This is a genomic window from Pelotomaculum sp. FP, from assembly GCF_004369245.1.
Lineage (GTDB): Bacteria > Bacillota > Desulfotomaculia > Desulfotomaculales > Pelotomaculaceae > Pelotomaculum_C > Pelotomaculum_C schinkii.
Genome location: NZ_QFGB01000025.1, coordinates 1 through 56,582 on the forward strand (window position 1 = coordinate 1; position 56,582 = coordinate 56,582).

General features: G+C 46.9%; 54 protein-coding genes and 1 riboswitch. Of the genes, 28 read left to right on the plus strand and 26 right to left on the minus strand.

What is annotated here, in order from left to right:
• The first annotated feature begins 539 nt into the window (after positions 1-539).
• The 4 genes from Psfp_RS11160 to Psfp_RS11175 all read left to right on the plus strand — a co-directional run bounded on the left by Psfp_RS11160 (position 540) and on the right by Psfp_RS11175 (position 3,552).
• On the plus strand, positions 540-2,261 hold the full coding sequence (locus Psfp_RS11160) for a hypothetical protein (RefSeq protein WP_243120594.1): 1,722 nt from the start codon (positions 540-542) through the stop codon (positions 2,259-2,261).
• Positions 2,262-2,450: 189 nt separating this feature from the next.
• Positions 2,451-2,732 (plus strand): calcium-binding protein, encoded by a 282-nt coding sequence (locus tag Psfp_RS11165; protein ID WP_134218621.1) that lies wholly within the window; start codon positions 2,451-2,453, stop codon positions 2,730-2,732.
• 125 nt (positions 2,733-2,857) lie between these two features.
• Complete coding sequence (locus Psfp_RS11170; RefSeq protein WP_134218622.1) at positions 2,858-3,247, plus strand: HEPN domain-containing protein; 390 nt, start codon at positions 2,858-2,860, stop codon at positions 3,245-3,247.
• Positions 3,223-3,552: a nucleotidyltransferase domain-containing protein gene (locus Psfp_RS11175; RefSeq protein WP_134218623.1), complete on the plus strand. Its 330-nt coding sequence runs from the start codon at positions 3,223-3,225 to the stop codon at positions 3,550-3,552. The genes Psfp_RS11170 and Psfp_RS11175 overlap by 25 nt, the downstream gene beginning before the upstream one ends.
• 59 nt (positions 3,553-3,611) lie before the next feature.
• Here Psfp_RS11175 and Psfp_RS11180 read toward each other — a convergent pair whose 3' ends face one another.
• Together Psfp_RS11180 and Psfp_RS11185 are read right to left on the minus strand one after the other, a co-directional pair.
• Positions 3,612-4,058, minus strand: a complete 447-nt coding sequence (locus Psfp_RS11180) for a nitroreductase family protein (protein WP_134218624.1) — start codon at positions 4,056-4,058, stop codon at positions 3,612-3,614.
• 51 nt (positions 4,059-4,109) lie between these two features.
• Positions 4,110-5,150, minus strand: coding sequence for an MBL fold metallo-hydrolase (locus Psfp_RS11185; protein WP_134218625.1), 1,041 nt, complete (start codon positions 5,148-5,150; stop codon positions 4,110-4,112).
• Positions 5,151-5,453: 303 nt separating this feature from the next.
• Here Psfp_RS11185 and Psfp_RS11190 point away from each other — a divergent pair, with 303 nt between their 5' ends.
• Positions 5,454-6,053 carry a lactate utilization protein gene (locus Psfp_RS11190; RefSeq protein WP_134218626.1) on the plus strand — a complete coding sequence of 200 codons (600 nt, stop codon included), beginning with the start codon at positions 5,454-5,456 and terminating at the stop codon, positions 6,051-6,053.
• Between the two features lie 456 nt (positions 6,054-6,509).
• On the opposite strand, the gene Psfp_RS11195 is transcribed toward Psfp_RS11190, so the two are convergent.
• On the minus strand, positions 6,510-7,346 hold the full coding sequence (locus tag Psfp_RS11195; protein ID WP_134218627.1) for a class I SAM-dependent methyltransferase: 837 nt from the start codon (positions 7,344-7,346) through the stop codon (positions 6,510-6,512).
• Positions 7,347-8,097: 751 nt separating this feature from the next.
• Here Psfp_RS11195 and Psfp_RS11200 point away from each other — a divergent pair.
• The 11 genes from Psfp_RS11200 to Psfp_RS11245 all read left to right on the plus strand — a co-directional run bounded on the left by Psfp_RS11200 (position 8,098) and on the right by Psfp_RS11245 (position 24,421).
• Positions 8,098-8,661, plus strand: coding sequence for a sigma-70 family RNA polymerase sigma factor (locus Psfp_RS11200; RefSeq protein ID WP_134218628.1), 564 nt, complete (start codon positions 8,098-8,100; stop codon positions 8,659-8,661).
• Positions 8,662-8,664: 3 nt separating this feature from the next.
• Positions 8,665-9,582 (plus strand): DUF4367 domain-containing protein, encoded by a 918-nt coding sequence (locus Psfp_RS11205; RefSeq protein ID WP_134218629.1) that lies wholly within the window; start codon positions 8,665-8,667, stop codon positions 9,580-9,582.
• 483 nt (positions 9,583-10,065) lie between these two features.
• The gene (locus Psfp_RS11210) at positions 10,066-10,731 is read left to right on the plus strand and encodes a GPP34 family phosphoprotein (protein WP_134218630.1); all 666 of its coding nucleotides are present in this window, start codon (positions 10,066-10,068) and stop codon (positions 10,729-10,731) included.
• A 14-nt stretch (positions 10,732-10,745) separates the two neighbouring features.
• Positions 10,746-11,000 carry a helix-turn-helix domain-containing protein gene (locus Psfp_RS11215; protein WP_192895379.1) on the plus strand — a complete coding sequence of 85 codons (255 nt, stop codon included), beginning with the start codon at positions 10,746-10,748 and terminating at the stop codon, positions 10,998-11,000.
• A 176-nt stretch (positions 11,001-11,176) separates the two neighbouring features.
• Positions 11,177-12,499, plus strand: a complete 1,323-nt coding sequence (locus tag Psfp_RS11220; protein ID WP_134218631.1) for a putative DNA modification/repair radical SAM protein — start codon at positions 11,177-11,179, stop codon at positions 12,497-12,499.
• Entirely contained in the window at positions 12,478-13,209 is a 732-nt protein-coding gene (locus Psfp_RS11225; RefSeq protein ID WP_243120595.1) for a TIGR03915 family putative DNA repair protein, read from the plus strand. The genes Psfp_RS11220 and Psfp_RS11225 overlap by 22 nt, the downstream gene beginning before the upstream one ends.
• 155 nt (positions 13,210-13,364) lie before the next feature.
• Complete coding sequence (locus Psfp_RS11230; RefSeq protein WP_134218632.1) at positions 13,365-13,562, plus strand: hypothetical protein; 198 nt, start codon at positions 13,365-13,367, stop codon at positions 13,560-13,562.
• 244 nt (positions 13,563-13,806) lie between these two features.
• Complete coding sequence (locus Psfp_RS21655; protein ID WP_192895387.1) at positions 13,807-13,980, plus strand: hypothetical protein; 174 nt, start codon at positions 13,807-13,809, stop codon at positions 13,978-13,980.
• A 693-nt stretch (positions 13,981-14,673) separates the two neighbouring features.
• Positions 14,674-21,201 (plus strand): S-layer homology domain-containing protein, encoded by a 6,528-nt coding sequence (locus tag Psfp_RS11235; protein WP_192895380.1) that lies wholly within the window; start codon positions 14,674-14,676, stop codon positions 21,199-21,201.
• A gap of 907 nt (positions 21,202-22,108) precedes the next feature.
• Complete coding sequence (locus tag Psfp_RS11240; protein WP_134218634.1) at positions 22,109-22,831, plus strand: ABC transporter ATP-binding protein; 723 nt, start codon at positions 22,109-22,111, stop codon at positions 22,829-22,831.
• Between the two features lie 12 nt (positions 22,832-22,843).
• Entirely contained in the window at positions 22,844-24,421 is a 1,578-nt protein-coding gene (locus tag Psfp_RS11245) for an ABC transporter (RefSeq protein ID WP_134218635.1), read from the plus strand.
• 47 nt (positions 24,422-24,468) lie between these two features.
• Here Psfp_RS11245 and Psfp_RS11250 read toward each other — a convergent pair whose 3' ends face one another.
• The 5 genes from Psfp_RS11250 to Psfp_RS11270 form a co-directional block, all read right to left on the minus strand.
• The gene (locus Psfp_RS11250; protein WP_192895381.1) at positions 24,469-27,159 is read right to left on the minus strand and encodes an MSEP-CTERM sorting domain-containing protein; all 2,691 of its coding nucleotides are present in this window, start codon (positions 27,157-27,159) and stop codon (positions 24,469-24,471) included.
• The gene (gene xrtK, locus Psfp_RS11255) at positions 27,143-27,664 is read right to left on the minus strand and encodes an exosortase K (RefSeq protein WP_134218637.1); all 522 of its coding nucleotides are present in this window, start codon (positions 27,662-27,664) and stop codon (positions 27,143-27,145) included. Before xrtK ends, Psfp_RS11250 begins: the two co-directional genes overlap by 17 nt.
• The gene (locus tag Psfp_RS11260) at positions 27,645-27,872 is read right to left on the minus strand and encodes a helix-turn-helix transcriptional regulator (RefSeq protein WP_134218638.1); all 228 of its coding nucleotides are present in this window, start codon (positions 27,870-27,872) and stop codon (positions 27,645-27,647) included. The genes xrtK and Psfp_RS11260 overlap by 20 nt, the downstream gene beginning before the upstream one ends.
• A 13-nt stretch (positions 27,873-27,885) precedes the next feature.
• On the minus strand, positions 27,886-28,338 hold the full coding sequence (locus tag Psfp_RS11265) for a DUF2975 domain-containing protein (RefSeq protein WP_134218639.1): 453 nt from the start codon (positions 28,336-28,338) through the stop codon (positions 27,886-27,888).
• A 288-nt stretch (positions 28,339-28,626) separates the two neighbouring features.
• Entirely contained in the window at positions 28,627-28,947 is a 321-nt protein-coding gene (locus Psfp_RS11270; RefSeq protein WP_243120596.1) for a DUF5316 domain-containing protein, read from the minus strand.
• A gap of 313 nt (positions 28,948-29,260) precedes the next feature.
• Between Psfp_RS11270 and Psfp_RS11275 the strand changes: the two genes are divergently transcribed.
• Complete coding sequence (locus Psfp_RS11275; RefSeq protein WP_134218641.1) at positions 29,261-29,611, plus strand: hypothetical protein; 351 nt, start codon at positions 29,261-29,263, stop codon at positions 29,609-29,611.
• A gap of 264 nt (positions 29,612-29,875) precedes the next feature.
• Here Psfp_RS11275 and Psfp_RS11280 read toward each other — a convergent pair whose 3' ends face one another.
• From Psfp_RS11280 to Psfp_RS11300, 5 genes are read right to left on the minus strand one after another with little or no spacing between them, the layout of a single operon-like run.
• Positions 29,876-31,489: a glycosyltransferase family 39 protein gene (locus Psfp_RS11280; RefSeq protein ID WP_134218642.1), complete on the minus strand. Its 1,614-nt coding sequence runs from the start codon at positions 31,487-31,489 to the stop codon at positions 29,876-29,878.
• Complete coding sequence (locus tag Psfp_RS11285; RefSeq protein ID WP_192895382.1) at positions 31,486-32,178, minus strand: class I SAM-dependent methyltransferase; 693 nt, start codon at positions 32,176-32,178, stop codon at positions 31,486-31,488. The genes Psfp_RS11280 and Psfp_RS11285 overlap by 4 nt, the downstream gene beginning before the upstream one ends.
• Complete coding sequence (locus Psfp_RS11290; protein ID WP_190259530.1) at positions 32,159-33,076, minus strand: glycosyltransferase family 2 protein; 918 nt, start codon at positions 33,074-33,076, stop codon at positions 32,159-32,161. Before Psfp_RS11290 ends, Psfp_RS11285 begins: the two co-directional genes overlap by 20 nt.
• A gap of 1 nt (position 33,077) precedes the next feature.
• Positions 33,078-34,115 (minus strand): NAD-dependent epimerase/dehydratase family protein, encoded by a 1,038-nt coding sequence (locus tag Psfp_RS11295; protein ID WP_134218645.1) that lies wholly within the window; start codon positions 34,113-34,115, stop codon positions 33,078-33,080.
• The gene (locus Psfp_RS11300; RefSeq protein WP_134218646.1) at positions 34,108-34,938 is read right to left on the minus strand and encodes an aldolase/citrate lyase family protein; all 831 of its coding nucleotides are present in this window, start codon (positions 34,936-34,938) and stop codon (positions 34,108-34,110) included. Before Psfp_RS11300 ends, Psfp_RS11295 begins: the two co-directional genes overlap by 8 nt.
• Positions 34,939-35,257: 319 nt before the next feature.
• A riboswitch (cyclic di-AMP (ydaO/yuaA leader) is annotated at positions 35,258-35,417 on the plus strand.
• A 149-nt stretch (positions 35,418-35,566) separates the two neighbouring features.
• On the opposite strand from Psfp_RS11300, the gene Psfp_RS11305 reads away from it, so the two are divergent.
• Both Psfp_RS11305 and Psfp_RS11310 read left to right on the plus strand, forming a co-directional pair.
• Positions 35,567-36,346, plus strand: a complete 780-nt coding sequence (locus Psfp_RS11305) for a dihydrodipicolinate reductase C-terminal domain-containing protein (protein ID WP_205079559.1) — start codon at positions 35,567-35,569, stop codon at positions 36,344-36,346.
• A 185-nt stretch (positions 36,347-36,531) separates the two neighbouring features.
• The gene (locus Psfp_RS11310; RefSeq protein ID WP_134218647.1) at positions 36,532-36,969 is read left to right on the plus strand and encodes a universal stress protein; all 438 of its coding nucleotides are present in this window, start codon (positions 36,532-36,534) and stop codon (positions 36,967-36,969) included.
• Between the two features lie 249 nt (positions 36,970-37,218).
• Here the strand turns inward: Psfp_RS11310 and Psfp_RS22645 are convergent, their stop codons facing one another.
• From Psfp_RS22645 to Psfp_RS11325, 4 genes are all read right to left on the minus strand, one after another.
• The gene (locus Psfp_RS22645) at positions 37,219-37,515 is read right to left on the minus strand and encodes a DUF2680 domain-containing protein (RefSeq protein ID WP_348981137.1); all 297 of its coding nucleotides are present in this window, start codon (positions 37,513-37,515) and stop codon (positions 37,219-37,221) included.
• Entirely contained in the window at positions 37,476-37,730 is a 255-nt protein-coding gene (locus tag Psfp_RS22650; RefSeq protein WP_348981138.1) for a hypothetical protein, read from the minus strand. Before Psfp_RS22650 ends, Psfp_RS22645 begins: the two co-directional genes overlap by 40 nt.
• 112 nt (positions 37,731-37,842) lie before the next feature.
• Positions 37,843-39,234 (minus strand): ATP-binding protein, encoded by a 1,392-nt coding sequence (locus Psfp_RS11320; RefSeq protein WP_134218648.1) that lies wholly within the window; start codon positions 39,232-39,234, stop codon positions 37,843-37,845.
• Positions 39,231-39,965: a response regulator transcription factor gene (locus Psfp_RS11325; RefSeq protein ID WP_134218649.1), complete on the minus strand. Its 735-nt coding sequence runs from the start codon at positions 39,963-39,965 to the stop codon at positions 39,231-39,233. Before Psfp_RS11325 ends, Psfp_RS11320 begins: the two co-directional genes overlap by 4 nt.
• 162 nt (positions 39,966-40,127) lie before the next feature.
• Between Psfp_RS11325 and Psfp_RS11330 the strand changes: the two genes are divergently transcribed.
• Positions 40,128-41,258: a glycosyltransferase gene (locus Psfp_RS11330; protein ID WP_134218650.1), complete on the plus strand. Its 1,131-nt coding sequence runs from the start codon at positions 40,128-40,130 to the stop codon at positions 41,256-41,258.
• A 26-nt stretch (positions 41,259-41,284) separates the two neighbouring features.
• Here the strand turns inward: Psfp_RS11330 and Psfp_RS11335 are convergent, their stop codons facing one another.
• Positions 41,285-43,483 (minus strand): adenosylcobalamin-dependent ribonucleoside-diphosphate reductase, encoded by a 2,199-nt coding sequence (locus Psfp_RS11335; protein WP_134218651.1) that lies wholly within the window; start codon positions 43,481-43,483, stop codon positions 41,285-41,287.
• 205 nt (positions 43,484-43,688) lie between these two features.
• Between Psfp_RS11335 and Psfp_RS11340 the strand changes: the two genes are divergently transcribed.
• Positions 43,689-44,504: a Dam family site-specific DNA-(adenine-N6)-methyltransferase gene (locus Psfp_RS11340; protein WP_134218652.1), complete on the plus strand. Its 816-nt coding sequence runs from the start codon at positions 43,689-43,691 to the stop codon at positions 44,502-44,504.
• A 152-nt stretch (positions 44,505-44,656) separates the two neighbouring features.
• On the opposite strand, the gene Psfp_RS11345 is transcribed toward Psfp_RS11340, so the two are convergent.
• The 3 genes from Psfp_RS11345 to Psfp_RS11355 form a co-directional block, all read right to left on the minus strand.
• Positions 44,657-45,664 (minus strand): electron transfer flavoprotein subunit alpha/FixB family protein, encoded by a 1,008-nt coding sequence (locus Psfp_RS11345; RefSeq protein WP_134218653.1) that lies wholly within the window; start codon positions 45,662-45,664, stop codon positions 44,657-44,659.
• A 229-nt stretch (positions 45,665-45,893) separates the two neighbouring features.
• Positions 45,894-46,688: an electron transfer flavoprotein subunit beta/FixA family protein gene (locus Psfp_RS11350; protein ID WP_134218654.1), complete on the minus strand. Its 795-nt coding sequence runs from the start codon at positions 46,686-46,688 to the stop codon at positions 45,894-45,896.
• Positions 46,689-46,697: 9 nt separating this feature from the next.
• Complete coding sequence (locus Psfp_RS11355; RefSeq protein ID WP_192895383.1) at positions 46,698-47,837, minus strand: acyl-CoA dehydrogenase family protein; 1,140 nt, start codon at positions 47,835-47,837, stop codon at positions 46,698-46,700.
• Between the two features lie 265 nt (positions 47,838-48,102).
• On the opposite strand from Psfp_RS11355, the gene Psfp_RS11360 reads away from it, so the two are divergent.
• The 3 genes from Psfp_RS11360 (at position 48,103) to Psfp_RS11370 (ending at position 50,346) form a co-directional block, all read left to right on the plus strand.
• Entirely contained in the window at positions 48,103-49,095 is a 993-nt protein-coding gene (locus Psfp_RS11360) for a CoA-transferase (RefSeq protein ID WP_134218656.1), read from the plus strand.
• Complete coding sequence (locus Psfp_RS11365; RefSeq protein WP_134218657.1) at positions 49,092-49,877, plus strand: CoA-transferase; 786 nt, start codon at positions 49,092-49,094, stop codon at positions 49,875-49,877. Before Psfp_RS11360 ends, Psfp_RS11365 begins: the two co-directional genes overlap by 4 nt.
• A 118-nt stretch (positions 49,878-49,995) precedes the next feature.
• Complete coding sequence (locus tag Psfp_RS11370) at positions 49,996-50,346, plus strand: hypothetical protein (RefSeq protein WP_134218658.1); 351 nt, start codon at positions 49,996-49,998, stop codon at positions 50,344-50,346.
• 141 nt (positions 50,347-50,487) lie between these two features.
• Here Psfp_RS11370 and Psfp_RS11375 read toward each other — a convergent pair whose 3' ends face one another.
• Positions 50,488-51,687 carry a VWA domain-containing protein gene (locus tag Psfp_RS11375; RefSeq protein ID WP_134218659.1) on the minus strand — a complete coding sequence of 400 codons (1,200 nt, stop codon included), beginning with the start codon at positions 51,685-51,687 and terminating at the stop codon, positions 50,488-50,490.
• A 23-nt stretch (positions 51,688-51,710) separates the two neighbouring features.
• Entirely contained in the window at positions 51,711-52,577 is an 867-nt protein-coding gene (locus Psfp_RS11380; protein WP_134218660.1) for a MoxR family ATPase, read from the minus strand.
• A gap of 232 nt (positions 52,578-52,809) precedes the next feature.
• Between Psfp_RS11380 and Psfp_RS11385 the strand changes: the two genes are divergently transcribed.
• Both Psfp_RS11385 and Psfp_RS11390 read left to right on the plus strand, forming a co-directional pair.
• Positions 52,810-53,571, plus strand: coding sequence for a MerR family transcriptional regulator (locus Psfp_RS11385; RefSeq protein ID WP_282434339.1), 762 nt, complete (start codon positions 52,810-52,812; stop codon positions 53,569-53,571).
• 36 nt (positions 53,572-53,607) lie between these two features.
• Positions 53,608-53,871: a hypothetical protein gene (locus Psfp_RS11390; RefSeq protein WP_134218662.1), complete on the plus strand. Its 264-nt coding sequence runs from the start codon at positions 53,608-53,610 to the stop codon at positions 53,869-53,871.
• Between the two features lie 10 nt (positions 53,872-53,881).
• Here Psfp_RS11390 and Psfp_RS11395 read toward each other — a convergent pair whose 3' ends face one another.
• Both Psfp_RS11395 and Psfp_RS21660 read right to left on the minus strand, forming a co-directional pair.
• Positions 53,882-54,604: a lipase family protein gene (locus Psfp_RS11395; protein ID WP_192895385.1), complete on the minus strand. Its 723-nt coding sequence runs from the start codon at positions 54,602-54,604 to the stop codon at positions 53,882-53,884.
• Between the two features lie 59 nt (positions 54,605-54,663).
• Positions 54,664-54,840, minus strand: coding sequence for a hypothetical protein (locus Psfp_RS21660; RefSeq protein WP_192895386.1), 177 nt, complete (start codon positions 54,838-54,840; stop codon positions 54,664-54,666).
• 29 nt (positions 54,841-54,869) lie between these two features.
• Between Psfp_RS21660 and Psfp_RS11400 the strand changes: the two genes are divergently transcribed.
• Complete coding sequence (locus Psfp_RS11400; RefSeq protein ID WP_134218664.1) at positions 54,870-55,451, plus strand: hypothetical protein; 582 nt, start codon at positions 54,870-54,872, stop codon at positions 55,449-55,451.
• 156 nt (positions 55,452-55,607) lie between these two features.
• Positions 55,608-56,024 (plus strand): hypothetical protein, encoded by a 417-nt coding sequence (locus Psfp_RS11405; protein ID WP_134218665.1) that lies wholly within the window; start codon positions 55,608-55,610, stop codon positions 56,022-56,024.
• Between the two features lie 82 nt (positions 56,025-56,106).
• On the opposite strand, the gene Psfp_RS11410 is transcribed toward Psfp_RS11405, so the two are convergent.
• The gene (locus tag Psfp_RS11410) at positions 56,107-56,421 is read right to left on the minus strand and encodes a demethoxyubiquinone hydroxylase family protein (protein ID WP_134218666.1); all 315 of its coding nucleotides are present in this window, start codon (positions 56,419-56,421) and stop codon (positions 56,107-56,109) included.
• Positions 56,422-56,582 lie beyond the last annotated feature (161 nt).

The window sequence follows — 56,582 nt, forward strand, 5'->3', positions numbered from 1 at the left end:
GGCTTCTTTAACAAGCTGCTCTTTGAAATCCTGAGGATATCTTTTACGTTTCATCCATACCCCTCCGTTAATATTAGTTTATATTAATAAGGGGGTATGGCTCAAACTCAATTAAGGGGCTTAATAGGTGTGATATGGCATCTTTTATTACCTAACTTCTCATTCATTAAATATTTGGTAAAATATTTTTTCGGGGTTATTGGATAGATACTAAAAAAAGGAAATCCTTTTTGCTTGCTTTTTTTATTCATTTGGTTGTGAAAAACTGTACGGTAGGTATACTGATTTGCCACCAGAAATGATTGTTCCATATGCATTAGCAAAAGGGTTACTATCTTTTGATGCTATACTTGATGAAATTTCTGATGACATGAAATCAAAGCTGAGCCCGTCTAAATAATACATTAAGATTTGGATCTGCTTTAAGTATTCTTTGACAAAAACGGATGAGGATAGAGGCTTTTTGCTGGTACAACTGGGCAGATATACTGGCAAAACTTAATGGAGGGTATGTGGGGATTGATTTCAAAATGAATATTATGGATTTTGAAAAATATATAGACGGTAAGATACTTGCTCGCGGCAGTGAATATTACCTGGGTGGTTGTGTAAATTCCGTTGATAAGAAGGATAAAAATAATTACATAGCGGTTGTGGCCGGAACTTATGACTACAAGGTCACTATCGCGTTTAGCGAAGAGGGAGATGTTTTGTTTTCGGACTGTGACTGCCCATATGACATGGGCCCACACTGCAAGCACGAGATCGCCGTGCTTTACACTCTTAGAGAAATGTTCAAGGATGATCATGCCGCTTTAACAGTTGACTCGCCAGGTAAAACCACAGGCCTTACCGGTATAATGACGAAACAGTTTTCGCCGGCTAAAGAATCTCCCGCCGACCGGCTCGCAAGAATTCTATCCGCCCAGTCCGGGGACAAGCTTGTAAAATTTCTGATTTCGCTGGCGCTTGAATACGATGAAATAGGTCGCAGGGAGGAATTGGAATTCGGCGCGGGTGATTTGGAAGAGGAACTCCGGCAATGCAAAGGACTGATTAGGAGTTATATCAGGCAACACTCCGACCGGCACGGTTTCGTTTCATACAACAAAGCCCCCGATGCCGTCCAAGGCGGTTGGATGGTGCTGGAAAGAGCGGAGCAGGCTGCAACCGAAGGTGATTATAAAAGAGCACTGGAACTTTACCTGTGTGTTCTTCACGAAATGCTCCCCCTGCTGGAGTCTGCCGATGATTCCGGCGGAGATGTGGGCAGCGTTATTAATCACTCACTCACGGCCTTAGCGGAAATGGCGGACAGCGGCCTACCGGCGGCAGCATCTGCATATTGTTTTAAAAAGCTCCTCAATGAAGCCGCGAATAAAATCTACGACGGATGGTCCGATTGGCGGTTGAGCCTGCTGGAAACCTGTGCTAACCTTGTTAATGACGGTCGTCAAAGGAAAATATTTGAAAGACAATTAAACTCGACCGTTGAAGAATTGAATGATTCATGGAGTTCACGGTACCTGGCAGAAAGAATCGCCGCGATCCTCCACCGGTTGATTCTCAAGTTTGAAGGAGAGGTTCACGCGGCGGATTTCCTGGAGCAAAACATCAATTTCCCACTCTTCAGAGAAAAGGCCATTGAAGCTGCAATGGCTAACAAGGATTACGATCGTGTTGAAAGGTTGGCCCTGGAAGGCGAACAGCTTGACCGGGGCATGCATGGTCTCATCAACCAGTGGAAAAAAGCCAGATATGAAGCGTACAGGCTGTCCGGACAGCTGGATAAACGGCGCAATCTTGCCGTGGAGTTCATCCTCGACGGCAGCTTTGATTACTATAAGGAATTAAAGGAGTCATATCCGGACAAGGAATGGGCCTCGGTATACCCCGGCTTAATCAAAGCCCTTGAAGAACAAAAGGGCTATCACGATAATTATCCTTCCATCTTGATTGAGGAAGGGGAACAAAAGAAGCTTCTCGAATATGTCAAGGCCAGACCAGCCTATATCACCAGATACTATCAGCACCTGCTTCCCGTTTTCCGCAACGAGGTTGATTATCTTTTTATACAGCATATCCTCGATGAAGCGCAAAGGGCGGGAAACCGTAAAGCGTACCGGGAGATTTGCTCCCTCATCAGGCAATTTTTAAAGATAGGTTCTTCAGAGAAGGCCCGGCAGGTCGTCTCGCAGCTTCTGGCAATATATCCGAGGAAGCCTGCTTTTAAGGAAGAACTCCTTAAAGTAAAATTTTAGAATTAATAATTTGGAAAACCTGGCGTAGAAAAGACGCTTTTATATCAGTGAAAATCAGAGATTCCGAAGAAGATGAATTATATGTTCTTCAATTGATAGTCGAGAATTGTCTAGGGAATTGGCTAGGTATAGCAGGTATACGGATAGATTAGAATATTTGCAAACATTGATAAGGATGATATAGAGGTTATGTTAGATGCGTTTAAGAAATATTTGGAGATGACTTGTGTGTTCCCTTTAGATGCTCAAATATCAGAATATCAGGAAAATGGCCCACTTAATGAAGGGGATAAAATCAGTGTAAAAGGTATATCCGGAGTAGATGACTTATTTGGGTTAATTGTTGAAATAAGACATGGCTGCAAAAAATATCACTTTCCACTTTTGGATATAGAGGTAATTGATAAAGGTTCGGTAAACTATCAGCCTGTTGAAAACTATAAAGTGTGGTTTGCTAATAACTATTTATAATTTATTTTTATTTTTTTGAAGTCTATCCGAAATTTTTTAGTGTATGCATTTTGAGTTGCAATTGGCTGTATTTGTCTAGACAGTAAATAGTGTAGAATGTTAAAAGCTGGAAAGGTGGTGGGGCTTTGAAGCCGAAAACTCAAAACTGGATTGACCTTGCCCAGGAAGACCTTGAAGTAGCCGGTCACCTCTTTGATAAAAAGAAGTACCTGCATTGCCTTTTCTTCTGCCAGCAATCCATTGAAAAAATTATCAAGGCCGTATATTATGAGAAATACAAAAAAACACCGCCCAGGAAGCATGATTTGGAAGCCCTGGCCGATGCGGCGGGTATTTTAGCTCAATTAAATGATGGTCAGGCAAGCCTTTTAGACACCCTTTCTCTTTATTACATAGAATCAAGATATGCCGAGGATAGAGAGAGCTTGGCCAACAATTGTACCCAGGCAGTAACAAAGAGTATACTTGATCAAACAGAGGAGATTTTCGAATGGCTAAAAAAAACTATGAAATAAGCATAAGGAAATATTTGGAAAAGCTGAAGTCAAAAAATATCCGAGTTAAGAAAGCTATTCTTTTTGGGTCACTGGTGATTGGCAACTACAACGAAGACAGCGATATCGACCTAGCCATCGTTTCTCCAGACCTCGGGCGGGACAGGTTTAAAGAATCCCTGCTGCTGAAAAAAATTACCCGGGGGATTGATCTGGATATATCTCCGCGTCCGTACTCGGTCGAGCAGTACCAAAAAGCCACGCAGGGAGACTTTTTGTTTGATGAAATAATTCAAAAGGGTAAAACAGTTTATAGCGAAGACTAAATATATAAATAAACTTCATTATTGCTGGTTCTCAGACCTAAATGTTGGATATATATTAGTTATGAATCATAGGAGGTACATTTCGGCTCTGAGTTAATTCGGGTAAATGCAACTTTTAGCTTATATTTTTCAGCCACATGAATATGTAGCATGGCAATACCGCAGTCCAGGCGTTTAGATATGTTATAGGTGTCCCTGCCGTCCACAAAAACAGTTATGGCCCCCGGTTCAACCTTAAAACGGCAGGGCTGGCGATTGACCGCCGAAGGTGACAGTCTGGCGGCTTCAAGGGATTCGGTAACCCAACCCGGCCATGATTCTTTTGAATCCCCCAAGACCAGTTCACCCAACGGTTTACGCTTATGATTACGGCCAAAGCCGGCCATCATTTTTTCTTCAAAGGATAGTTCCTTGACGGGATAGCCGATAGGAGTTATGGCTATCACTTTTTCACCCGCTTTTAAATCCACAAGTGACCCGGCCACATTCTCATCAACACCTGCCACCCAGCAAGCTTAAAAGTGAAAAGTATAAGTCAATAGCAGTTGTTTTTTCAGTTACTTTTTGTGTTTGAATTCTTTTCTCCATGCGCTTATCAGTTCACGCTCGATAGGAACGCCATCTTCCAGCTCAAAATAATTTACTCCGTCATTCCTGAATTTGCGGCGTACCTTGCCTATTTGCCACAAATAAAGCAAATGCGCCTGAGCTTCACCAGTTGCAAACCATTTCTGGGAAGGCGGAAATGCGTGCCAGTCTTTTGCCTGGATATCCCATGTCATTTTTATAGCAGCCTCCCAAGCATCGAGTGGTCCCGATTCCAGAACCATCAGCGCTTCCTGGCAACGCGCGGCATGATGTTCCTTGAGTTCCCTGATTCTACCGTAAACATCCTTGAGCATGCTCCGGTGTCCGACAAATATATGTTTGATATCGAGCTTCTCTACTTTATCCAGACTCTCCAGATAGTCTGTCAGAGGATATTCAAGATAAAGTTCTATACAGAGGTTTGGTGTGATATCACCGAGGATCATGTCTCCCGCAAACAATATTTTTTCATTTTCTTCATATAGGCACATATGGCCGGGCGAGTGACCGGGTGTATAAACGCACGTGAAAGTATACCGACCGACCATGATCTTATCGCCGTCTTCGACATAGGTAAAATCTACATTATTATTTGGCCTGTATAGCCAGCCGGGATGAGTCTCCACTGCGAGTTCCGGTGACATCCTGAGTCCGGTTTTTACAAATTCATCTACGAGATAATCCCAATATGCAGGATCTGCCAAGCGGTTTATTATAGCTGCGTCTAACTTATGACAATACGCGGTATTGTTCTCAGTTTTGATTTTGAAGAGGAGGCCGCTGTGATCAGCATGCAAATGAGTGATAAAAATGTCTGTTTTATTAAAGTCCACTCCCAGCGAAGCCAGCTCCGACATGAGTGCTTCCTCACATTCTGAACGGTTGAATCCGGTATCGATCAGCAGATTACGTTCTTTGCCCTTTATCAAGTATGCGTTCAATAATTTCAGCGGATTTTTCGGGAGAGGGACTTCAAGCCTGTAAATATCTTTCATCAATTCTGTTGCCATTATGTTACCTCCTTGTGGCCATTACTGTAGCACCGTCCATTCAGCCGCCAAGATGTTCTTCAGCTTCTGGTGCCATAATTATTTTATCGGAGAGCATATGATTGCTGATAAATTTTGACTGTTAGAATTCTACCACAATATTATAATATAGTTAATAGTAAGTTGATGTATAGTATCATCATTAGCTGTGGTGCTGGCTAATCGAAACGTGAGTTATTCTTTTAAACATACATGAAACCCGCAATTTATGTATTCAATGATATTATAAGTGGGATAAAATAATAAAACGGAGGAAGTTAAATAATGATAAATATTGAAAAAACCATGAAAAACCTGAATAGCCGGGGCTTTGATGCCAGTCAATTTACCACAGGGAAGGAAGCAGTTGACTACGTTGCGTCACAACTCAAGGGCGAGACCATTGGCTTTGGAGGCAGCAAGACCGTCGAGACTCTGGGACTGTTCGAACGTCTTGGTGAAAACAATAGTGTTTATTGGCACTGGAAGCAGGAGATGGATGAAGCACGTAAAAACTCCGCGGCCGCAGAAGTTTATATAACAAGTGCAAATGCAATTGCAGAAACCGGAGAAATAATCAACATCGACGGTATGGGCAACAGAGTCGCCAATACGCTGTATGGCAAGAAAAAAGTTTACATTCTTATTGGCACTAATAAGCTCTCGGAGGACTTTGACAGGGCGCTATGGCGTGCAAGGAACGTCGCTGCGCCGCTAAACGCTAGACGTTTTAAGAAGAACACGCCCTGTTCCAAAGGAGAACTGAAGTGCTATGACTGCAAAAGCCCTGACCGTATCTGCAGAGGTCTGGTTGTCCTTTGGAACAAGATGCTTGGCATGGAAAAGGTCGAGGTTGTTATCATAGATGAGGAACTGGGGTTTTGATCAGTTTTGAGCTTTATATATCTGTCAACAGGACTTAAATTCCTCTGGGAATATTGTGAATGAAGGCATAAACTTGCCGCGGTTCGCGCTGGTATCGGCTGGCAAGGTGAAAATTCTCTACTAATTACAAAAGATTACTTTGGCCGGCACAAACTATTGAATATAATACTTACTATAGCCATTGTATCATTACCAGCAGATCCTTGCGATACCGATGAAAAGGCCCGTAAGAAATCGCAACTTGGGCAGTAATATCTCTGAATGACACTGTTTTCTACTGGACGGCGGATATAAGGCTGGAGTATGGTCCTGCAATAAGCCAGGGCCATTTCGCACTCATATGTCGACCGCTTCGGCTTTAAAGAGATTGCATTCCAGCCGCCCGGGCAGCAAAGGAATATTTAGCGAACCAGGGCAGTCAGGAGGCTGCCCTGGCATGCTAAACAAGCCAATCCCTTAAGCTTTTCTACAAATAACACCTATCTCTAGTGAAGCCGCACTGTATTTTTCACCGTATAGATTGGCTAAAACCGCTTCTACCCGAAAACCATTTTCTTCGAGTTCCAAACTTATGGACTCCGGCGAATAGAAAGACTGATAGATATGATATGCCTTTACACCGGAATCGAATACAACTACAAAGTCGCATATTGTGGGAATATCCGGGTAAATAATTGTTTTTTCCAGAATAAAGTGTTTATGCGGTCTCCAGAATCCTGAAGCGGACGCATACCATTTTGAAATAGGATTATTTATCCTATTCTGAAAAGCAGCCATACTGGAAACATCAAAAGCAAAATAGCCACCCGGCTTAAGCGCATTGCGGATGTTGCCAAGTAATTTTTTTCTGTTTTCCGGGCTAAGAACGCCGTAGTCCTGTGAAATCATCAAAGCTGCAGCAAATTGGTTGGCCCCAAACGGATTCAGGTAACTTGCAAGAATATAATTTACAAGTTTGTTGTGATTATGATTTCTGGCATAACAGATTGAGTTTTCCGACCTATCTATTCCAGTCAGGTGAAAGCCCTTTTGAACAAGCTGCGAACAGTAAAGCCCAGGGCCGCAGCCAAGGTCTACAAGCGAGTCTCCGTTTTTAAGACCCATTGTCCGAGCTAAATATTCACAGATTGCTTGAATTTTTTCCGGCTTATAGCTTGCGGCATCGGTATCTGGTGAAAGGTGTGCCTCAAGCATCATTTTGGAAATATGCGGATCATTCCAAAGCTCTGCACCTGGCTCATACGGGGCCGGGCACCGGTCGGCGTTTATTAAATCATCTAAAGTAAGCATCATATTTTCCTTTCCCTATATTTATTTGATAGCAGACTGAAAAAGGGAATACCGCTTTATAACGGTATCCCCCGAAACCCAAAAGGGATACCAATCGAAAGATGAACAGACACAGCAAAAAACACCCTAGAAAAAGGCATTTTAAGTCTGTATCTGTTCAATCTCTCTTTTCCGGTTGGCGCAGATTGCTGCCCCGACCGGACGGTATCCCTCCAATAATCAAATTCAGTCTGCTACCCCTTGGATCATAGCTTGCAAAGCTTTTAATGTCAATAACTAAGAGGATTTTTAGCGCTTACTCATCGCGGAAGATTACCTACCGTCGACATCAATAAATCATAAACATTAATAGAGCCATCCACTGTTATGCTGGTATCTTCCCGTTCTGAGTAAAAGGCATTATCGAAATTTAATAATTCTTTTAACGTAAGATTCTTATCTCTTAGAGTTCGCATCTATTAAGCCCCTTAGCGGGATACTGCCGAGGCATCTTACCGCTTGCAGCTACTGCATTAAAGTGTCCCGATCAAACACTGCAGTTGTCTCATATTTTTCCAAGTGAAGTTTTTCCCATTTGTACGAACGGAAAAATCTCTCTATTCGCTGGTTATCCATGGTCTTCCTTTTCCGTCCATAGATATCGTGAAATGTTACTAAATTAAAATAACTTAAAAAGATTGTAATGGAATCGGCTTTTTCCCGTATTTACATATGAAGAATAAAACATTGCGCAATGTTACGAAAGGAGGAAGCCATGGAGTCTGCCATTTTGGTTGCAAAAAATGCAACTAAAGAACAGCAAAGCAGAATTAATATTGATGCCAGTGTATTCAAAGAAATATATGAAACGTATTATCAACGTGTGTATAACTACATCAGCTATAGAATAAATAACCATCACGATACGGGGGATCTTGTAAGTCAGGTTTTTGAGCGGGTTATCCAAAAGTATAACACCTATGACCCTAAGAGGTCGGTATTTGAAGCTTGGCTTATTGGAATCGCCCGTAACGCCGTAAATGATTATTTACGTACGAAAAAAAATTTCAATATATCGCTAGACTATGTTATTGGTTTAATTTCAGGGAGCAATCAGCCGGAAGAAGTCATAGTAATCAATGAAAACAATGCATCCCTAGTAAAAGCATTGGCAAAACTCAGCGAAAAGGAGAGGCATGTAATAGCTTTGAAGTTTGCTGCTGAGTTGAAAAATACAGATATTGCGGAAGTCATGGGTATATCTGATTCCAATGTAGGCGTAATTCTTTTTAGAAGCTTGAAGAAACTACGCAAGGAATTAGAAAAGGAGGCACAGTAAGCAATGGGTGAAACAAGCAATGACAGGCAGGTAGAAGAATTATTAAAAACAGATTTTAGTTCAGAAAGCAGTGCTAAAGAAAGAATACTAAACAAATTACTATTAACGATTGAGAATCAAAAATATATTGATAAACAGGAGAATTATGCCATGAAAAAATCATTTATAAAACCGGTTTTTATAGCTGCAGTAACTGTTTTCGTTATGGGTTTTGCAATGACTTCTTACGGACAAGGATACTATAGGGTCATTAAAGAAGTTTTTGTTGGAAAACATGCTAAATATATTATAACAGAGCGAACAAGTGCGCCGGATTTAACAATACCTGATGAACTTAAAGGTAAATTATATGACCAGGACGGGAATGTAATTCAACAATTACCTGAAAATGGAGATATTTATAATCAAAACGGCGAGTTATTGATGCTCTCTGTTTTGACTTCTAAAGATGCAAACGGGGGTCTTATCACAAAATTTGAAGCACTAAGCAAGGAAGAATATAACAAGCGGGAAAGCAGTAAAATGACCACAATGACCAGCCTAGATGAAGCAAAGCACTACCTAACATTTGACTTTTCATTGCCCAGCTATATGCCGGAGGGCTATAAATTTGATAGAATACAACTGTTCAATGATGAAAACGGAAAGCCTGTTGAAGATTGCGAATATGTTTCTGTTTATTTTAGCAACGGTGACCACGCCAAGGATATCTATTTGCAGCTAAGATTGATGAACGAAGAAACTGCCTATGAAGCAGGTATCGGTAATATTGAAAAAATTGAGATTAATGGTAATCAAGGAGTTATCGGTGAGGGCAATATCGATATAGAAATTGATGGCGTTATGTACATGCTTAGGGCCGTTGCTTCTGGAATTGATAATGAACAATTGATTAAAATGGCAGAGTCTATTCATAGATAGTGATAAACTGCTAAAAAGAAATTTTAATTACTCGAGGACATAGTGTTGTCTTCGAGTTTTTTTATGGAGGTGTTTTTAAATGGTTGAAAAACTTGAATTTAATTCCGGAAATTGGTTTGAGAAAGCTCAAAAGGAAAAGATTATCGAAAAGATTGCAACTGAAGTTCCCGCGAACACCCGGAGTTGTTTGGGGAGGATCGCAATATCAACTCACGTCGCTCGGAGATACTCCTGTGGTCGGTCCTTCGGACGGTGGGTTCGATTCCCCCCGCCTCCACCAAAAGAGTTTTATCGAAAGAAGTCGATTGCGATTTGGGCAGTTGGCTTCTTTGTAGTTTCTGATAGATATCATCATTTATCATATGCTCTATATCATCTTTAAAAGTTTTTAAATACATCTATTGACAACTTGATTTTTTAGGCTATAGTTAAATCATAAGTAGTAAGTGATAAGTAATAACTAATCTATAAGGAGATAATACCATGAAAGATCTGTCAATTTCTCAGGAATATGTATTATGTTCTCTAAACAAAAAAGGGAAATTCCCTGCACTTAGTACAGAAATTCCCGTTTGTGTTTTGGCAGGCGGGTTAACCAAACTGCTAGCAAGCAATTGTATTCAAATAGACGAAAAGAATAAGGTTTGCGTGATAGGCAATTTAAGCGAGAAACAATTCCATTTGAAATCTCTTTTTGACTGGCTCAATACATCCAAACCAATGAAAATCGAAAAAATTACTCAGGAATATAGCCTGACCTTTACCGATAAGAGACTGAATGCATTGGTAACGGATATTGGAAATTCTTTGGCTGACAGAGGTTGTGTGACCTCTCGAAAAGGCGGCATCTTCGGCAATAAATTTTATTTTATCCCCAATCCGGACGAAGTTGATAAAGTGATACAAAAGATAAGAGCGGAGTTGCTTGAAAACGGAACCATATCCGATGAAACAGTGGCACTGGTTAGTCTGCTGGAAAAAAGCCATCAGATAAAAAAATATTTTTCTAAATATGAATCTGAACAATTAAAGGCCCGTTTACAAGAAATCAAAGAAGCTCCTTCCAATCAGTTGGTAAAGCAAATGGTGGATTATGTTGATATGATTATCGCTGTTACTGCCGTTGCCGCAATATCGACAGCGCATTGAGGGAGTTTTGTATCGTGTCAAGGCAGAGAAGCATAGAAGTGATAGAGAACTCACCATACGTTACGATTGGAGAACTGGTAAGATTAACAGGCGTGAGATACAGCACGCTCAAATTTTATACCGAAGAAGGCATGTTGGTTTTTGAACAAGCGGAAGAAAATTTAACGAGAAGATATAAACGTGTCGATACGATCCAGCGTATTTCCTACATTAAAAGTTTGAGAGCGGAAGGCAAAACCATTCCGCAAATTAAAGATATTCTCAACTAAACAAAATAAAGTATAATACGTCAAAACAGGTCTACGGGCTTTTTGAAAGCAATTTCAGAAAGCCCGTTTTCCATAGATGCATCTAAATCGGAGTTCTTATAAAGTTCAGGATGTAACAAATTTCTTTACAGAACATATGTTCTGTAATATGATAAAGACTGTAAGGAGTTGAGGGGTTGGATGTTTTTCATAAGCTGAAAATATTGACCGGTGCGGCAAAATATGATGTGGCCTGTACTTCCAGCGGAGTGGATAGAAAGGCGGCTGCCGGGGGTATTGGCAGCGCAGTGGCCTGCGGCGTATGTCACAGCTTTGCGGCGGATGGACGATGTGTTTCGCTGTTAAAGGTGCTGATGACCAATGTTTGCGTCTATGATTGCCAATACTGCGTCAACCGCCGTTCTAACGATCCGCCGCGGACAACCTTTACACCTCGTGAGTTGGCGGAACTGACCTTCAATTTTTACCGCCGCAATTACATTGAAGGTCTTTTTCTGAGTTCAGGTGTGCTTAAGAATCCCGACTATACCTGTGAGCAAATGCTGGAGGCTCTGCGCATACTGCGGGAGGAGTACCGTTTTGCCGGGTATATTCACGCCAAAATTATTCCGGGTGCCGACAGCCGACTGATTGACCGAATCGGCGCGCTGGCGGATCGGATAAGCGTGAATATTGAGCTTCCCTCTCAAAACGGTTTGCGGCTGCTGGCCCCGGACAAATCAAAGCACGCTATTTTGGGGCCGATGGGATACATTCATAACCACATAAAAGAGAGTTCCTCAGACAGGAAAAGATATCGGCACGGACCAAAGTTCGCCCCTGCTGGCCAGAGCACCCAGATGATTATAGGAGCCACGCCGGACACGGATTTTCAGATTTTAAATTTAACCGAAAGCCTATATGAAACATACAAGCTAAACCGGGTTTTCTTTTCTGCTTATATGCCGGTAGCTGAAAACGCCATTTTACCGGCCATAGGCACAAAACCGCAGCTTCTGCGGGAGCACCGCCTTTACCAGGCGGACTGGCTCCTGCGGTTTTACGGTTTTACCGCCCGGGAACTTTTGGACGAGCGGCACCAAAGCTTTAATCCCTATTTGGATCCCAAATGCAACTGGGCCCTTAACCATATGGAGTTTTTTCCAATGGACGTAAACCGTGCGTCCTATAACGACCTGCTGCGGGTGCCGGGCATCGGCGTAACAAGTGTTAAGCGGATTATAACTGCCCGCCGCACCGCTGCTCTCAATTTCGACGCGCTCAGAAAGCTGGGGGTCGTACTTAAACGCGCCCAGTATTTCATCACCTGCGGCGGTAAAATCGCGGACGGCCTGAAAATCACTTGGGATGCGGTGCTGAGGGCTTTGATGTCTGAAAAAGCCTGGGGCATGTATAACGAGAATTCCCCCCCGCATCCGGCAGCGGAGCAGCTTTCTCTTTTTGATGAGTCGTTATCCTGTCAGGAGGATGTTCAGAAATGCTTGACCGGTCAAATATGATTTATCTTTACGACGGCAGCTTCAATGGGTTGCTGTGCTGTGTCTTTGAGAGTTATGACAAGAGAGAAATGCCGGCGGAGATTTTAACACCGGACATACCGCAAGCCATACTCTTTCCGGTTAAAGAAATTATGACCGATCCGCAGAAAGCAAACCGGGTGCTGGCCTCTATTCCGAAAAAAATGGGGCATGCGGCCCTGGATTTCCTGCGGCATGCCTTTTTAACCTGTCTTCCTCAAAAGGAACTGCATATCCTGCGGTTTATGCGCATGGGCTACTGTCACGGCCCCTCCGTGATGGCTATGCTGGCCAATGACGCAATGCATATACTCTTTAAAGCCGTAAAGCATTTGAAAAACGAAAGCCACCTGCTGAAAGGGTTCCTGCGCTTTTCTGTTTTTCACAACGTCCTCGTAGGCGAAATAGAGCCTAAAAACTATGTACTTCCTTTGCTGAGGCAGCATTTCTGCCAACGCTATCCGGAGGAACGCTTTTTTATTTTTGACAAAACCCATGGTATGGCGCTGGCGTACCACCCTTACCAGTCCGCAATCATTGCTGTTGAAGATCTGGTACTGCCCGAACCTGATAAAAAGGAACAATCTTTCCGCGAGCTGTGGCGGCTCTTCTACGAGACCATTGAGGTGAAGGGGCGGCATAACCCCCAGTGCGAGTCATATGCCAAAGCGCTACTGGAAATACATAACTGAGTTTAACCGCCCGCAGGAACCCCTGCCGGTGTCAGCATATCCCGGCGGTAAAAAACTTCTTGACGGCGGCTCCGACTCTATTAAAATGCACCCCCCACTATATTGACATTTAAGCTCCAGGTATAGCATCAAAAGATAGTAACCCTTTTGCTAAGGTGCTGGAAAGAGCGGAGCAGACTGCAACCGAAGGTGATTATAAAAGATCGCTGGAACTTTACCTGTGTATTCTTCACGAAATGCTCGCCCTGCTGGAGTCCGCCGATGATTCCGATGGAGATATCGGGGGAGTTATTGAAAGCTCCTCAATAAAGCTGCAAGCAAAATCTACGACGGATGGTCCGATTGGCGGTTGAGCCTGCTGGAAACCTGTGCTAACCTTGTTATTGACGGTCATTTTTGTAGAATGCAAAAATACTTCGCGAGCAAAAAATTTTCTTGATCCATAATAAGCCGTAATCGCCTAATATAATTATGGTATTGCCAAGTTAAGCTAAACCAAAACACTTTCTAATTAAACTTTATGCTAGACATTATACCAGAGATTTTTCAATCAATTTATATCAGCAGCCAAACCGCCATTTTGCTGGTGGTTTTTTTATGTTCCAAAGTAAAATCGAAAGGATGAACCTTATGGCAGGAAAAGCCGAGAGCTCAATAGCACCACAGGATGATGTCCGCATCCAGGAATTTCTCGACATGATCGCGCCATCCGTCATCAAATTCAACACCACTTCATCTGCGGCAATACCTATCGTTGCGTTTGGGCATTGAGGGAGTAGCACACAGCCACCGATGAACAGGCCATCTGTGCTGCTTTATAGAAGTTTAAACTATAGTTTAGATTTATGTTGTATAAAATTTTAGCAAGAGAAATGAACTTCGTTCTACTACTTACGGCCAATATAAGTTTCTAATACTAAAGAAATCCCATTGTTACAGGATTTCTTCGGTAGAAACTTATGGTCAATATAAGCTTCAAAGTACTGTTTAAAGAATGAGTAAAAAATCAATGAACGAAAATGTTTTTAAACAAAGAAAAGGAATTTTATTGAAATTAGTCGAATTAAACATAAGAGATTTTTATTAATAATTATCCTTAACTCAGCAAAAGTAACTGTTGATGTACTTAGGCAACACGTTAAATAAGAACGGTAGGCATCACTTGAAATTCTGGAACCAGAATCAATAAAGGGGTGATGCCAGAAAATACAAGGGAAGGAAGACTTAATGGTGCTAAACAAAAAGAGGATTTTAGGTTTTATCTTGTCTCTGTGTTGTTTTTTAATTTTTTTGTTTGTCAATCAGAATATAAAGGCTGAAGCCGCGCCTGCGGGGAGCGGGACTAGTACGGACCCGTACATAATCGATGATTCTTCGGATTTGGTGTGGCTGTCGAGTAACATTTCCACTACACAAGGTAGCTATTGTAAACAGACCGCCGATATAGACATGTCGGGAGTCAGCATGGATCCAATAGGCACCGAGACCACCAACTTTATAGGAACCTATGATGGATGTGGAAGGAAGATATCAAACATTACAATAAGCACCAGCACCTCTGCTCAAAGAACAACCGGCCTTTTTGGAAGTGTCGGAAACGGAGGAGTTATAAAAAATATTGACTTAGTAGATGCTTCGATTACTTGTAACAGTTCGACTACAAACTCTGTGGGCGGCATTGTCGGGTGGCTCAGCGGTACGGTACAAGGCTGCAGTGTGACCGGGACCACCAGCGTAACAAACAGTTATTATGGTGGTGTGGGAGGTATTGTCGGCGACAGTTCTGGTACGGTGCAAAACTGTTATAGCACAGGGAACGTTATCGGTAATAATTCTAACGCGACGGCTGGCGGTATTGCCGGATATACTTCTGGAGGTACGATAAGTAAATGCTATTTCGCCGGATCGCTTAGCGGTACAGCGACGATGAAAGGCGGAATCGTAGCAAATAAATGGTCGGGAACCGTGAATAATAATTTCTTTCTGAGTACTTCAGCAGCTTATGGCCTTGCGTCAGTAGCAGGTTCCAGCGGTTCGAATGAGGGAGCTGCCCCGACCACAGACGCAAACCTCAAACTACAGTCAACTTTTAAGGAGCCAGCTTCTGAGGAGTGGGATTTCACTTCGGCATGGTATATCAATGAAGGCAATGCTTATCCGGTTCTGCGGGCTCCGGCACCGTATGCCAGTGATATTACAATAAACTCCACCACTTCGGTAACGGCAACTTCACTGGTAGAAGGAGATAACGTTTATGTTTATGACGCTTCATCAGGGGGAACTTTGCTTGGTTCTGCTACGGTAACAAGTGGAAATACTTCAGCCGCCATAACCATTCCCGAGTTGACCGCATCCAGCGGCAGCCTGTACGTATCGATTAAATCGGCTTTTAGACCTGAGGGAGACAGGGCAACAAAAAACTATGCTACACCGGGAACACCAACGAATGTAACGGCATCCCCGGATAATGGACAGGTAACATTGAATTGGACCGGTGATGATATTGCCACCGGATATAAAATATTCGTAGGAACGGCATCCGGGTCATATTCCTCAACCCCTGATGCCACCGTGGCTGCGGTTACGAGTACAACCATAACCGGGCTAACCAATGGAACTACCTACTATTTTGTGGTGAGAGCTTTCAGCAGTGTTGGCGAAAGCAGTAATTCGACTGAAATATCCGCAATTCCGCGCTACCAGATTACCGACCTGGCTGCAACTGCAGGCAATGCGCAGGTGGATTTAACCTGGACGGCGGTGACCGGAGCTGCCAGCGTAGTTTTGTATCAATCGACAGATGGGGTAAACTTCACTGCTACCCCGGTTTCATTAACGAGTGCCTCAACCAGCGCTACTGTAACCGGGCTAACCAATTTGCAAAAATATTACTTCAAGTTAGTTGCCATAGTGGGCGGGACAGAGGCGGACTGCAATGAAGTGAACGCAACTCCATATGATCCTGCTACGGTTGCCAGCTACACGGCTACCAAGTGCGCGGATAGTTATGGCGATTCGGCTACGGCTTATGTGGGCTGTTATGGTGGTTCGCAGGAAAATGCCGCAGTACAGTTTGACATAACGGGCTATAATACTACAAAGACCATTGAGAGCGCTATTGTTAAACTATATTTCGATGCCTCGCAATCTACGGGCACTGGCAGTTTTGATTTTTATGGCTCAAGTGACGACGATTGGGGAACATCACTGACAGACATGCCTGCAAGCTGGGAGATTACAGCCCTTTATACTGACCAGACGGGGTTCTCTTCTACGGGATGGTATAGTTTTGATGTAACCGATTATGTAAAAGCGAATATTTCGGCTTCAGATACAACGTTTAGTTTTGTGCTGGTAGGATCGAATACCGGTGGATCTGACGATTATGGCTTTACTCGATGTAATGGCAGCAGTAATCAACCATATATTAGCGTGGTTTTCGGTGCCACTCCGGCCGCTTCGGTCAGCGCCTCTGCCGCGGCAGGCAGTCCCTCGGCGGGTGCCGACAACACGGTGACGCTGACGGTGAAGGACTCCTGGGGGAACATCGACACGACTTTCGCCGGAGACAGGATGGTAACCGTAACCGGTTATGAAGCAGCGCCCGATGGTACGTACGGAAGTTTTGGCGGAACGCTTCTGGAAGCGGATGGCTCGACCGACGTGTCCGTAAGCTATACCGATGGAGTTGGAACCTCCAGCCTGGCGCTCAACAAAGCGGATGAGCAGACCATAGGGTTTAGCGTAAGCGAGGTAACCGCACCCAACGCCAGTGTAACTATAACCCCGGTGCCGGCAACCGCTGCCAGTATGGAATTAACGCAGGATATCACGGCTCCTGCCAGCAACGGAGGGCAGTTCGCCCAGCAGCCCAAGGTGACATTGAAAGACACCTACGGCAACACATGTACAAACGACAGCACGACGGAGGTAACGGTATCCAAGAAAGACGCCGGCAGTTGGACACTGACAGGCACAGTGACGGTAACAGCAAGCAGCGGAACAGTAACCTTCACAGATCTTGGAGCCACCAATGAGGCGCAGGTTGACAACGCCCAAATGGCCTTCAACGCAACGGGGTTAACCGAAGCGACAAGTACAACGGTGACCCTGCCGGCGCCGGTCGGGGCACAAACCGCAACCGCCGCCGCGGCGACTGCAGGACCGGTTGCCGGAGCAGACAATGAAATCACCCTGACCGTGAAAAATGCACTCGGGAATACCGACACAGGCTTCAACGGAGCGGCGGATGTGACAATATCAGGATATACAGCAGCGCTGGACGGCAGCTGCGGCAGCTTTAACGGCACAGTACTGACAGCGTCGCCCAACACAATCAGTGTAACCTTCGCAGGCGGCGTCGCGACACCCAACCTGGTATTAAACAACGCCTCTGCGCAGACCATCGGGTTCAGTATAGCCGGTGTCGCCACTCCAGCGACAAACACCGTGTCAATCACACCCGTACCGGCGGCAGCGGCATCCATGGTATTAACCCGGGACATTCAAGCGCCCACCACAAACGGAGGGCAGTTCGCCCAGCAGCCGGAGATAACCCTAAAAGACACCTACGGCAACCCATGTACAAACGACAGCGCGACGGAGGTAACAGCGTCCAAGAAAGACGCCGGCAGTTGGACACTGACAGGCACAGTGACGGTAACAGCAAGCAGTGGAACAGTAACCTTCACAGATCTTGGAGCCACCAATGAGGCACAGGTTGACAACGCCCAAATGGCCTTCAACGCAACGGGCTTGACCGAAGCGACAAGTACAACGGTAACCCTGCCAGCGCCGGTCGGGGCCCAAACCGCGACCGCCTCCGCGGAAACATTAACACCTACAGCCGGAGCAAACAACGAAGTCACCCTGACCGTGAAAAATGTACTCGGGAATACCGACACCACCTTCAATGGGGCAGCAGATGTAACAGTATCAGGATATACAGCGGCGCCGGACAGCAGCTGCGGCAGCTTTAACGGCACCACCCTGACAGCGTCGCCCAACACGATCAGCGTAACCTTCACAGGCGGCGTCGCGATGTCCAACCTGGTATTGAACAACGCCTCCGCGCAGACCATCGGGTTCAGCATAGCCGGTGTCGCCACCCCGGCGACAAATACCGTGTCAATCACACCCGTGCCGGCGACAGCGGCGTCCATGGTATTAACCCAGGACATCACAGCCCCTGCGACAAACGGAGGGCAGTTTGCCCAGCAGCCGAGTGTGACCCTGAAAGACACCTACGGCAACCCATGTACAAACGACAGCGTGACGGAGGTAACAGCGTTCAAGAAAGACGCCGGCAGTTGGACACTGACAGGCACAGTGACGGTAACAGCAAGCAGTGGGACAGTAACCTTCACAGATCTTGGAGCCACCAATGAGGCACAGGTTGACAACGCCCAAATGGCCTTCAACGCAACGGGCTTGACCGAAGTGACAAGTACAACGGTAACCCTGCCCGCACCTGCGTCCGCCCAGACCGCAACCGCCGCTGCGGTGACCGCGGGACCAGTTGCCGGAGCAAACGATGCCATTACCCTGACCGTGAAAGATTCACTCGGGAATACCGACACAACCTTCAACGGCGCGGCAGATGTGACAGTATCAGGATATACGGCAGCGCCTGACGGCAGCTGCGGCAGCTTTAACGGCACCACCCTGACAGCGTCGCCCAACACAATCAGCGTAACCTTCACAGGCGGCGTAGCGACACCCAACCTGGTATTGAACAACGCCTCCGCACAGACCATCGGGTTCAGCATAGCCGGTGTAACCACCCCGGCGACAAACACCGTGTCAATCACACCCGTGCCGGCGGCAGCGGCGTCCATGGCATTAACCCAGGACATCACCGCGGCAGCTGCCAACGGGGGGCAGTTCGCCCAGCAACCCGAGGTGACCCTGAAAGACACCTACGGGAACACATGCACAAACGACAGCGTGACGGAGGTAACAGCGTCCAAGAAAGACGCAGGCAGTTGGACACTGACAGGCACAGTGAAGGTAACAGCAAGCAGTGGAACAGTAACCTTCACCGATCTGGGCACCACCAACGCGGCGGCAGTCACCGGAGCGCAGCTGGCCTTCGATGCCGGGGCGCTTAGCCAGATAACCAGCTCAGCAGTCAACCTGCCCGCGCCAGCGCTGGCGTCCGACCTGGCTATAACCACTACCAGCCTGCCGTCAGGCACAGCAGGAACATCGTACAGCGCGACATTAACAGCCAGCGGCGGGACCGCGCCTTACACCTGGAGCGCGGCCGGTTTGCCGTTAGGTCTAAATCTGGATACAGTTTCAGGGCAGGTTTACGGCACACCTGCTTCCGCCGGGACTTCCATCGTGTCCGCCGCGGTATACGACAGCGCTGCCGACAGCGACAGCGCTAGTTTCAGCCTGACTGTAAACCCGGCGTCACCTGGCTTAACCATCACCACTACCAGCCTGCCGGGCGGCAGGGTGGGAACATCGTACAGCGCGACATTAACAGCCAGCGGCGGGACCGCGCCTTACACCTGGAGCGCGGCCGGTTTGCCGTTAGGTCTAAATCTGGATACAGTTTCAGGACAGGTTTACGGCACGCCGACTTCCGCGGGTACTTCCACCGTGTCCACCATGGTATACGACAGCGCTGGCGCCAGCGCCAGCGCAAGTTTCAGCCTGACGATATCACACGCGTCCAGCAACGGCGGAAACAAAAGCGGAACGTCTACCACGCAACAGGCGGGTTCATCAGACTCAAACGTGGAGATAATGGTCAACGGCAAGATCGAGGGAGGGTCGGCCACCGCGAGCACCATAACGGTCGGTGACCGGACAGTGACTACCGTTGTCCTAGATCCCCAGAAACTTGAGGAAAAGCTCAAACAAGAAGGCGAAAACACAGTAGTTACCATTCCGGTCAGCACCAAGGCCGATACTGTTATAGGGCAGCTTAACGGGCAGATGGTCAAGAGCATGGAGCAAAAAAGCGCGGTTGTTGAAATCAAGACAGAGAACGCCTCGTACACCCTGCCCGCGGCACAGATTAATATCGACGATGTTGCAGCCCAACTAGGCCAGAATGTTGAACTTGAAGACATCAATGTGAACATCGAGATTGCCAGGAGCCCGGACGGGACGGTGCAATTTGTCGAGGACGCGGCGGAGAAAAATAATTATACCATAGTTGTGCCCCCGGTCGACTTCAAGGTGACCTGCACATATGAGGACAAGACGGTGGAAGTTAAAAGTTTCAACGCCTTTGTCGAAAGAACCATCGCCATACCCGAAGGGATAGACCCCCAAAAGATAACCACGGCTGTGAGCATGAACAGCGACGGAACATTGACGCACGTGCCGACAAAAATTATAGTCAGGGACGGCAAATATTACGCGGTTGTGAACAGTTTGACCAACAGCACCTATACGGTGATCTGGCATCCCAAGACATTCAAGGATGTGGAGAACCACTGGGCAAAGGATTACGTGAATGAGATGGGTTCAAGGCTGGTCGTCAGCGGCGTCGACGAGAATAATTATTCGCCCGACAGGGATGTCACTCGCGCCGAGTTCGCGGCAATAATAGTGAGAGCGCTTGGACTCGGTGAAAAGGGCGAAAAAAATAACTTCAGAGATGTTACCGGCAATGACTGGTTCAACGGGGCAGTGTCCACGGCGTATGAATATGGCATCATCAACGGTTACAACGACGGAACCTTCAGTCCCAACAAGGCTATCTCCAGAGAAGAGGCGATGGTGGTTATCGCCGGGGCGGCCAAGTTGGCCGGCATCAATGCCGATATCGCCGGAGCTGATGTGGACGCACAGCTTGCCGGATTCAAGGACAACGGCAGCCTCGACAGTTGGGCCAGGAACTCCGCCGCGGCGTGCGTCAAGTCCGGAATAATTGTCGGCGACAACAGTATGCTCACGCCTGATGACAACATTACCAGAGCGCAGGCGGCAACCATTGTTATGAGGATGCTGCAGAAGGCGAACTTGATTTAATTAAATAGAAGCATCTGAAGTCGGAATAAGCAGGGAGTTTCCCTGCTTATTCCCTGCTTATACCGTACCGCCTACATTAGTGGACTATAGAACCAAGCATGAACTATCATAAACCAATAAGATTAAATTAAAATGATTATTCCCTTTACAGTGTAAACAACATGCTTGCCTTTTGATATCTACGGTGGAAACAAATAAGGAATCCCTGCTACGGAATTAGCGGTGGTATTTTAGAAATAAGATGCCACAGCTTTTTTTATGCCCTTTTTTAAGGAGAAGAACCACAAACGATTGGAGGAAATCAAATGTCAAGCATCAAGCAAACCGTCAAGTTTTCAGTCCCCTGTCGATTACAACATATGGGAACGGACGGGACCTGCCTGCGTGCCGACAAGGACCGGGTCGGCAGGGAGGGGAGATGATGCACATGTTGTGATGCTTCGAAACCACATCCCATATTTCTGCGAAATCGCATATTAATATTTTTTACTATAAACTTAACCATTCTGAAGCAAGGTAGGTGGACGGCCGGTTATCCGCCACCAGGCAGGACGAGCCTGGATCGCCACCAATCCGGAAATGGTGAGTTGGTTCGAAGCGCTTGTAGTGGCCCATAAGTTCCGCCCTAAGAAGGCTTATCCTTCCATTTTCGATTTGGGCCGGCAGGTAAGATACATACTAAGTACGAACCATCAGAATGTCATGATCATGACATTCCGGTGGTTTTATGATTGCACGATTGATTTGTACTTCGTGGGGAGTATGAAAAGAAAATATTGGGGATAAAAATTGTGGTAGTTATAGTGTGCAACCAAAGGTTGCGCCTGAAGCAACGATAAATCTCTTTACGGAATTCAAATCCGTCACTATTATTAAATTACGAAAAAAATAAGAAGGGGGGATATTTATGTCTGCAATCACGATTCGCGGCTTGAAAAAGAATTTTGGGAAAACTGCTGCGCTGGACGGCGTGGACCTGTCTGTTCCGGAAGGAGGAATTTACGGATTCATTGGCCCCAACGGCGCGGGCAAATCCACCACTATCCGCATCCTTTTAGGACTGCTTAAAAAGGATGACGGCGATGTCTCGCTCCTTGGCGGCGATCCGTGGCGGGATAACGTGGAGCTGCACCGCCGGCTTGCCTATGTGCCCAGCGAAGTCAGTCTCTGGAGCAATATGACCGGCGGTGAAGTCATTGACTTTCTCGGCCGCCTGCGGGGAAGCTGTAGCGAGGCCAGAAGGGCGGAGCTGATTGAGAAATTTGACCTTGACCCCACAAAAAAATGCCAGACTTATTCCAAGGGAAACCGGCAAAAGGTGGCGCTCATTTCCGCTTTTGTGTCGGACGTGGAGCTTTTTATTCTGGATGAGCCCACCACCGGTCTTGATCCGCTGATGGAGGCGGTTTTCCAGAACTGTGTCCGGGAAGCGAAAAAGCAAGGGAAAACGGTCTTCCTGTCCAGCCATATCCTTTCCGAAGTGGAGGCCCTTTGCGATACGCTCGGTGTGATTAAGTCAGGGAGAATCATTGAACAGGGGAGTTTGGAAGCCATCAAGTCTCGCATTTTCACTGGCTCTCCTTCCACGCTGGAAGCCCTGTTTATGAGCTACTATGAGAAGGACGCATAAAGGAGGTGCGGTATGAGAAATAAATTCTTTGCAACCACCCGGCTGATGCGGCTCTATCTGCGGCAACACAGGATATTTATGTTGATCTGGCTCCTTGTTCCGGGATTATGGGTTGTCATCAACATCCTCTCATCCAGGATTTTGTTTCCCACAGAGCAATCATTAATAGAATTAGGCAAAACATTGAATGATCCACTTACCATTGCAATGCACGGCGCGGTCCTGGATATTTCCATTGCCGGCTTTGTCACATGGCGGACCAAGGTGTTTGCCGTCATCCTCTCTGGGATATTCAGCATTATCTATGTGGTACGCCATACCCGTCTTGCCGAGGAACAGGGAAAGAGGGAGCTGCTTGGCGCAAATTGTGTGGGCAGCCTTTCTCCGCTGGCTGCCGCCATTGCCAATATGGCGCTGATTAATGCTGCAATGACGGTATTCATGGTCCTTGGCATGTCAGCCGCGGGGCTTGGCTTTACCGGCTCTCTGGCTCATTGCCTTGCCATCTTTACCGCCGCCTGCTTTTTTGGCTGCGCCGGCGGGGTTATGGCGCAGCTCTTTGTCAGCGGGTCAGCGGCCCGCAACGCTTCCTTTGGCGTTCTGGCGGCGCTTATGGCCATTCATATCCTGTGGAACGCCAAGGGTGTTGCCGGCGGCGTCATGCTGCTGTCCCCGCTTGAATGGCCGCTGCTGATCCGGCCTTTTGCCGGAGAACAGTTTTGGGTGCTGCTGATTGCGCTTTTTATGACACTCGTGTTTGCCGCCCTTGCGCTTGTGTTGATGGACAGGAGGGATATGGGCGCGGGGATATTTTCCCAGCGGGGAGGCCGTGCCACGGCCCGGCCCGGCTTCAAAACGCCCCTTGCCCTATCCTGGCGTATCCAGAAAGGTATGTTTTTTATCTGGCTTGGCTTTTTTGCCGTATTCTCATTCGCCCTTGGCTCCGCCGCCGAATTGCTTGGCAGCTCCATCAGCTCCGCCGAGGCCCTTGCGGGGATCATTGAAAAGCTGGGCGGGGTTGACAAAGCCTTTATGTCCCTGATGCTGTATGTTTTTGCCATTTTGATTTCTGTTTACTGCCTGATGTCCGCCGGTATTCTGCGCGGAGAGGAATCGGCCAGAGGAGAAACCTTTTTATCCCTGCCGGTCAAAAGATCCGGATTTTGCCTGAGTCATCTTTTGTTTGTGTTCCTTGGCACGGCGGTGATCGCTCTTGTCTCAGGTATTGGTGTTGGGCTGGGCGCGGCGCTCTCTACCGGGACGCCAGGTGAATTTACACGGCTGCTTCTGGAAATGGTCAGGAAAATCCCAGCTATTTGGGTCATGGGAGGCCTTGCCGTGTTTTTCTTTGGCCTGCTGCCCGGATGGATGAACGGGGCGAGTTTTGCTTTGCTGGTTTTATTTGTGATGTTGGAGGTGCTCTGGGAACAGCAGAGCATCAGCGCGGCGGTATATGGCCTGTCACCGTTCTCCTATGTGTATCCCGCAAACGATGTTGCTGTTTTCACGTTGGCGGGCCTGTGCCTTGTATCCGCTGCACTGGCCATACTGGGCCTTTATCTGTTCAAGCGTCGTGACCTGCAGACCTAACGCAATGTCAAAAGCGCGCCAAAGAGGCTAACAGGGCATTCTCCATGTCAGGGGTATGATTTTCGTTTTTTCATAAAAAGTATTACCAGCAGAACGAGAATGGCACATATAAGCAGTGGCGGCTCATCAAGCGTTACGGTGGGGATTTGTTCATTGTTGTTTAGAATTCTCTCCTGCAAATCCAGCAGTTCCTGTTCCTGCTCCGGTGTCTCAACCACAATGAATGCTGTCTGGGGTGTCAAGATTCTTGCCCTGAAGCCGGCTCGAATCAGTTCCAAAGGGTTCGGTTTCCCGTTCAACAAATATCTTTGCTGCGCCGCATCAAGAAGAATAGCGTCCTTATACCGGTTGCCTGTTAAAGTAATGCTGTCCGATTCCATATCGCCCAGCACTAATTCGCATGCATCATTGTCCGATACATAGATTCCATTGAAGTCAAGGACTGGCTCTACAATAGGGTTCTTTAATCTGCTTCCCGCCTTGTTGTCTTCATAAGAATATGGTGTTAAAGTCAGGTCGTGATTCAAAGCATAATAGAAAGGACTTTCAGGGAATCTGTCGGACAAAGGATAAATATTTTCAGGGAAAACAGCTCCGGGCATATTATCGGATACGGCAATTATAACTGGGAAACTTTTGCTGCTTTCTTTACTTAAAATCATTCTTACCGCCCTATAAAAATTGAACCCGCATTCGGTTTTAAATTTTGCCTTCTTCATATCCGCAAGAGAATGGGATTCAACTCTATGGGAAGCAAAAATCACTTCAGCCCGGGTGATTTTATTGGCCTTTGCATATTCTTCAATTTGCTCAATATGCCATGCTATGTCGCTGTTTTTTGAGCAGTCAATAACAAAGTGGTATTCGGGTGTTCTTTCAACACGCTTCAAACCGGCTTTTTGCAAAGGCGAAAGCAGGACCGCTCCTTCAACAGCTGTTTCTTTTTGCGCCACGTCTCCGCCCAGTGAAATAATATTGTTGTCCAAATTAATATTTAATGGATGATTGTGAAGAATTTCAAAGCCTGTCTGTCTTACCTCGTGTTCGTTGAATGGAAAGACACTGAGTTCCAAAGTATTCCTGCCTGTATAGTACAGCAGGCCCGGATCGCGGCGTGTGTTTACAATTTTCCGGTAAATGAACATGGCGGCCCGGCGGTCGGCAAGAATACCCTCTTTTCTTTCTCCGAGTACATCAAGGTAATAGTCGCTGATATATGCGCCTTCCGGCAGTTTGAAGGTAGTAACATACTCTCCATTTCCCTCTCCTGTAGGATTTTCCAGTGTCAAATCAACCCATGACCTGTACACTCCTGTTTCCTCAGAAAACTCTGTTTTGCTTTTCACAGCTGCAAGCCGTACCCGGTTATTTACCATATCCGAATTGGAAAGACCGGCGTCAATTAGACTGTGCCCCGAGTCAAAAAACAGATTTTCAAGTGCCAGGATATTGTGCTGTGATATGACCTTCCCATCCAGAACAAAATTTGTGTAAAAGGCTGATATTATGGGTGTGTTTCCAGGGGCATAACCAGTTATACCCCTTGTTAAATCATAGCTGCCCTTCACGTTTTTTAATGTTCTATGAAGGCGTGCCAAATCAATCGTTTTGGCAACCTCAACACTGTTATGATCCAAATACCGCACGGCAACTTCAAAATTATCCTTATCGCTCCAGAATGTGGATATCATGCAGACGGGCAGGGTGATGATCCCGGCACAAAAGACGGCTATTATGCGAGGCGTTCCCCATGCCTTTGACAGACCGGCCCATTCCTTGATGATATGCCAACCCTGCCAGATTGTAGCCAAGGCGGGCGCCAAAATGAAAATTCCCAATCCGTAAAAAATGAGCCCTACCGCTCCCATGGGGAGAATCGGCAGGAAGACGATGAAAAAATACAGTATATAGGTATAACAAACCGCCTTCAGATAAAACACCAGGAGCCTGAGCTTTTTGTCCTTTACTGCAGGAAGCAGCATTAGGAATCCGTTTAACGCTGCCATAATATAGAAGGCAGGGCTTGAAAAATCGCCGAACATCCCGACTGAATCAGCTCTGGACCAAAGGCCCTCGTTGCCCTGATTAATTGCCAAACCTCCCAATGGCAGCAGCAGCGATACAAAAGTTGTAATAATATAATACCTTTTCGTGGATGGGCTGTTGAATGCACAGTCAGGCTTTTCCTGCTTCCAAACAAGCAGCATTTTCACTGACAGCAGTGTTATTGTATAAACGCCTGCTATGATAGAGATCATAAGTATGGCGTTTAAATTGATGCCGTTTATAATATTCATCATTATAAACCAGATAAATGGAACTGCAATTAATCCAGCATAACCGGCTGTATCATTACTCTTTTCAGCTGATGTTGTGTTAAACGCTGTGCCGTATATGCCATACAAGACAGGGATCATGCATAATACGATAAACACCAGCCGCGGGCTGACAAAACCTGTTCTGTTAAATAAATCTTCATTGAACAGCAGCATACATGCTGTAAACAACGCATAAACAGTTGAAATTGCTGTGAATACCCTTGTGTCCGTGGAGGATTCCCTGCGTTTTATGAGGGCGTAAATTGAAAATATTCCCATTAACAGCAGAGTTACGGTGCCCGAGAGCGCTATTGATTCAATATTTAACTCTCCGGGCCTAAAGGTAAGGTAACCTAACAGCATCAGCTGAGGCAGTGTCACAAACAATAATATGTAAACGGGTTTAGTAACTGCTTTCATTATCATCACTTCCAATTAATTGATTGACTGCTATATAGCTTGCCGCCAGAGCTGCAAAATAAAGAGAAATGCCTATACCTGAATGCAGGAGTGCAAATTTCTCGTGGGTTACAAACGGTATCGAACCAACAATTCTGATACAGCTGATTAAGACCCCGGCTGCAGCAGCTCCGACAAGACATGTTATAAACCATAGCGCCTTGTGAAAGCCGTTAAAATGCTTTGCGAACATACAGGCATTCATTAAAAACATCAAAACAATAAAGTGATAACCCATACATTCCCGACCAATGTTGAATGTACAATCAATAGATGAATATCCAATCCCGTTTGTGTACACCAGCGGAATGTTGTAAAAAATCTCTGCCGCTTTTGCGTGAGGATAAAGTAATATCTTTAAGACAGCATCCTGTGTGGTTTTAAACCCATATATCAAATACAGACCAACCAGGACAGTAAGAAAATAAAAAAGAATATTCTGTACTTTATCTGTCATTGCCGTCATGCTCCGTATCCATGTATTCCAGAATATCGCCCGGTTGACACTTTAATGCCTTGCAGATTTCTTCCAGTGTGGAAAATCGAATTGCCCTTGCTTTGTTGTTTTTTAGAATTGATAAATTTGCAGGAGTGATGTTTACCAGTTCCGCAAGCTCTATCAGCCCAATTTTTCTTTTTGCCATCATTACGTCCAGATTAACGATAATCGGCACTGTTCATCACTCCTTACACCGTTAAGTCATTTTCTTCTTTATACTGTACCGCCTGTTTGAACACATCTGCCAGAACCAGCGAGAACAAGCCCGCGATAGCAAAGATAATAACAATGATGGCTGTTGCCAGTGTAAACCAGAACAAGCATTTTGTTATGTATAAAGCTGAAATGACAAAAGAGGCAGCTGCCATTTTCCGCAGAGCGTCGACATTTTTCATGGTAAACGGGTCGGTATGCAAAAGCGTTTGAAAAATACATCTCAGCGTCCATAAAATATAGAGCGCTGCGATGCCTGACAACATTAGTACAGCTGTTAATTGCAGGCGGATGCCTTCAGCTATAAGGGCATGTGGAATCAGCTTGTAAATAATTACCGGAACAGATGCGCAAACCAGAATACCGCTGTAAAACATAAAATCCATTAGTATCTTGGTAAGGTGGTGTAGAGTTTTTTTATTTTGCATGAAAAAGACCTCCCGAGAACTTTATCAAGCAGCATTATAGCACGATGGATTTTGAAATACAATATATTTTTATTGATAAACAATAAATTTACATTGAAATTCAATATATAATGCGGGTCGAGTCTAGCGGTATAATTAGCTGCTTAATGCAGTTACGTCCTACCCGCGTAGTGATTGCTTATCCTGTGATAAAATAAAAGAGAATGGAAAAAGGAGGGCATGCATTATGGAGCAACAAACAAAACCCCTGGGAGAATAGCCGGCTTGTTGATAGCCTGGGTAGATGAATCAACCATTTATGGAATATATGGCTAAGGATGCTAATAGATTAGGAATCCCAAATAGAAACAAATTTGTAGACCAACGCATACGCTGTCTAAAATCTTGCTCATCGGAATAATTTGCTCTAACCCTATCTCCGCTGACTAATGCTCCAGAAAAAATAGCAGCTAATACCATTGGCACAACCCCAACCATTAGCAATCCGTTAACGACCATATTGGGGTTATCAAGAAATAAAGAGACAACCAGGCCTGAAATTGCAATAACTAAACCAATAATAAATGAACGCATAAAATACACCTGCTCCTTTGAATTTTTTATTTCCAATATATTCATGTTGATTGATCTGTAAGTATGATTTCATCTAGTAATAATTTCCATATAAAATCGTGTCCTCCTTTTTTTATTTCAGGAATAAAAAATATGCGCACAAATTGCTACAACTATAGATAACCAACTGAAAACTAGACCTTCAATTTAACAATGTCCGGCGATACTTATAATAATAATCTCAAATAATTCGTCTAATGCGATTTTACGGCGTCAGGTTGACACTGTCAAATGCGTGGGCTTCGTTGACGATCCAGGCATGGAAGATATATAATACGGGACGATAGGAATTTTGAAAAGGAGAATAGCTATGATTACTCTAACCAATGAAGAATTGCAATACCTGGAAATTGATAGTTTCCTGCCCAAGATGTTTAACAGTTTTCACTTTAGCGGCAAAAGCCTCATGGGTTATGAAATGATTCTCAATGTAAAATCCCCCTTATCGGAAAGGCTAACTGAAGAGTATCACAATAATTCAGGTGAACCTCCTGTAATGATGAAAATGCTAAATACCCAATTTATAATCAAAAGCCTGGAAACAACACCAACCCGGAAGCTTATAGTGGAAACCACCGGCAAGGCGGATAGTTTACACGATCTGGTAGCAGCCGGTTTAAAAATTAATACTTCGGCGGAATCGAGAGATCCTTCTTTTTAGGAGATCGTAGTGTCCTGCATTCACCGGTATTATTTATACGGTTACCCTCATATTGGCCCCCTAAAAGTATCCTACGAATTAACGCTGACACCGTTTGGTCTTTAACGGAAAAGAACCTGATATTTGGACTGGTTGGAAAGGCCCGATTTTTACCACCAGCCCTTTTTCTTTGATGATTCAATCATCCTGTCCATTGAAGCGACTTCAAAGCCCAAAAAAATATCATTGATATTGTCAGGCGCCTGTTGCCGGTATGTACTTTAGCTATGGCTCAGCAGCAAGGCGATATATAGTGAATCCCCCCAAATCACGATCCCGTTCCATGTGCCCTTGAATATATCTCGCCAAAAGCACTGGATGCAGTGAAGGATAATTCAACTGAGGGCCCAGGAAAACAGTGTCAATTTCCCGCCGGGAAATGGCTGCGATAACTTCTGATTCTCCGCTGCGGCCGAAAGCCGTGGCCAGCGGATAATCAAAAGAGGTGGGGTTTTTCAAGCCGGACACGAGGTAGTAGAACCCGGCATAAGGACTGAGGATAAATGCCCGTTCATTTAAAGCAACTTCTTCAGTAAAGCTTTGGGCAAAGCTGTGGATCTCTTTCAGCTTATCGCTATTAATTAAGACGCCGCGAAAATGAGGAAGGTTCGATATCTGATAGTCAGCGGTTGAAACCTTCACCAAGGGATTAATAAGCATAAAAGCCAGGCCGGTACCGAACCATAATACCGGTCCTGCTTGAATCAGACGTATCCATCGCGTGGTCAGGTACGGTTTGGCCAGGAGCCAGGCATAAGTCAACCCGATCAGGAGTTCGGGAATCACAAAAGTCAAGTGTGTTCTGCTGGCGCGTGGGAATATCCCTAAGAAGGCGGCGCCGACAAAAAGAAACACTGTTGTTGTTAAATTCCGCTTATCATTACCGGGATGAAGCCAGGCTGCCAGAAGGGCGCCAAACGTTAGAAGTGGTAAAAGGAACGGCGCCAGCAGGTAAATCTTTTTCAAATTATCTAAGGACCCTATATTTCTAAGGAGATCCGCTAACTGGTTGAGCCCGTCGAGATAAGAGATTCTTCCCAGGCGGATATATGTCCCTTTGTTGAAAAATCCGTAATCAAGGAGTTTTTCGGTTCCGCCGCTGAACCAGACCGGCAGGAAAACCAGCGCTGAGACTAAAAAAAATGCGGACAAAACGATAATAATATCAGCCGGCTTGCTCTGCCTCTTCGATCGTATGGAGCTGGAATTGAAGGTTAGCGTTAGTAAAAGCGCACCCAGAGCATAAATTCCAATATTTTGTTTCGATGCAAAACACAGCCCCGCGGCCAATCCGGCCGCAGCCAAAGCGCCTGTGGATTTGCCCTTGACGGCACGGTTTACCGCCTTTCCGCTTTTTGTCCACACTAGAGTGGCATAAAAGCATATGAGAAAGAAAAGATTTGCCAGGGGTTGGTAAACAGCAACCTCGGGCGGCGCATAGACTATCAGCGCCAGGACCAACAGGTATGGAAATCCCTGATTGAAGCCAAGCGCCTGGACGATTCGGCAAGATAAAAGAACAGTCAACACCAGACAGAGCGCCGTGATTCCTTTAACGACCAGGATCTCCGTACCGAATAAAGCGGTAAAGATAGCGGTCAGGTAGATCGAGAGGGGGGTGGCGCCAAAAAACACGTCGCGATAAAGGACCTCCCCCGATGTAACGCGGTGCGCCACCTGTAAAAACCAGCTTGCATCCGCCATATTGAAACCCTCGGTGATACTAAGACAAAAGCATAAGGCAAACAAGCTCAACCCGCTGAAAATCCAGAAACTTAACCTCACCTGAACCGGGTTGGTTTTTACCTGTAAGGGGCATTCTTCCTTGATACCGCTCACGGCAGCTCGCCTCTGAAGAGCTGGAATGGTAAGAATGGACGCCAGATAACCACCCGTTCCAATGTACTTTCAAGCCTGGCCCCCCACGGCCTGTTCACCAAAAAAGGTGGAAAGAACCCAAAGCGAGTCATTTTAAGCCGGCGGAAACCGGCTTCCTTCATCGCATGGAAGACTGAAGACGGACGCATGCGCATAATGCCTTTGTCGCCCTGCCATGTCATCTCGGGTGTGACCAGGAGCTGGACGTAGTAAAGGAAGTTGTATGGATTTGGCTCGAGGAAAGATACGCGCCCCCCGTGTTTTAACAGGCGGGTTATAGCTTTGAAACACAGCGGCAGGCTATGAAGATGGTGAAGGACAAAAAAGCCTACAACCGCGTCAAACTGCCCATCCAACGCAGGGGGATGATCGGCTATATCCGTGCAGTGCAAAGAAATATTATAGCGCCCGCCGTCAAATAAGCGCAGTTGTTCCAAGAGAAACGGTGAGAGATCGAGGCCTTCCACCTGCAAACCCCGCTGAGCCAAAAGGAGAGTGTACCGGCCCTTACCGCAACCGACCTCCAACAGCCGCTCGCCCGGCACAATGCCGGCAAAGCGCAGCAGTTCATCGACGTGGCGCCGCAGGTAAAGGGTTTCCTGCGGTACCATGTGAGGTTTTTTTGAATGCTCATAATAGCGCGTCTGCATCAGATTGTGCCTGTGTAATTCTTGCCGGTAATCTTGGTTCAAGACTCTTTTCCCCTCCCAATGGATTTTCAACGGCGTGGAGAAAACGGACTCCGGTGTATGTTTTAACTGGAACCGGACTGACGAAATGCCCCGGAAAGGGTTTGCCGCTGTTCCATTTCCAGGCAAGAACCCGGGCAGCTGTGAGACAGCCGGTTCTCAGGCGCTTCCAGGAGCTATAGGCGGAGCCGCCGTCAGGACGGCGGGCCCGTACCACCGGAACAGAAGCCACGGACAGCCCGGTGCAGCCAATCATGGCCACTGCGAAAGGATGGGGCTCATTGATGGCCAGAAGGCGTTCACCCATTTGCCGGCTTATCACAAAAAACATGCCGGCGTCAGCGGGAACGCCGCACAAAAGGTGAAGTAGTCCCTTGAAAAGGCGGGAGGTGACCAGCCTCAACCTTGATTCATAGCGACCGCGCCTGCCGGCAAAAACGGCGTCGAACCCCTCCTTCATCTTGGACAGAAGGACAGGAATTGCCTCCGGCGGATCCTGCAGATCCGCATCCATCACTACCATAGCTTTACCCCTGGCAAATCTCAGCCCGGTCAACGCTGCCCGGTGTTGACCGGTATTTTGTTCCAGGGCCAGCGCGGCTACCCGGGAATCATCCCGGGCCAGTTCCTCCAGGACGGCAAAGGAGCCTTCGGGGCAGGAGTCGTCCACGAAAATAATTTCATAACTGCTCCGTCCTGTTTCAAAAACTTTACGCAGGCGGCTATGAAGTTCGCGAAGTGTTTCCCGGTTCCGGTATACAGGAATAACAACGGTGACCTCCGGGTCTTGAAGAGCAGCTGCTGCAGGCGCTTCATCATTTGTCCTTCCCCGGAACGGTAACTGAGTTTCATATGGCATTTCAAACCTCCGTTTGCAATGGCGCAAAACTGCCGGGACCGGAAACAGCGTCCCTTGCTCCCGGACCTGGTAATTCCTGCGAAAGGCCATCGTAGTCATCCTGATGAAGAAGAAACCAGGCGATGGTTTTCTCCAGCCCGGCCCGGAGCGGATGCCGGGGCTCCCACCCCAGCAAGCTCCCGGCCTTCCCAATATCGGCCACCCAGTGGGCTTTATCGGAGGCACGAGCGGGGTAAGCCCCCACCCGTACCTTGATCCGCCGTCCGGTCACGGCTTGAATCAGGTCAACGACTTCCTCGTTGCTCCATTGCTTTCCGGTCCCTATATTAATGATTTCACCGGTACAGATCCTTACCGCTCTCAGGGCAAGCAGGCAAGCTTCCACCAGGTCTTCGACAAAAATAAAATCCCGCCGGAAGCCGGCGGCAGTCAAAGCCAGCTCATGGTCACCCAGTGCTGCCCTGATAGCTGTAGGAATAAGGCGTGACGGTGATTCCCAGGGGCCGTAGACTGAAAATGCCCTCAGCGCCACAACCGGCCGGCCGTTCGCTCTGGCATGCTGCTGGCAAAGCAGTGTCGCCGCAGCCTTGGCCGTACCATAGAAAGTTAGAGGCTCCGGGCAGTCCAATTCCCGCATGGGCCCGTGCTTCGCGCCGTATTCCGAAGAGCCCCCCAAATGAACAAAGAGCTGATAGTCCAAAGGCGCAGTTGCCTCTAAAAGGTTAAATGTACCAAGAATATTGGTTCTTAAAATCTCGTAGCGCTCCTGAAAAGCAGGAGATACGCCCTGTGCCGCGAGATGATAAATAATTTCCGGGCTTGTTTCCAGCACTATTTTTTTCAGCCCTTCACGGTCAGTTATGTCTACTGCATGAAGGTATAAATCAGGAAGTAGTTTTTCAATTCTCCACAAGTTTGAGTTCGGTCGGATAATTGCATGGACTTCAGCGCCGTACCGGAGCAGCGCCTGAACCAGATTGGCGCCAATAAACCCTGCCGCTCCGGTAACCAGTACGTGCCTGCCCTGTAGTTCATGCATAACAGAGGGGCTCCTTTCTGTCCCTGGACCGCGACATCACGCCGCGCCAGGCCCGGACCGCGTTTTCGAGAGCGTGCCGGTCCCGGGCCACGTCCTCAGGCGACCTCTGTTGTGCTTCTTTCAGCGCTCCAAGAAGGCGGTGAATCTCGGCGGCCATATCACGCCCCCGGATATCCCTGTGAAAAGAGCGCCGTAAAAAACTGTAACGGCAGCCCAGCCTGGCCATTTCAGCAATGAGCAGGCGGCAGGGGATGGGGTGGCCGCGTTCCGGCAAGGTAAGCCCGCCAAAGCCGAATGGAACTGTGAAAAAAGGCCGGGTATTCTCAACCGTTCCATCAACCAGGGCAGTAAAGATATTTGGTGTTTTTCGCTCAATGGCCAGATCGTTTAAGCCGGCGTAGACCCGGGATAACGGCAGGCGGGCTAATTGTCCGGCAAGCTTAAGCGCGGCAACGGTCTCAACTAAAATACCCACTCCACAACGGCCTCCGGCCCAGTCCAGAACCATTTCAACTTCTTCCAACGTCCGGACCATGGGGAGCAGAATTTCATCTGCTCCAGCTTTAACAGCCTGCGCCACTTCTTCTGCTGTTGTCGTGCCGTAACCGTTTATCCGGCAAATGACCTTCGCTTCGGTGCAGGCCCGAACCCGTCGCAAGTCTTCAAGGGTATCATAATTAATTTGGGTATCGGCCAGAGCTTGTCGCTGTTCCTTGTTCAGGGATTCCCAGTCAACCATGATGCTGTCAATCCCTGCGGCAACCGCTTGCCGGATGAATACAGGATCGGTCGAAAAAAGCACCAGTTCAAACTTATCAGTCATACTTACCTCCTCCCGTAGACAACAACCAGCGACGAATCCCAGGGCCCACGGGTGAGCTTTCCAAGTTTTATTTCTAATACGTTACCTGCCTTCAGAAGACAGTGCCTTCCATAAAAAATGAAAAATCTTCATCCCGGTTTACAATATATGAATTTGTTCTGGCTTATGACAGATAGGTTTTGATGTATCTTTTTGCCAAATCATGCTTGGCCGCGAGTCCGCCGATATAAGATTGACCTGGAAAATTTATTGTGATATACTCACAACAGACAACCTTAGTATATTACATAAGTTGTCAGTATGTATTAAACTTAATATTACTCCATATTCGCTTAATTCTTCTTTAGGAGAAGCGGGGGAACCAATTTCCGGGGGTGAATCGATAGTCGGCCGGACTTCAACCGGTTGCCGGCATCGTAGGGCTACTCTTTCGGCCCGAATCCGTCAGCTAACTTCGTAGGCGTTGAAAGGGAGGAAACAGGCGGTCTATAACCAGGCTTGGGCCTGCTTGACCTCTTTTACCCCCGGAAGATATATGCCGGGGGCTTTGTGTTCCTGGAATGGGGTGGCTAAATAATGGCTGCATGAAGCTGCGAGCAATCAGAATAAAAGTCAGGAGGTATGCCGCTTGAAAATTACGATTGGGATGTTCGGCTTTGGCAGGACGGGGTCAGTGGTGGCCAAAGAGATCATAAAAGATGAAATCTGCGAGTTAAGCTGGGTATTGAGAAAATCAACAGCCATGGAAGGCAAATATGCAAGCCGCTTGTTAGGCTTTGATCATAATGAAGGAATGATCTATTCTATAGAAGATATAGATTCCGAAGCTTTTTATCAAGATAATCATGTGGATGTAATCATTGACTTTTCATCTGCCAGTGCGATTGAGAATTATGAACAAGCGGCCCAGTATGGAACTCGCATCGTGTCGGCTATCTCAAAATATGATAGATTTCATCTGGAGCAGTTAAAGGCGCTGGGCAAGCAAACGGCGGTGTTGTATTCTCCTAACATCACTCTGGGCATTAATTTCTTGATCGAGGCTTCTAAAGTACTGCAAAGGATCGCTCCCCACGCTGATATCGAAATTATCGAAGAGCATTTCCGTGATAAAAGGGATGTTTCTGGAACAGCTTTGAGGATTGCGGAAGACCTGGGTCTTGATAAAAGGCAACATGTGAATTCCATCCGCGTTGGGGGGATAGTCGGTAAACATGAAGTGATTTTTGGCCTTCCCAATCAGACCATACGGATAGTACATGAATCATTAAATAGGGCGGCTTTTGGACAAGGAGCTATTTATGCTGCCAAATGGTTGATGGGTAAAGACAAAGGTATCTACACTATGGAGGAAGCTGTGGCCTTGAACTTTGTCAATAATACCCATGTTTTTGAAGTTGATGAGTAACTTGTTGGATTATAACAGAGTTCATTCCAACGGGGCGCGCATGCACTCCAATAGGATCGGTGCCGATACAGTTTTGACTTAAACTTATTTTCATTGCATAACATACAAAAACATTTTAAAATATTATTTAGAAAGAATGATAAGTCTCCAGTTGTTCATATTACTTTGAAGGAGAGGCATGAATTATGTTTAAAAAAATACTCGTACCGGTTGACGGCTCAAAATTTTCGGATCTGGCTATTGAAAAAGCAAAAGAAATAGCAGGCGCATTCGGCAGTGAAATTATGATATTAAATGTATTGGAAGTCTCTAAAATTGATTATCCGTCTAATCCTTATAAATTTTCACCGGAACTTATCGAAAATTATCAAAAAGAAAGCAGGATAATATCCAGCAAAATTTTAAACGAAGCCCAAAACATGCTTGAGGATATGTCGAATAAGGTCAGCATCCATTCGGTTGAGGGGAATCCTTCTGAAGAGATTGTCAATTATGTAAATTCTCATGATATTGATCTTGTGATCATGGGATCCAGCGGAATGAGCGGCGTGCTTAATTTATTAGGCAGTGTAACCCGCAAAGTTACGCTTGGTATTGAAAAACCAATTTTGATCGTAAGGTAAAATTAATTTGCAAATACTGTGTAAAAGGGGCATTTCGATTCAAATTATTTAAATCGAAATGCCCCTTTTCAATGTGTATTCTTAAAGTTTGCTATCATATTATGCGGAAAGCGGATCATTGTCTAGAGAGCAGGGGGGTTGCCGCCCGAGCTGCATTAATGTCTGAGTTTATTATGAAATTCGACCCAACCGGCAGGCCATGCGGTTTGCCTGGGCTCTGCCGGTTGCCTGGTTGATCTGTTCGGGCAACTACCTGTTTAATCCGTGTCCGAAGCCCATACCCTCGCCGTTTTTCATTGAACCATTTCCGTTACCCTTGCCATTCGCATTGCCCATACCACTTCCATCGCAAACACCGGTTCCGTTACCAATACCTTTGCCCTGTCCAAAGCCTGCGCCGTAATTCTTGCCCATTCCGGCATTGCCGTTTCCGTTACAGGCAGCCTGGCGGTTCTGTAGATTGTTATAAATGTTGTCTGCCTGTTCCTGTGTAAGCCTGCCGTCCTCTACTCGCTGGTCAAGCATGATTTTCTTTTGCTCAAGCATTTGTGTTTAAACTCATCCAGTTTGCCTGCTTCATTTGCTATTGTGCCGTAGGTCTTTCCTGCGGCACGCTCATTGTAAAGCTCCGAAACTGTTTTACCTGTCAATTCGGCTGTTATTTCTGCCGGTGTTTTTGCTGTTGCCGCATAGGCGGCGCCTGCCGCGCCCAGAACCCCTGCGACTGTTGCCACCACAAGCAGTTTCCTGAAGTTGATCATGAAATCACGCTCCTTATCTTTTTTTTGCAGCTTGTATTTTTATTATAAGGAACAATTGTGATAGAAGTATGTTAGAAGACTGAAAGAACGGTGATAGTCTTGAAAAAGAATATCATTTTTGAAGCTCAAACCAGAAGGTTGTGCCGGCCCCCTTTTTGCTTTCCACTCCATAAGGCGCCTGGTGCGCTTCCAGTACGCTCTTGACGATGGCGAGTCCCAGTCCTGTGCCAAGGACGTTTTTACCGGCAGTCTTTTTAGCTTTATAGTACCTGTCCCAAATATGGGGAAGATCCTCTTCCGCTATACCGCTACCCGTGTCCGTAACCTCGACACGGACAACTTGCAAGTGGTCAATCACCTTGACTGTAACAGTCCCGCCCGGGGGTGTATGCTTGATGCCATTATTGATCAGGTTGTAAAATACCTGCTCAATTCTTTTTTCATCCGCTTCCACAAGCGCATGTTTTGAATCTTGCAGTATGATTTGCACACCAGTTTTCTCGCTTATAACATCATATCGTTTTATAACCGTGTCAAGCACATCCTTTATTGGGAAACGGCTTTTATTAAGACGGGCATAGCCCGCCTGGAGCTGGGAAAGGTTTAGGATGTCGTCTACAATTTCACTGAGGCGTTCTGTCTCTTCAATGATCATGCCAAGCTGTTTTTCGCGTTTTTCCGGAGCATTTCCGCTGACGTCCCGGATGGTTTCAGCATACCCTCTGATAATGCTTAAAGGCGTGCGGAGTTCGTGGGAGATGTTGGAAATTAAATCTTTTCTAAGTTGTTCAATTTTGGCTAACTGTTGTCCCAGGTAATTGATGGTTTCTGCCAGTTTGCCGATTTCATCCTGTTTGTTCGATTTTATTCTTGCTGAAAAATCGCCTGAAGCCATTGTTTCAGACACTTTTTTGATTTCCAGTATGGGCCGGGTAAAGCTTCGGGAGAGGAAGAAGGAGAGCAGCAGGGCAGCAGTCAAAAGGACCAGGGTGATATAAAACAGCTGCCATTTTAAGATCAAGGCAGTGTCTTCAACAGGAGCCAGTGGCATATTGATCAACATCACGGCGGACAATGCCCCGGATTGTTTGACCGGCAGGCCCAAGAGCATAAATTCATAGCCGAAACGTGGGTGAGTCAGTGGAATGGTGACCTCCTTGCCGCTCAAAACGGCCTGAAAAGCTTCCGCCCTGGCAATGTTTCTTTGCATGGGTATGTGCATGCTTGTTGAATCCGTGGTATAGATGGAGTTTCTGTCCAGATCCAGCAACTCGATATTCAGGTTGTTATTAAAAGCAAAAGCATCCAGCTTATCCTTGAATTCGGCCCTGCTCCCGTCATAAAGCAATTTGGCAATGGAAGCGCCTTGATTTTTGACATCCGATATGCGCATGCGGGTATAAAAGCTTTCCAGAAATACAATTTGGAAAAGCCATAAAAGTATCAATACCATCATTACAAGCGCCATCATCCCGGCCCAAAGCTTAAAGCCGATGCTTTTCATTTTTTGACTCCCGCTTCAAATTTGTAACCGGTCCCCCAGACGGTAACGATGAATTTCCTGTAGTCTTTTAGGCTTTCCCTCAGCATTTTAACATGGGTATCCACGGTCCTGTCATTGCCCGCAAAATCATAGCCCCATACCTTTTCAAGAAGCTGTTCCCTGGAAAATACCCTGTTGGGGTTCCTGATAAAAAAATTGAGCAGCTCATACTCTTTTGGCGTAAGGTCAATAATATTACCATCCACATAGACATTGCGCGCAGCAAACTCTACCACCAGGCCTTCAAAGATAGCTTTATTCTCCGGCGCCGCCTCCGGTAATGGTGAAACGCTTCTTCTGATAATGGCTTTCATGCGGGCCAGCAGTTCTTTTGGGCTGAATGGCTTTACAATGTAATCGTCCACTCCCAGTTCGAAGCCAAAAAGCTTATCGTATTCCTCACCCCTTGCTGTCAGCATGATCACAGGCACATTGGAGGTTTTTCTGATTTCCGTGCACACGCTCCAGCCATCCATTCTGGGCATCATAATATCAAGCACAATAAGGGAATACTTGTTTTGTTTGAACAGCGCCAAAGCCTCAACTCCGTCTGATGCCTCGTCAACCGAATATCCCTCAAGGCTGATATACTCCTTGATCATATCCCGGATGCGTTCTTCATCGTCAACAATCAGTATCCTTGCCTTATGCACAAAAAAACACCTCTTAACAAAAGATACAACCCTTAACATATATTAATTCTGCTTCAAATATTCAAAAACAAGAAAATCTCTAACCGGGGTAATGTAAAAAAAAGTTGCTTTTCTAATGTTATTTAAAGGTTTAACAGCTATAATAATGGAAGCTCCAAAATCTTATGTTTTATACCTGCTACAAACATTGGAGGATCCGGCATGAAGACGAAGCGGGAACGCAAGATTCTTATTTTATACGCCAGTTATGGCGACGGGCATGTACAGGTTTCCAAAGCATTGCAGCAGCGTTTTTTGGAGAGAGGGCTCCACAATGTGCTGATGTTAGATTTGTACGCTAACGCGCATCCCCTGATGGATGCGGTTACGCGTTTTGCTTATCTGATGAGTTGTTCTTTTTGCCCCAAGCTTTATGGTTGGAGTTACTATCTTACGCAAAACATGCAGCATAAATGGACACCGGTAAACTTTTTAAACACCTTTGGTATCGGCGCCTTAAGAGAGATCATCCGAGTAGAAAGGCCTGACGCTGTTATCAATACATTTCCCATGGCGGTCATGGCGGAGCTACGCAAGCAAACTGGACTCCAAATTCCCATTTTTACGGTATTAACTGATTTTGTCCTCCATGACCGGTGGATTCATCAGGAGATCGATCATTATTTTGTGGCAAACGAAGAATTAAAAACAGCCATTATTAACAAAGGAATACCGGCCGAACGCGTCAAAGTCAGTGGAATTCCCTTAAGAAAGGCGTTCTGTCAAACGTACAACAAAAATCAATTATTCCTGCGCTACGGGCTGGAGCCTTCAAAAAAGATCGTTTTAATTATGGCCGGCGCATACGGCGTAATGCGGAACTTGAAAAAAATATGCCGGGCACTGTTGGATTTGGAAGATATTCAGATTTTATTGGTTTGCGGGAAAAATCAAGCATTGAAAGAAAGAATTGAAGCCAGCTTTGCTCAGAAGCCTAATATCTATATTTTTGGCTTTGTTGAACATATTCAAGAACTGATGTCTATATCTTCTTGTATGATCACAAAAGCAGGGGGTATTACACTCTCAGAGGCGCTGTCATTGCAGCTGCCGGTAATTGTTTTTCGTCCCTTGCCGGGACAGGAGAAGGAAAACGCTTATTTTCTGGCAAATAAAGGGGCTGCAAAGATTGCCTGTAAAATAGAAGAACTGGTCCAGCATCTTGAGCAGATTTTGTATGAAAGACAGCAGGTGAGCCAAATGAAAAAGGCTATTTATGCGCTTCAGAGAAAGGACGCCTCTGAAGCGATTGTGCTTGATATTTTAAACGAGCTTGATGGCGCGGGCGTTTAGGCGCCCGCGCCATGCGTCCGGCAATGCTAGCATTTTGAGAGACCACAGCTTCTGCAAATCAAACATCCTTCGGCTCTTTCAAGTTTTTCTCCACATTCGCATAACAGAGTATCGTCGACAAGGATTTCTCCGGCTCCGTTGTAATCGCTGAACTGTTTTTTCAACTCCGCTTTGATCTCGGCGATCTTATATGCGATGGCCGAGGCGCAGGACTTACCTTGTGAAAGGTTTTTGCCTTTGCCTTTGGCCAGCATGTAAGAAGGGCAGGAGTGCGTACCCTGCAGCTGCTCAACGATTTCTTCAAGGGAGATACCGCCGCGGATCGCCAGGCTGATCAGCCTGGAGGTGGCTTCCGTGTAAACCAGGCACCCGCCGTCTGAGCCGGTCGTAATGAAGGTCTCCAAAATTTCACCGCTGTCCGGTTGATAGTTGACGGTGAGATACAGCTTGCCGCAGCCTGTATCCAGACGGTGAGTCATGCCGTGGGCGCTGACCGGCCTGGGCAGTATTTCACCGCGACGGAGGACAAATTTCTCCGGCGCGTCTTCCTGCCGGCCCACGGTAACCGTACCTTCTTTACAACCGTCCCGGAAAACGGTGATGCCTTTGAGTCCCAGACTATATGCCATTCTATAACATGTTTCAATATCTTCCGTGGTTGCGGCGCCGGGCAGATTGATGGTCTTGCTGACAGCATTATCCACATGTTTTTGAATTTCGGCCTGCATCAAGATGTGATCCGCAGGGGCTATATCCTGCGCGCCTTTAAAAATTCGTGCGATTTCTACAGGGATCTCCTTGATCCCCTGGCAAGTGCCGCGCCGGGCGACCTCCTCCAGGATGCTGTTAGAAACGCCGTATAGTTGGCACGCTTCCAGGAATAACGGGCTGAATACTTCGAAATCCCCTGCTACATTGGTCGATTTTTTGTAAGCGACTGCAAATATCGGTTCGATGCCGTATCCCTCGCAGCCGGCCATCGTCGTCACCGAACCGGTGGGCGCAATGGTCACACAGGTACCGTTTCTAATTTTCTCTGCGGGGTGAAATTTACTGTTTTCCCATTCCGGAAAACATCCCTTTTCCTCTGCCAGTGCCCGGGAGGTATCGTTGGCTGATTGCTGCATCAGTTCGATGATTTCACCCGCGTACTTCCTGCCCTCCGCCGAATCATAGGGAAGTCCCGCTTTGATCAGTGCGTCGGCAAGACCGGTAAAGCCCAGGCCGATTTTCCGGGTAGCCCTGGTCGCTTCGGCAATCAAAGGGAACGGGTACTCGGCCACATCGATCAGGTTGTCCAAAAAACGCACGGCGATAGAGACAGTGTCTTTAAACAAAGCGCGGTTGATGCGGCCGTCTTCCGCGATCAGGCGGGCCAGGTTGACGCTCCCCAGCAAACAGGATTCGCCCGGAAACAAAGGTTGTTCACCGCAGGGATTGGTGCAGTTTAACTGTTTGTGCGGCAAGGGATTGGCTTTTTGGATGGTATCCAAAAAAATAATCCCCGGATCGCCGCAGGCGTGCGCGGACTGGACGATTGATTGCCACAGTACGGCGGCCGGCAGCACATCATGCACTTCACCGTTAAAGATGAGCGGCCAATCTTCTCCCTGCTCGAGAGCTTGCATAAAGGCGTCCGTTACGCCAACCGATAAGTTGAAGTTGGTCAGGCCGCCATCGAGTTTGGCGTGTATAAAGTTCATAATTTCCGGGTGGTCGATATTTAAGATGCCCATCGACGCGCCCCGGCGCACGCCGCCCTGCATGACCATATTGGAAGAGGCGTTGTAGAGCTTGATCAGTTCAACCACGCCGGAAGCTTTTCCTTTGGTCGACTGCACCAGAGAACCCCGGGGCCTGATCGTGCTGAAGTTGTATCCCACGCCGCCACCGGATTTGAAAACAAGGGCGGTTGACAGCAAGGTTTCATACATGGAATACAGGGTATCTTCCACTGCCAGGACAAAGCAGGCGGATGGCTGCCAGGGCCGGTCAGGTTTACCCATGTTGGCCCAAATAGGAGTGGAAGGGACAAATAAAAGGTCCCCGATGATAGAGGCAAATTTTTCTTCCCAATAGGGTTGGGTTTCTTTTTCGGCGCTTGCCGCCACCCGGGCCAGGCGAGAAACTGCCTGCTCGAATGTTTCACAGATATGTCCTTGCTCATCTCTCAATGCGTAACGCGCGTTAAATACTTTTTGACCTGCATCCGTTAGTTGAGTCATAGCCAGCCACCTTTAATCTGAATTTCCGGTAAGAATGAAGTTGGGTTTTCGATAATCCTTGCAATAAGCAGTAAAAAATTAAATAATGAGTGATAGTGGTTATATTATATTAATCTAAATTATAGTATGAATTGGCGCGGGGATAAAACCTTTTTTGTTTTGATTTCCGGTTAATGGTCGAAAACCTGTAAAAGAGGGATAGCGGATGTTGAAGATAAGGCCTTTTTTGAAATGGGCCGGCAACAAGTACCATATACTGGAACAAATCAAGGTTGTTTTGCCCAAGGGGAACCGTCTTATTGAGCCTTTTGTAGGTTCAGGGGCTGTTTTTTTAAACCTGGCTTATCAGGAATACCTGCTGGCTGATAATAACGGGGATCTGATCAATCTTTACCTGACTTTGCAGGCTGAAGGCGAGTCATTTATTAATTATTGCAAGTCTTTTTTTACTGAAGAAAATAACCGGAAAAACCGTTATTATGAGCTGCGGGAGCTTTTTAACACAACTAATGAAAACACTTTAAAAGCGGCTTTGTTTATCTATCTAAACCGGCATGGCTACAACGGGCTATGCCGCTACAATTCCAAAGGGGGATTTAATACTCCTTTTGGGCAGTATATCAAACCGAAATTTCCTGAAAAAGCCATGCAGCATTTTCTTGCTAAAGCAAAAAATGCTGTATTTAAGATCGCTGATTTCAGGGATATCATGAAAACAGCAAAAAAAGGCGATGTTGTTTACTGCGACCCTCCTTATGAACCTTTGTCCGCTACTGCGAATTTCACAGCTTACAGCTCCGGTGGTTTCGGGAGCAAGGAGCAGGTTGAACTGGCGGAGTTTGCCCGGGATTTGGCCGGCAGGGGTATTCCGGTGCTGGTATCGAACCATGCCACGGAATTCATCTTAAACGCTTATAAAACTGCCAGAATAGAACGGCTTTATGTGCAGAGATTTATTAGCTGTGACGGGGCTAACCGGGGCAAAGCCGAAGAAGTGCTGGCTTTGTTTGGAGGAGCATGAACAACTGGATGTGCATATTGACAAATGCAATATAAACACCCACATTACGTTCCCTGGGGCTGAACCTTAATGTGGGCGCCATTTCAATCGCACAAAAAATTCGAATGAATTCTACCAGCATAGGGATGTCTTAAATTGTTGTGTGGCGTGCTTTACTTCCCTTTGTGTTCCCTGATTTTTTTCAGCAGCAGCGGAAGCAATTCTTTTGCGTCGGCAACCACTCCGTAGTCCGATACCTGGAAAATAGGCGCTTCAGGGTCTTTGTTAATGTTGATGATTACTTTGCTGTCTTTCATGCCGGCAATATGGTGGGTGGAACCGGAGACGCCAAACCCGATGTAGACCTGCGGCCGTACCGTTTTCCCGCTGGTCCCGATCATGACGTGCTCACCTTCGCCCCAACCTTCGTCAAGCGCCGGCCGGGTGCAGCCTACCGCGCCGGAGAGTGCCCCGGCGAGCTGGTTGAGATAGGGCCACGTGTCCTGTCCCACTCCCCAGCCGCCCGCCACTACCGTTGCGGCTTTTTCGAGCGGGAGTCCTGCCGGCTGCTCCTGGACAACGCGGACAGCCTTGAGCGGTGATTCATAACCGTCCAGTATCGACGCAGTTTCTTTTATGACCTCACCGGTACGGGTAGTGTCTCGATCCGGTTTTGAAAACATGCCGGGTTTGACGCTGGCCATCTGAGGCCGCTCTATGGGGCAAAAAATATCGCCGAGGACCATCCCGCCGAAAGCGGGTACCACCTGTACCAATTCACCCCGGTCATTGATGTTCAGGTCCACGCAGTGCGCCGCAAGGCCCGTTTCCAGCTTGGCCGCCACGGTTGCAGAAAGTTCACTGCCGCAGTAAGAGGCGCTGAAAAGAACTATTTCTGGCCGGTGTTTTTTAACCAGCTCGGTCAGCACAAGCCCGTAGGTATCATTTTGGTAAAGCTCCAGCCTCGGATCGTCAATGAAAATGACCTTGTCCGCGCCGTGGACGATAAGTTCTCCGGCCAAAATACCGGTATTGTTCCCCAGGAGTACGGCCCAGACATGTGAACCTCCTCCAAGCGCTGCAAGCTCCCGTGCTTTCCCCAAAAGTTCAAGGGTAACTTCAGCAAGCATGCTCCCGTTTTGTTCAACGATTATCCAGACCGCGCCGGGTTGTTCAGGCAAGTTTTTCACTTCCTTCTAGTAGAGCGTTTCCTAAAACAATATTATTGGATACTGGTTAGGGTCAGGCTACCCTCAAAATGCAGGTGCGAATTTATTCGCACAAATGTTACATTAGCTACAACAAGTTCGGCGTTGGCGCGCCGTGTGCGATTGAAATGGCGCCTACATCACTTCAATATCTCATGGCGCCGTTCCTGCGGCATTTGAGTCTAATCAGGAAATCGACATACTAGGCAAGCACACCTGCATTACGCAGGATTGCCACGATTTTTCCGGCCATGTCTTCAGGGGCGCCCTCAAGCAGCTCAGCTTTTCGCCCGTGCTGCGGCATATGCAACTCTCCGGGTTGAGTTGGAGATCCGGCCAAACCGGTATTGGCCGGATCAAGTCCCAGGTCGCCCGGCCCCCAGGTTGTAAACGGCTTATTCTGGGCCATGACAACTCCCATCAGGGTAGTGTAGCGCGGGGTGTTGATCTCTCTGGCAACACCCAGCGCCAGCGGAAGGCTGCCCTGGTATTCAACATAACCGTTCTCGATTTTAGTTTTAATTTTAATAGTGGAGGCTTCCAGGTTCAGTTCAGTAACATGGTTGAGGTGGGCAAACCCCATCAACTCACCCACCTGGGAGGGTATATGGTTTGTCCCGCCGTCGGCGCTCTCAGAACCGGTCAGGATTAAGTCAAGCTCCCCAATTTTTTTTAAGCCGGAGGCGAGGACTCTTGCTGTGGCCAGTGTATCGGCTCCGGCAAAAGCGTGGTCACTCAAAAGGTAGGCCTCATCGGCTCCCATGGCCAGACCCTCTTTTAGGGTTTCCCTGGCGTCCGGGGGGGCCATGGAAACCAGTACAACTTTACCGCCAAGCTGCTCTTTTAATTGCAGGGCGGCCTCGATGGCGTTTTTGTCGATCGGATTAATGATCGTCGGGATCCCTTTGCGTTCCAGCAGTTTTGTCGCGGGGGCGATGGTTATTCTGTGGTAGTATCCGGGGTTGGGGACCGGTTTAATACAGACTGCTATGTTCATTTTCCGCCATCACTTTCTTAATTCTTCGCCGGCAATAATAACCTGCATGATATGTGACGTGCCGCAGCAGGGAATGGTCCCCATGGCGTCCAGCAGGTAGCGGCTGACCGGGTAATCGGCTACCAGCCCGTAACCACCCATGAGGTCCATCGTCCTTTTAGCCGCGTTGACGGCAGCTTCCGCGGCAAAGAACTTGGCCATCGAAATTTCAGCAGTATTAGGCAGATCAGCGTCTTTCATGCCCATGGCATTATAGGTCAGGAGGCGGGCCGCCTCGTAGTCGGTCCGGTTTTGGGCGATGAGGAACTGAATATTGGCCAGCTTCGACAGGGGCTTGCCGTAAATTATACGCTCCTTGGCGAATTTCACCGACTCTTCCAGGCACGCCCGCAGAATTCCCACGGCAACTGCGGCTGTCCCGCCCCTGCCCATAACACCTAAAGTGCCGAGGCTGATTTTGGCTCCGTCACCAAGTTGGCCGAGCAAATTGCTTTGCGGCAGTCGGACGTTGTTCAAAATGACTTCCCCGGTATAAGATCCGCGCAAGCCGGCCTTTTTTTCCTTGCGGCCAGGCGTGTGGCCCGGAGCGCTGCCTTCAATGATAAAAACGGAAATTTGCGGGCGGCCTTTGGCGTCTTCCCCGGTGTTAACGTTCATCACATTGACTCCCATGCAGTGAGAGTTGGTGATGAAACACTTGCGGCCGTTTAAAACCCAGTCTCCGTCAACCAGTTGCCCGGTTGCTTTTTGTCCCGCGAAGTCCGATCCTCCCCCCGGCTCAGTGATGGAAAAACCTCCGAAAGCTCCCGAGCAGAGCATGGGCAGGTACTTCAGTTTTTGCTCCTCGCTGCCCCAGTTCATGATGGCGTAAACACCCATGTAGTGGGCTACCAGGGTCGCGGCGAAACCGGCGGAGTGCCGTCCAACCTCTTCAAGGATAATGGCCTGTTCGATGTGCCCCAGACCTGTCCCGCCGTACCTCGTGGGTACGAAGACCCCGTTGAAGCCAAGCTGGGCCATTTTTTTGAACAGCTCAACAGGGCAGGTGTCCTCATCGTGGATTTTCTGCGCGATGGGGGCGATTTCATTCTCAACGAAATCCCTTACTGCTTTTCTCAGTAGCTCCTGCTGTTCAGAAAGCTTTAACATTCTTTCGCCTTCCTTTCCTATCGATTTCCTGGTTAATACGAATAACTGCGGCAAAATATTGATCATAAGTTGAAGTAAAATTTGGTCTAATCTATTATACCATCTACAGGTAAGACGAAACTGATTAATGTAGTGTAAGTGGGGGTTCCCGCTTTTTATATGTTATACTATTTTAGTATACAGTATAAAAGTATATTTGTTCTTGACGGGCTTATATGATTGAAAGTTATTGTATAAATGATATTTTAAAAGTGGAGGGAAATGGATGCCTAATAAATTGATATCCATGCAGGAAGCGGTTGCCCAATACACCTGGGACGGGATGCAGTATGCCCACGGGGCTTCCCTTTCCGTCGGAGCGGATTCGCTTGCATTCGGCCGGGAAATGGTCCGGCAGGGCAGGAAACACCTGCACGTGCTTTCCCACTGCTGCGCCCAGCAGCTGAACCTTCTGTGCGCGGCAGAGGCTGTCGACAGGATTGAAACCGCATTTTCCGGCCTTGAGGTTTACGGCTTTCCCTACGGCTTGAGAAGAGCGGTGGAAAGCGGCCGGACCGTTGTGGAGGACTATTCCAATTTAAACTTTTCATTACGGTTATTGGCCGGCGCTATGAACTGGCCGTTTTGCCCGACCGTTTCCGGTTATGGCTCCGACCAGGAGTGGCGAAGCGCTTTTTCCCCGGAGGAATACCCCTGCGAGCGGAAAATACCGGAGGTGATGGACCCCTTTACCGGAAAAACGTGTCATGTCCTTTCCCCGTTAAAACCGGATGTGGCTGTGATCCATGTAACGATGGCCGACCCGGACGGCAACGCCATCATGCTCGGTACGGAATGGAACCGCTATGAACTGTCCCGGGCGGCTAAAAAAGTCGTGTTGCAGGCCGACCTGATTGTCGACACCGGTTGTATGCGCCAATACCCCAACCTGGTGCGGATTCCCGATGTTGTGGTGGACGCGGTGGTTTATTGGCCGATGGGTGTTTGGCCGCAGTGCTCCACCGGTCTCTACGACAGCGATGAGGAGCACATGTATTATATGAACAGCGCCATGAAGACCCCGGAAGGCTTCGCAGAGTATAAACAAAAATATATCGACAGTTACAATACCTTTGAGGAGTACCTGGAAGTAATCGGGCAGGAAAGAATCAATAAACTTCAGGACACGACCACGTGGTATCTTATGGACCCGTACCGGAAATGGATCATGAGCGATGAGGAAATTGCTAAATTAACAGATGGGAGACAGCGCGGATGAATTACACCAGGCAAGAAATGATGGCGATAGCTGCCGGCAGGGAAATACGCGCGGGTGAGATGGCTATCTTCGGGGTAGGCTTAAGCATGCTGGCCGGCCACTTTGCCAAGCGTAACCATGCCTTTCATATCAAAGATTTAACCGAAAGCGGCATTTACGGAGCCACTCCGGTAGGGGGGCTTCCCTGGGGTGTGGAGGATAACCGCATCTCCTCCAATGCTACCTCGTTTACCAATTGCATGGACGCGCTTGGTGTGATGGTCGCGTCCGGCAGGTGCGATGTGGGTATCATCGGCGCCGCTCAGATTGATAAGTACGGCAACGTCAATACCACGGGCTTGTGGGCAGATCCCGCCAACCCGGTGTACCTGCCGCCGAAAACCAGGCTGAGCGGCAGCGGCGGCGCGCCCGAAATTGCTTCCGGCTGCAAGCGTTACATTATTATGGCGGCCCATGACAGGAAGAGGTTTGTTGACAAGGTGGATTATCTATCCTCACCCGGTTACCTGACCGGCGCAGCGGCCAGGGACCGGTATCATTTCCACGGCGGCGGGCCGGCGCTGATCGTTACCACGCTGGGCATCATGCGGCCCGATCCTGTGACCAGAGAGTTCATTCTGACAGAGTATTACCGTTCTTCCAGCATTGAAGAGATTAAGGAAAACACCGGCTGGGATTTAAAAGTCGCGCCTGACGTGAAACTGGTACCCGAGCCGACTCCCCGGGAATTGGAGAATTTAAGGGCGGTTGATAAAACGGGAATGCTCAGAAAAAAAGATTAGCAAATAGCAAGAATATTCCGGATTTGACGGTGAACATTGACAAACACTAAGATTGTTTTATAATAGGTATTAGTTAGGTGTTAATTAATACACTAATATTAATTAGAGGTACCCTAACGTGAAGCAAGACGATGTTCGAAAAATTGTCCTTTCAATACTAGAGGAATATGGCTTAATTGACCCGGATAGTCAGGCCAAGGAGAGCGATTACTATTTCCCTGATGAATTAAAGTTAACCGACCGTCAAAGAGAAGCGTTGAGTCATTTGATTAGAGGACTGGGTTTACAAGCTACCGCAAACGAAATGGGTATTTCTGTGAGTAAAGTTATCCACCATAGAAATGTTTTAATAGCTAACGGGTTTGGCTATTTGTTTAGAGGCGATAACGATATCCAGTGCCCTTTCTGCGGGCTGTTTTGCCGTTCAAAAGATGCTTTTTTTAAACATATTTACAAGCATAATAAATAATTAATTTTTGAATATTCATTTTGTTACTCACACCTCCAAACCATTGTACCTTTTTAACCCCCTTAAAGGACTTGCTAAGCGCCATACTTAGCCAAGTCCCTTTTTTTTGCTGGATTGCCGATTTTTCATTAAAATTAAGATTTATTTGGTTTTTGTCTTCAGTTTTTTCAACGCTTGCTCCAGACCTTCCGGCGTAAGTTCATACATGGGAAAGACCCTCTGGATCAGGGCGATACTATAATAACCCTCTGCTGTAGCCCAGCGATCGGAAGGGATAGGGTTAAGCCAGACCGAGAAAGGCAAATGCCTGGCCAGGCGCTCCAACCAAAAAAGTCCCGGTTGTTCGTTATACATATCCCAATCGATGGCGCCGCCACGCATTGTGAGTTCACTCGGCGCCATGCTGGCGTCGCCTGCGATGATCAGGCGGTAGTCAGCATTCAGAGAGCTCAATACATCATCGGTATTGACTGCGTTGCGCGGGATCAGGGCGGGACTGGTGTAAATGCGGTCATAAATGCAGTTGTGAAAGTAGTAAAACCGCATATCCTTGAAATGGGTAGCGCGGTGGGCTGCTGTAAAAAGGCGGCTGCAAATCTGCATGTATTTATTCATTGAGCCACCCGAGTCCATGAGCAGGAGTACCTTCATCGTATTACGGCGGGGACGCTCCCAGATCAACTTTAACTTGCCGGCATTTTTGCAGGTAGCGTCTATGGTGCCGTCCAGATCGAGTTCGTCCTTGGGTCCTTCCGTCCTGCTGCTGAACTGCCGCAGCTTGCGCAGCGCTACCTCAAAATTACGCACGCCGGTGATCTGGTCGTCCCGGAACTCCTGGTAGTGCCGTTCCGCAGCCACCTTGACAGCTGAGCGGTTAACAGATGTGCCCCCGATACGCACGCCGGCCTTGTGGTAGCCGGAATGGCCAAAAGGCGACCTGCCGCCTGTACCTATCCATTGCGAGCCGCCGTGGTGCTCGCCGTCCTGGTTTTTTAACCTGTCCTCCAGTTGGCGTCGCAGTTCATCCAGATCCCAGGGGGTAAACGGAGAACGCTCCCCAGGAGGGACATGCAGGGGCGGCAGGGAGTTGGCAAGCCAGTCCAGCGCTTGTTTAATAATATCATCTGTGGTTTCCAAGCCCTGAAAATGTTTGGCAAAGGCCAGGTCATAGCGATCGTAGTGCGCCTCGCTCTTAATAAGTACCGCCCGCGCCAGGTAGTAAAAGCCGGTCAGACTGGAGAAAGAAAGCCCCTTGGCCAGCGCTTCCATCAAGGTCATCCATTCATTTAAGGAGACCGGAACGCCCTCGCTTTTTAGCTGATGGAAAAAATTGATAAACAAAAGCTAGCACCTTCCTTACCCCTTTAACCTCGTTGACTGTAGGGAAAGGGCCTTTGCCTGCCTCCCCGTTCATGCTGGTGGCGTGGTATTCTATCTAAATCCTGGTTTTTTTTGAGCAACACCCCGAGGAAGGGCAACTCTCGACTGATTCGCTCCGGTTCGATGCCGCCGAGGGCAAGAGCCTGGACCCAGTCCAGAAGTTCGCTGGTGCTTGGTTTTTTGAGGAGGCCGCTGACATTGCGCAAACTGTAAAACGCCTCCATCGCCTGCTGCAGCAGATTCTCCTCCAGTCCGGGATGGTGCACTTTAATAATGCTCTTCATCATTTCCTTATCCGGAAAGTCGATATAGTGGAAGATGCAGCGGCGCAGGAAAGCGTCCGGCAACTCTTTTTCAGCGTTGCTGGTGATGATCACGATGGGCCTGTTTTTAGCGGTGATGGTTTCCCCGGTCTCCGGAATATAGAAACTCATAATGTCGAGCTCCCACAGAAGGTCGTTGGGAAATTCCAGGTCGGCCTTGTCTATTTCGTCAATTAAAAGCACTACCGGAACATCGGAGGTAAAGGCCTCCCCAAGCTTGCCGAGCCTGATATATTGCTTGATATCGGACACGTCCCGGTCCCCGAACTGGCTGTCGTAAAGCCGTTGCACCGTGTCATAGACATACAGCCCCTCCTGGGCTTTGGTCGTCGACTTGATATTCCATATGATGAACTTCAAGCCAAGGCTTTCGGCAGCGCTTTTTGCCAGCATGGTCTTGCCCGTGCCGGGCTCGCCTTTGACCAATAGCGGCCGTCCCAGGGCGATAGCGACGTTCACGCTGTTTTGCAACTCGTCCGACGCTATATAGTCCTTTGTGCCATAAAATCGAGAAAGTTTTTCCGACATAGATAACATTCTCCTCTATGAATTTTTTTGTATTTTATACAATATGATATAGCAGTACATTTCATACTAAGTTAATCATAATCCTAAGAACAAGCGGTGGCAAGTAATCTTTTAAATACCCATATTGACACGCGACGTCGTATGTCTTATAATAAGTTAGACATACGACATGCTATGTCGTATTGGTACAGAGAGGTGCTCACAGCTTATGAAGATGAGAGACTTACTGAATATGCTCGAGGGAAAAAATGTAACCGTAACTGAGAGAATGGTCAGGCATTACCTTGACCTGGGATTATTGCCGGAACCGGAAAGGCCCAGTAAAAACCAGGCTATATATAACGAAGAACATTTTAAACGGCTGCTGGCAATTGACATGTTTAAAAGCAATGGACTGTCCTTGGATGAGATTAAAACCAAAATGGATGAATTATCATACTACTTTCATCATTTTAGGGGAGAAGAAGTTATAGATGACCCCAATATGCTGGCCCGTGAAGAATTAGATGAAATATCCTTGGATAGATCTTTAATCGAGGCTGAATACCCTCATTTAACACAATCGCATCAATTGTACGCAAGGAAACAGGTCTTAAAAGAGCTGGATTGTTCCGAAGAAAACCTCAAAGCTGCAACTCAATTCCTGGGTATGCACAGTGAAGAGTATTTCGACAGCATTGACATGTTTGCTATTAAAACCTATATTTTTTATCAAAAAGCAAGAGAGCTGTACTTCCGTTTTGATAACACAATACCTGAAGTTTTTGACCAGGATGTTCCTTATGAACTGGATATCGAAAAAGAATTTCGTGATACTCTTGAGGCGGCTAAAATTATTGTCAGAACAGCAAACATGAATCCCTTCCTGAATATTTTATTGAAAGCAATGATAGCTTATACTGCAAAAGAATCTCTATTAAATAGAGAAATATCCGATATTACCTGGGAAGGCCTGAATCTGGGCTGGTTATATAAAACAAGATGTACCGATTAAGGAGATAAGAAGGATATTAAAGAAAGGGGGATTATCTTGAAAAAACGCTACTTTAAAATCCTGCTTGACTATGGACACCTGGGTAATAGGAATTCACTTGAAGTAGCCCGTTATGTAACCGCAAAGAATTGTGTGGACGCGTTATTTTTGGGAAACAGAATGCCGAGGGTTAAAAGGAAGCGGGAAAAAACAGGCGTCATAAAAGTAATAGAGATTTCCTACAGCGAGTATCTCAGAGGTCAAAAAAACGAAGCAGATCACTCGTACTTGCTTACATATAAGTCACGGAAGTGTAGTTAGTTTGACTGGTTCACAGGATGGCCAGCGCTTCCAGATAATTGTTGATGTCATGGTTTCCCTTAATGCTATTCATCTGAAATGATATTTTATAGTCGTGTTTAACATGCTGGTAATACAAGATCTTGCAGGGGCGCGGCGTTAAAATTATTACAGGCGGTAATTTAGGGACAAGATCATGCTGGTTGACGATACGGACACTGTTTGTTACCAGCCGGTTGTATTGAAAAGCAAAGATAGGGTTGCCAACTCTAGGTCCGGCAAAATTGTACATTACAGGCTTGAAAAAGGTGTTTACGGCCACGTCCAGGGCGTTGATTACGGCTAACGCAGCTCCGAGACTATGGCCGGTTATATAAATGTTTGAGTTTGCAGGGAAGCTTAGTAATGTATTGATAATCTGTTTCCTGCACGATTCATAGATGTCCATGAAGCCATGATGAACTTTCCCTCTGCCGGGGGCAAAGGCGTAACCGGTCTGGTAGGCATTTGCGTTAGCCAGCCAATCCGTTTCAGACTGAGTCCCCCTGAACGCTACAACGATATTATCCCCGGATTTAATAATGAAACCAAACCATTCAGTTCTGTTTATAGCAGTCGCTTTAAATCCTTCCACAAGACTGTATCCATCCGGAATATCAAAATCTCCGTCGTTTGCATATTGGTTATAAGTTTGCATGCATACTTTAGCGAGAAAAACGGCCAGTGTCTTGTCGATTTCATTAGTTGTTTCCATGTGAAGCTCCATCTAAAAAAATAGGGATAATAAAACTTATTCAATTTTGGAGCCGGCGGTTACAGCAAAAATAACTCGCCGGCGCCGTTGTTTTTCAACGGCAGTTTCACATGGGCTATCACAGCGCCGGCAGGAAATGAAAACTTCGCGATGTGGGTGCGCTGTTTAGGGTTGGCTTTGCATGGAACGCCTTGCTTTATTTTTCCATTCATCTGTAATAAAATATATGGTGACATAAATCGACTATTGTTAGGAAGTGTAAAAAATGGCGAAACAGAAAAAACAGGAGTTCGCATTAACGGTTTCCGGTTACGAATATGATAAAGAGCTAGCCAGAGTGCCGATCAAGGTTTTCCCCGCGCTGCAAGCGCTGGTTGCCAATCAGCATGATTTGATTGAGGTATTTCAAAAGCATGCGCCTGAACAAACCATCTTCCTGGAAGCGCATAGGGCCGAAATGATTGAGGTGGAAGAAACCATACAAAAGGAGTATGCAAAGTATTGCGCCAAGAAAGAAGAACAAAAAAGGAAAAGGGAAGAAAACGGGAAGAGCACAGACCACGCGTCTGTAGAAAACGGTAATAATTTTATACCTGGGGGATATGATGAATTAGTAATGGAGGAAGAAGCCTCGTTGGATAAAATGGCGGCTGCTATGAGCCCTGGACTTCCGTCTGCGAAATTTGAAACGCCCCATTCACAGATGCTCCCTGTAAAAAGTGAAGAAAAAGATATCAGACGCATTGCCATTGGCGCGTCAATAAAAGCTCTCAAAGAACTGCTGGGTCGCCAACTGACCAACCAGGAGATATCGGTTATTGAGACACAGGTTGATTCTTTTCTGTAAATGAAGACCTGTTCATGTAGCGCCATTTCAATTGAGCACGGCGGGTTAGCCGAACTTATATGGCTCTATGTTGCATTTGTGTGAATGAATGGCGCCCGCATTTTTTTGTGAAGGCGCTTTGTGGTATTGTTAGAGAAAAAGGGGAGGGCTGATTTCATGCGCAGTAGGCCGATACTTCTTATTGCACTACTACTTGTGCTTGTTTTTTGTTCGCTTACGGGCTGCTCCTTGCAGCAAGGCGCCGACGCGCCAAAGCCACAGCTTACCGAACAGGATGTGCGCAACGCTGTTACTGAACTGATTGACGGGATCAACAGCGGAAATATTGAGGTCGTAGAAAAATATGTAGGTCCTGCCGGAGCAGTTGCAGATAAACTGGTTGAAAAGCTGAAAAATAATATCAAGCTCTCTGATATCCGGGACGTTGCCATTAATGGAACCACAGCTCAAGCTGTAGTTACTTTAGAAGTGGTACCGCTGAATATAAAGAAGGATGTAACGTTAAACTTTAATGCAACTGATGTTTTGCTGTTGAATAACCCCCTTGGGCTAATAGCAGCACTGTTAATATAATATTTGTTGTGGTCAACATGACCGTTCCACAAACCTGCCCGGTCCATGCAACTTACAGGGCCGGGCAGTGGGTTAAGCAACTTTACTGCATGGGCATTTTAAAGCCTTGAGCTTGCTGCTGAATAATCTCTTGTTTTCCTTTTTCAGTAAATTGTCGTTCGTTTGGATTCAATAGATAAATAAGCTGCTGCAACTCACCCACATGCTGTCTTTCTTCATCAGCAATGTGATAGAGAACTTTCTTCACTCTCTCGTCGGACGTGGCCATTGCATGCGCTTCGTAACCGATGATTGCCTCCAGTTCACCTGCCATGTCGACACGCAAGGCCTGCAACAACTCTTCAGCGGATAATTGCCTTGGAACATTGGCGACAAAAGGGTCTCCTAACATTACCATATTGCAATCCACCTCGATCAAGTTTTTTTAGTATTATCTCATCTTTGACAGTTAAAAAATATAAAAAGCTTGAAAGCCCTGTGTTTGCAAGGTGTTCAAGCTTTTTTGTATTTTAAAAAAGTGAGTAATTTTTTTATTTCTTAGTAGTGGTCAAAATTTTT

Coding starts and splice junctions, on each gene's coding strand:
- Psfp_RS11160 (WP_243120594.1), top strand. CDS start 540: ATGGATTTTGAAAAATATATAGACGGTAAGATACTTGCTCGCGGCAGT.
- Psfp_RS11165 (WP_134218621.1), top strand. CDS start 2,451: ATGTTAGATGCGTTTAAGAAATATTTGGAGATGACTTGTGTGTTCCCT.
- Psfp_RS11175 (WP_134218623.1), top strand. CDS start 3,223: ATGGCTAAAAAAAACTATGAAATAAGCATAAGGAAATATTTGGAAAAG.
- Psfp_RS11185 (WP_134218625.1), bottom strand. CDS start 5,150: ATGGCAACAGAATTGATGAAAGATATTTACAGGCTTGAAGTCCCTCTC.
- Psfp_RS11190 (WP_134218626.1), top strand. CDS start 5,454: ATGATAAATATTGAAAAAACCATGAAAAACCTGAATAGCCGGGGCTTT.
- Psfp_RS11195 (WP_134218627.1), bottom strand. CDS start 7,346: ATGATGCTTACTTTAGATGATTTAATAAACGCCGACCGGTGCCCGGCC.
- Psfp_RS11200 (WP_134218628.1), top strand. CDS start 8,098: ATGGAGTCTGCCATTTTGGTTGCAAAAAATGCAACTAAAGAACAGCAA.
- Psfp_RS11205 (WP_134218629.1), top strand. CDS start 8,665: ATGGGTGAAACAAGCAATGACAGGCAGGTAGAAGAATTATTAAAAACA.
- Psfp_RS11210 (WP_134218630.1), top strand. CDS start 10,066: ATGAAAGATCTGTCAATTTCTCAGGAATATGTATTATGTTCTCTAAAC.
- Psfp_RS11225 (WP_243120595.1), top strand. CDS start 12,478: ATGCTTGACCGGTCAAATATGATTTATCTTTACGACGGCAGCTTCAAT.
- Psfp_RS21655 (WP_192895387.1), top strand. CDS start 13,807: ATGTTCCAAAGTAAAATCGAAAGGATGAACCTTATGGCAGGAAAAGCC.
- Psfp_RS11235 (WP_192895380.1), top strand. CDS start 14,674: ATGGATCCAATAGGCACCGAGACCACCAACTTTATAGGAACCTATGAT.
- Psfp_RS11240 (WP_134218634.1), top strand. CDS start 22,109: ATGTCTGCAATCACGATTCGCGGCTTGAAAAAGAATTTTGGGAAAACT.
- Psfp_RS11245 (WP_134218635.1), top strand. CDS start 22,844: ATGAGAAATAAATTCTTTGCAACCACCCGGCTGATGCGGCTCTATCTG.
- Psfp_RS11250 (WP_192895381.1), bottom strand. CDS start 27,159: ATGAAAGCAGTTACTAAACCCGTTTACATATTATTGTTTGTGACACTG.
- xrtK (WP_134218637.1), bottom strand. CDS start 27,664: ATGACGGCAATGACAGATAAAGTACAGAATATTCTTTTTTATTTTCTT.
- Psfp_RS11265 (WP_134218639.1), bottom strand. CDS start 28,338: ATGCAAAATAAAAAAACTCTACACCACCTTACCAAGATACTAATGGAT.
- Psfp_RS11275 (WP_134218641.1), top strand. CDS start 29,261: ATGATTACTCTAACCAATGAAGAATTGCAATACCTGGAAATTGATAGT.
- Psfp_RS11285 (WP_192895382.1), bottom strand. CDS start 32,178: ATGCAGACGCGCTATTATGAGCATTCAAAAAAACCTCACATGGTACCG.
- Psfp_RS11290 (WP_190259530.1), bottom strand. CDS start 33,076: ATGCCATATGAAACTCAGTTACCGTTCCGGGGAAGGACAAATGATGAA.
- Psfp_RS11295 (WP_134218645.1), bottom strand. CDS start 34,115: ATGCATGAACTACAGGGCAGGCACGTACTGGTTACCGGAGCGGCAGGG.
- Psfp_RS11300 (WP_134218646.1), bottom strand. CDS start 34,938: ATGACTGATAAGTTTGAACTGGTGCTTTTTTCGACCGATCCTGTATTC.
- Psfp_RS11310 (WP_134218647.1), top strand. CDS start 36,532: ATGTTTAAAAAAATACTCGTACCGGTTGACGGCTCAAAATTTTCGGAT.
- Psfp_RS22645 (WP_348981137.1), bottom strand. CDS start 37,515: ATGCTTGAGCAAAAGAAAATCATGCTTGACCAGCGAGTAGAGGACGGC.
- Psfp_RS22650 (WP_348981138.1), bottom strand. CDS start 37,730: ATGATCAACTTCAGGAAACTGCTTGTGGTGGCAACAGTCGCAGGGGTT.
- Psfp_RS11320 (WP_134218648.1), bottom strand. CDS start 39,234: ATGAAAAGCATCGGCTTTAAGCTTTGGGCCGGGATGATGGCGCTTGTA.
- Psfp_RS11325 (WP_134218649.1), bottom strand. CDS start 39,965: ATGTTAAGGGTTGTATCTTTTGTTAAGAGGTGTTTTTTTGTGCATAAG.
- Psfp_RS11330 (WP_134218650.1), top strand. CDS start 40,128: ATGAAGACGAAGCGGGAACGCAAGATTCTTATTTTATACGCCAGTTAT.
- Psfp_RS11335 (WP_134218651.1), bottom strand. CDS start 43,483: ATGACTCAACTAACGGATGCAGGTCAAAAAGTATTTAACGCGCGTTAC.
- Psfp_RS11340 (WP_134218652.1), top strand. CDS start 43,689: ATGTTGAAGATAAGGCCTTTTTTGAAATGGGCCGGCAACAAGTACCAT.
- Psfp_RS11350 (WP_134218654.1), bottom strand. CDS start 46,688: ATGAACATAGCAGTCTGTATTAAACCGGTCCCCAACCCCGGATACTAC.
- Psfp_RS11355 (WP_192895383.1), bottom strand. CDS start 47,837: ATGTTAAAGCTTTCTGAACAGCAGGAGCTACTGAGAAAAGCAGTAAGG.
- Psfp_RS11360 (WP_134218656.1), top strand. CDS start 48,103: ATGCCTAATAAATTGATATCCATGCAGGAAGCGGTTGCCCAATACACC.
- Psfp_RS11365 (WP_134218657.1), top strand. CDS start 49,092: ATGAATTACACCAGGCAAGAAATGATGGCGATAGCTGCCGGCAGGGAA.
- Psfp_RS11380 (WP_134218660.1), bottom strand. CDS start 52,577: ATGTCGGAAAAACTTTCTCGATTTTATGGCACAAAGGACTATATAGCG.
- Psfp_RS11385 (WP_282434339.1), top strand. CDS start 52,810: ATGCTCGAGGGAAAAAATGTAACCGTAACTGAGAGAATGGTCAGGCAT.
- Psfp_RS11395 (WP_192895385.1), bottom strand. CDS start 54,604: ATGGAAACAACTAATGAAATCGACAAGACACTGGCCGTTTTTCTCGCT.
- Psfp_RS21660 (WP_192895386.1), bottom strand. CDS start 54,840: ATGTCACCATATATTTTATTACAGATGAATGGAAAAATAAAGCAAGGC.
- Psfp_RS11400 (WP_134218664.1), top strand. CDS start 54,870: ATGGCGAAACAGAAAAAACAGGAGTTCGCATTAACGGTTTCCGGTTAC.
- Psfp_RS11405 (WP_134218665.1), top strand. CDS start 55,608: ATGCGCAGTAGGCCGATACTTCTTATTGCACTACTACTTGTGCTTGTT.
- Psfp_RS11410 (WP_134218666.1), bottom strand. CDS start 56,421: ATGGTAATGTTAGGAGACCCTTTTGTCGCCAATGTTCCAAGGCAATTA.